Annotated in this window: 51 protein-coding genes and 1 pseudogene; 27 read left to right on the top strand and 25 right to left on the bottom strand. The window is 41.8% G+C overall.

Going from position 1 to position 57,671, the window contains the following annotated elements:
• Nucleotides 1-253: 253 nt before the first annotated feature.
• Nucleotides 254-556, bottom strand: a complete 303-nt coding sequence (locus AM629_RS08755; RefSeq protein WP_054478091.1) for a transcriptional regulator ProR — start codon at nt 554-556, stop codon at nt 254-256.
• Nucleotides 557-689: 133 nt separating this feature from the next.
• Nucleotides 690-1,032, bottom strand: a pseudogene (locus AM629_RS08750) (type II toxin-antitoxin system RelE/ParE family toxin); the annotation flags it as partial.
• Between the two features lie 142 nt (nt 1,033-1,174).
• Between AM629_RS08750 and AM629_RS08745 the strand changes: the two are divergent.
• The 11 genes from AM629_RS08745 to AM629_RS08695 all read left to right on the top strand — a co-directional run bounded on the left by AM629_RS08745 (nt 1,175) and on the right by AM629_RS08695 (nt 9,050).
• Nucleotides 1,175-1,498: a type II toxin-antitoxin system RelE/ParE family toxin gene (locus AM629_RS08745; protein ID WP_054478089.1), complete on the top strand. Its 324-nt coding sequence runs from the start codon at nt 1,175-1,177 to the stop codon at nt 1,496-1,498.
• Complete coding sequence (locus AM629_RS08740; protein WP_012776543.1) at nt 1,485-1,766, top strand: helix-turn-helix domain-containing protein; 282 nt, start codon at nt 1,485-1,487, stop codon at nt 1,764-1,766. The genes AM629_RS08745 and AM629_RS08740 overlap by 14 nt, the downstream gene beginning before the upstream one ends.
• Nucleotides 1,767-1,889: 123 nt before the next feature.
• Nucleotides 1,890-2,144, top strand: a complete 255-nt coding sequence (locus AM629_RS08735) for a helix-turn-helix domain-containing protein (protein WP_054478085.1) — start codon at nt 1,890-1,892, stop codon at nt 2,142-2,144.
• Nucleotides 2,145-2,482: 338 nt separating this feature from the next.
• On the top strand, nt 2,483-3,412 hold the full coding sequence (locus tag AM629_RS08730; protein ID WP_235525432.1) for a hypothetical protein: 930 nt from the start codon (nt 2,483-2,485) through the stop codon (nt 3,410-3,412).
• Between the two features lie 11 nt (nt 3,413-3,423).
• Nucleotides 3,424-4,080, top strand: coding sequence for an HIT family protein (locus tag AM629_RS08725; protein ID WP_054478082.1), 657 nt, complete (start codon nt 3,424-3,426; stop codon nt 4,078-4,080).
• Nucleotides 4,080-5,240 (top strand): aminotransferase class V-fold PLP-dependent enzyme, encoded by a 1,161-nt coding sequence (locus tag AM629_RS08720; protein WP_054478078.1) that lies wholly within the window; start codon nt 4,080-4,082, stop codon nt 5,238-5,240. The genes AM629_RS08725 and AM629_RS08720 overlap by 1 nt, the downstream gene beginning before the upstream one ends.
• 285 nt (nt 5,241-5,525) lie before the next feature.
• Nucleotides 5,526-6,143 (top strand): nucleotidyl transferase family protein, encoded by a 618-nt coding sequence (locus AM629_RS08715; protein ID WP_054478076.1) that lies wholly within the window; start codon nt 5,526-5,528, stop codon nt 6,141-6,143.
• Nucleotides 6,144-6,156: 13 nt separating this feature from the next.
• Nucleotides 6,157-6,903, top strand: a complete 747-nt coding sequence (locus AM629_RS08710) for a hypothetical protein (RefSeq protein WP_054478072.1) — start codon at nt 6,157-6,159, stop codon at nt 6,901-6,903.
• A gap of 1 nt (nt 6,904) precedes the next feature.
• Complete coding sequence (locus AM629_RS08705; RefSeq protein ID WP_054478070.1) at nt 6,905-7,681, top strand: PIG-L family deacetylase; 777 nt, start codon at nt 6,905-6,907, stop codon at nt 7,679-7,681.
• Between the two features lie 13 nt (nt 7,682-7,694).
• On the top strand, nt 7,695-8,768 hold the full coding sequence (gene waaB, locus AM629_RS08700) for a lipopolysaccharide 1,6-galactosyltransferase (RefSeq protein WP_054478068.1): 1,074 nt from the start codon (nt 7,695-7,697) through the stop codon (nt 8,766-8,768).
• 78 nt (nt 8,769-8,846) lie between these two features.
• On the top strand, nt 8,847-9,050 hold the full coding sequence (locus tag AM629_RS08695; RefSeq protein WP_054478067.1) for a hypothetical protein: 204 nt from the start codon (nt 8,847-8,849) through the stop codon (nt 9,048-9,050).
• Nucleotides 9,051-9,083: 33 nt separating this feature from the next.
• On the opposite strand, the gene AM629_RS08690 is transcribed toward AM629_RS08695, so the two are convergent.
• The 5 genes from AM629_RS08690 to malK all read right to left on the bottom strand — a co-directional run bounded on the left by AM629_RS08690 (nt 9,084) and on the right by malK (nt 14,152).
• A complete protein-coding gene (locus AM629_RS08690; RefSeq protein WP_054478066.1) occupies nt 9,084-10,004 on the bottom strand; it encodes a nucleotidyl transferase AbiEii/AbiGii toxin family protein in 921 nt (306 codons plus the stop codon).
• Nucleotides 9,997-10,530, bottom strand: coding sequence for a type IV toxin-antitoxin system AbiEi family antitoxin (abiEi, locus tag AM629_RS08685; RefSeq protein WP_054478103.1), 534 nt, complete (start codon nt 10,528-10,530; stop codon nt 9,997-9,999). Before abiEi ends, AM629_RS08690 begins: the two co-directional genes overlap by 8 nt.
• Before the next feature lie 150 nt (nt 10,531-10,680).
• Nucleotides 10,681-11,595: a maltose operon protein MalM gene (gene malM, locus AM629_RS08680; RefSeq protein WP_054478065.1), complete on the bottom strand. Its 915-nt coding sequence runs from the start codon at nt 11,593-11,595 to the stop codon at nt 10,681-10,683.
• 123 nt (nt 11,596-11,718) lie between these two features.
• The gene (locus AM629_RS08675; RefSeq protein ID WP_054478064.1) at nt 11,719-13,005 is read right to left on the bottom strand and encodes a maltoporin; all 1,287 of its coding nucleotides are present in this window, start codon (nt 13,003-13,005) and stop codon (nt 11,719-11,721) included.
• A gap of 37 nt (nt 13,006-13,042) precedes the next feature.
• Nucleotides 13,043-14,152 carry a maltose/maltodextrin ABC transporter ATP-binding protein MalK gene (gene malK / locus AM629_RS08670; RefSeq protein ID WP_054478063.1) on the bottom strand — a complete coding sequence of 370 codons (1,110 nt, stop codon included), beginning with the start codon at nt 14,150-14,152 and terminating at the stop codon, nt 13,043-13,045.
• Between the two features lie 383 nt (nt 14,153-14,535).
• Here malK and malE point away from each other — a divergent pair, with 383 nt between their 5' ends.
• The 3 genes from malE (at nt 14,536) to malG (ending at nt 18,328) form a co-directional block, all read left to right on the top strand.
• Complete coding sequence (gene malE, locus AM629_RS08665; RefSeq protein WP_054478062.1) at nt 14,536-15,735, top strand: maltose/maltodextrin ABC transporter substrate-binding protein MalE; 1,200 nt, start codon at nt 14,536-14,538, stop codon at nt 15,733-15,735.
• A gap of 133 nt (nt 15,736-15,868) precedes the next feature.
• Nucleotides 15,869-17,425 carry a maltose ABC transporter permease MalF gene (gene malF, locus AM629_RS08660; RefSeq protein ID WP_054478061.1) on the top strand — a complete coding sequence of 519 codons (1,557 nt, stop codon included), beginning with the start codon at nt 15,869-15,871 and terminating at the stop codon, nt 17,423-17,425.
• A 12-nt stretch (nt 17,426-17,437) separates the two neighbouring features.
• Nucleotides 17,438-18,328: a maltose ABC transporter permease MalG gene (malG, locus tag AM629_RS08655; protein WP_054478060.1), complete on the top strand. Its 891-nt coding sequence runs from the start codon at nt 17,438-17,440 to the stop codon at nt 18,326-18,328.
• 66 nt (nt 18,329-18,394) lie between these two features.
• Here malG and AM629_RS08650 read toward each other — a convergent pair whose 3' ends face one another.
• The 12 genes from AM629_RS08650 to AM629_RS08590 all read right to left on the bottom strand — a co-directional run bounded on the left by AM629_RS08650 (nt 18,395) and on the right by AM629_RS08590 (nt 38,877).
• Nucleotides 18,395-20,410: an LTA synthase family protein gene (locus tag AM629_RS08650; protein ID WP_054478058.1), complete on the bottom strand. Its 2,016-nt coding sequence runs from the start codon at nt 20,408-20,410 to the stop codon at nt 18,395-18,397.
• Between the two features lie 350 nt (nt 20,411-20,760).
• Entirely contained in the window at nt 20,761-21,528 is a 768-nt protein-coding gene (fecE, locus tag AM629_RS08645) for a Fe(3+) dicitrate ABC transporter ATP-binding protein FecE (protein ID WP_054478055.1), read from the bottom strand.
• Entirely contained in the window at nt 21,529-22,485 is a 957-nt protein-coding gene (fecD, locus tag AM629_RS08640; protein ID WP_054478052.1) for a Fe(3+) dicitrate ABC transporter permease subunit FecD, read from the bottom strand.
• Nucleotides 22,482-23,480, bottom strand: coding sequence for an iron-dicitrate ABC transporter permease FecC (gene fecC / locus AM629_RS08635; protein ID WP_054478050.1), 999 nt, complete (start codon nt 23,478-23,480; stop codon nt 22,482-22,484). The genes fecD and fecC overlap by 4 nt, the downstream gene beginning before the upstream one ends.
• Nucleotides 23,477-24,385 carry a Fe(3+) dicitrate ABC transporter substrate-binding protein FecB gene (locus AM629_RS08630; RefSeq protein WP_054478048.1) on the bottom strand — a complete coding sequence of 303 codons (909 nt, stop codon included), beginning with the start codon at nt 24,383-24,385 and terminating at the stop codon, nt 23,477-23,479. The genes fecC and AM629_RS08630 overlap by 4 nt, the downstream gene beginning before the upstream one ends.
• A 60-nt stretch (nt 24,386-24,445) precedes the next feature.
• A complete protein-coding gene (gene fecA / locus AM629_RS08625; protein ID WP_054478046.1) occupies nt 24,446-26,806 on the bottom strand; it encodes a TonB-dependent Fe(3+) dicitrate receptor FecA in 2,361 nt (786 codons plus the stop codon).
• A 100-nt stretch (nt 26,807-26,906) separates the two neighbouring features.
• Nucleotides 26,907-27,857: a ferric citrate uptake sigma factor regulator FecR gene (gene fecR / locus AM629_RS08620; protein ID WP_054478102.1), complete on the bottom strand. Its 951-nt coding sequence runs from the start codon at nt 27,855-27,857 to the stop codon at nt 26,907-26,909.
• 1 nt (nt 27,858) lies between these two features.
• Nucleotides 27,859-28,380, bottom strand: a complete 522-nt coding sequence (fecI, locus tag AM629_RS08615; protein WP_054478044.1) for a ferric citrate uptake sigma factor FecI — start codon at nt 28,378-28,380, stop codon at nt 27,859-27,861.
• Between the two features lie 608 nt (nt 28,381-28,988).
• Complete coding sequence (locus AM629_RS08605; protein WP_054478040.1) at nt 28,989-30,122, bottom strand: restriction endonuclease subunit S; 1,134 nt, start codon at nt 30,120-30,122, stop codon at nt 28,989-28,991.
• Entirely contained in the window at nt 30,113-31,753 is a 1,641-nt protein-coding gene (locus AM629_RS08600; protein ID WP_054478036.1) for a type I restriction-modification system subunit M, read from the bottom strand. The genes AM629_RS08605 and AM629_RS08600 overlap by 10 nt, the downstream gene beginning before the upstream one ends.
• A 62-nt stretch (nt 31,754-31,815) precedes the next feature.
• A complete protein-coding gene (locus AM629_RS08595; protein WP_054478034.1) occupies nt 31,816-35,229 on the bottom strand; it encodes a DEAD/DEAH box helicase family protein in 3,414 nt (1,137 codons plus the stop codon).
• Between the two features lie 396 nt (nt 35,230-35,625).
• Complete coding sequence (locus AM629_RS08590) at nt 35,626-38,877, bottom strand: DEAD/DEAH box helicase (RefSeq protein ID WP_054478032.1); 3,252 nt, start codon at nt 38,875-38,877, stop codon at nt 35,626-35,628.
• Between the two features lie 285 nt (nt 38,878-39,162).
• Between AM629_RS08590 and AM629_RS08585 the strand changes: the two genes are divergently transcribed.
• The gene (locus AM629_RS08585) at nt 39,163-39,540 is read left to right on the top strand and encodes a hypothetical protein (RefSeq protein WP_054478030.1); all 378 of its coding nucleotides are present in this window, start codon (nt 39,163-39,165) and stop codon (nt 39,538-39,540) included.
• 292 nt (nt 39,541-39,832) lie between these two features.
• Nucleotides 39,833-39,958 carry a hypothetical protein gene (locus AM629_RS24980; protein ID WP_262499949.1) on the top strand — a complete coding sequence of 42 codons (126 nt, stop codon included), beginning with the start codon at nt 39,833-39,835 and terminating at the stop codon, nt 39,956-39,958.
• A gap of 470 nt (nt 39,959-40,428) precedes the next feature.
• Here the strand turns inward: AM629_RS24980 and lysC are convergent, their stop codons facing one another.
• The gene (lysC, locus tag AM629_RS08580; RefSeq protein ID WP_054478028.1) at nt 40,429-41,808 is read right to left on the bottom strand and encodes a lysine-sensitive aspartokinase 3; all 1,380 of its coding nucleotides are present in this window, start codon (nt 41,806-41,808) and stop codon (nt 40,429-40,431) included.
• Nucleotides 41,809-42,234: 426 nt separating this feature from the next.
• Here lysC and pgi point away from each other — a divergent pair, with 426 nt between their 5' ends.
• The 3 genes from pgi (at nt 42,235) to ubiA (ending at nt 45,600) form a co-directional block, all read left to right on the top strand.
• Nucleotides 42,235-43,881, top strand: a complete 1,647-nt coding sequence (gene pgi / locus AM629_RS08575) for a glucose-6-phosphate isomerase (protein ID WP_054478026.1) — start codon at nt 42,235-42,237, stop codon at nt 43,879-43,881.
• A gap of 319 nt (nt 43,882-44,200) precedes the next feature.
• Nucleotides 44,201-44,713, top strand: a complete 513-nt coding sequence (ubiC, locus tag AM629_RS08570; protein ID WP_054478023.1) for a chorismate lyase — start codon at nt 44,201-44,203, stop codon at nt 44,711-44,713.
• A gap of 32 nt (nt 44,714-44,745) precedes the next feature.
• The gene (gene ubiA / locus AM629_RS08565; RefSeq protein ID WP_054478101.1) at nt 44,746-45,600 is read left to right on the top strand and encodes a 4-hydroxybenzoate octaprenyltransferase; all 855 of its coding nucleotides are present in this window, start codon (nt 44,746-44,748) and stop codon (nt 45,598-45,600) included.
• 174 nt (nt 45,601-45,774) lie between these two features.
• Here the strand turns inward: ubiA and plsB are convergent, their stop codons facing one another.
• Nucleotides 45,775-48,231 carry a glycerol-3-phosphate 1-O-acyltransferase PlsB gene (gene plsB, locus AM629_RS08560; RefSeq protein ID WP_054478021.1) on the bottom strand — a complete coding sequence of 819 codons (2,457 nt, stop codon included), beginning with the start codon at nt 48,229-48,231 and terminating at the stop codon, nt 45,775-45,777.
• Between the two features lie 128 nt (nt 48,232-48,359).
• Between plsB and AM629_RS08555 the strand changes: the two genes are divergently transcribed.
• Both AM629_RS08555 and lexA read left to right on the top strand, forming a co-directional pair.
• A complete protein-coding gene (locus AM629_RS08555) occupies nt 48,360-48,731 on the top strand; it encodes a diacylglycerol kinase (RefSeq protein ID WP_054478019.1) in 372 nt (123 codons plus the stop codon).
• 119 nt (nt 48,732-48,850) lie between these two features.
• Nucleotides 48,851-49,456 carry a transcriptional repressor LexA gene (lexA, locus tag AM629_RS08550; RefSeq protein ID WP_054478017.1) on the top strand — a complete coding sequence of 202 codons (606 nt, stop codon included), beginning with the start codon at nt 48,851-48,853 and terminating at the stop codon, nt 49,454-49,456.
• A 408-nt stretch (nt 49,457-49,864) separates the two neighbouring features.
• On the opposite strand, the gene zur is transcribed toward lexA, so the two are convergent.
• Nucleotides 49,865-50,374, bottom strand: coding sequence for a zinc uptake transcriptional repressor Zur (gene zur, locus AM629_RS08545; protein ID WP_054478015.1), 510 nt, complete (start codon nt 50,372-50,374; stop codon nt 49,865-49,867).
• Between the two features lie 219 nt (nt 50,375-50,593).
• On the opposite strand from zur, the gene AM629_RS08540 reads away from it, so the two are divergent.
• A complete protein-coding gene (locus AM629_RS08540) occupies nt 50,594-51,736 on the top strand; it encodes a DUF1266 domain-containing protein (protein ID WP_054478013.1) in 1,143 nt (380 codons plus the stop codon).
• A gap of 215 nt (nt 51,737-51,951) precedes the next feature.
• Here the strand turns inward: AM629_RS08540 and AM629_RS08535 are convergent, their stop codons facing one another.
• Nucleotides 51,952-52,515 (bottom strand): YceI family protein, encoded by a 564-nt coding sequence (locus tag AM629_RS08535; protein ID WP_054478011.1) that lies wholly within the window; start codon nt 52,513-52,515, stop codon nt 51,952-51,954.
• Nucleotides 52,516-52,617: 102 nt separating this feature from the next.
• Nucleotides 52,618-53,808 carry a lactate oxidase gene (locus AM629_RS08530; protein WP_054478009.1) on the bottom strand — a complete coding sequence of 397 codons (1,191 nt, stop codon included), beginning with the start codon at nt 53,806-53,808 and terminating at the stop codon, nt 52,618-52,620.
• Nucleotides 53,809-54,338: 530 nt separating this feature from the next.
• Here AM629_RS08530 and AM629_RS08525 point away from each other — a divergent pair.
• Nucleotides 54,339-54,545, top strand: a complete 207-nt coding sequence (locus tag AM629_RS08525; RefSeq protein WP_235525431.1) for a tail fiber assembly protein — start codon at nt 54,339-54,341, stop codon at nt 54,543-54,545.
• A gap of 186 nt (nt 54,546-54,731) precedes the next feature.
• Here AM629_RS08525 and AM629_RS08520 read toward each other — a convergent pair whose 3' ends face one another.
• On the bottom strand, nt 54,732-54,974 hold the full coding sequence (locus tag AM629_RS08520; protein ID WP_072161848.1) for a helix-turn-helix domain-containing protein: 243 nt from the start codon (nt 54,972-54,974) through the stop codon (nt 54,732-54,734).
• A 442-nt stretch (nt 54,975-55,416) separates the two neighbouring features.
• Here AM629_RS08520 and AM629_RS08515 point away from each other — a divergent pair, with 442 nt between their 5' ends.
• The 4 genes from AM629_RS08515 to AM629_RS08500 are packed head-to-tail and all read left to right on the top strand — an operon-like array spanning nt 55,417 to nt 57,489.
• The gene (locus tag AM629_RS08515; RefSeq protein WP_054478006.1) at nt 55,417-55,953 is read left to right on the top strand and encodes a helix-turn-helix domain-containing protein; all 537 of its coding nucleotides are present in this window, start codon (nt 55,417-55,419) and stop codon (nt 55,951-55,953) included.
• Entirely contained in the window at nt 55,928-56,260 is a 333-nt protein-coding gene (locus AM629_RS08510; protein ID WP_054478004.1) for a hypothetical protein, read from the top strand. The genes AM629_RS08515 and AM629_RS08510 overlap by 26 nt, the downstream gene beginning before the upstream one ends.
• The gene (locus AM629_RS08505; RefSeq protein ID WP_054478003.1) at nt 56,250-56,891 is read left to right on the top strand and encodes a VUT family protein; all 642 of its coding nucleotides are present in this window, start codon (nt 56,250-56,252) and stop codon (nt 56,889-56,891) included. Before AM629_RS08510 ends, AM629_RS08505 begins: the two co-directional genes overlap by 11 nt.
• 19 nt (nt 56,892-56,910) lie before the next feature.
• Nucleotides 56,911-57,489: a VOC family protein gene (locus tag AM629_RS08500; protein ID WP_054478000.1), complete on the top strand. Its 579-nt coding sequence runs from the start codon at nt 56,911-56,913 to the stop codon at nt 57,487-57,489.
• The last annotated feature ends 182 nt before the right edge of the window (nt 57,490-57,671 follow it).

Raw genomic sequence — 57,671 nt, 5'->3', positions numbered from 1 at the left:
ATTAAATGCCCTCCCAAAAGGAGGGCATTTCAACTTTCTGATAACGTGCCAATTTTTCACTTGGTGCTCTGTTTTCATCGAGTTCCGTTTACAAAATGGAGCTTGTCCCGCGTTAAGAATCTCTCCTCAAATTTTTCTTTCCTAAAAAGCGTTCACTTGAAGACCTTGCTCTTCACAATCATCTGGCACGTAAAAAAGTCGATGCGGACATTTATCTTGAATATATCCGCGAGGGTTACCGGAGCGTTTGTGGCTAAACGGAAAATTCGTAGTGGGTACCGTCGGGTAACTCGATATCGAGACGCAGCTTGCTACCCGTTGCCTCAACGTAACGTTTGAGGGAAGACAGTTTCAAATCGCGGCCAAGCTTCTCCATGTCAGAAACCGTGGGTTGCTTGATACCAAGAGCCAGAGCTATTTCGCCTTGAGTCTTTTGTACCCGCTCACGAAGTTCTGCCAAATGGATGTTTAGCAACATCTCCGTTGCCGCAGCTTGTGCATTGGCAACAACTTCGGGCTTTTCGTTTGCTAATATTGGATCAAGAGTTTTTGCCATAGTGTTTATACCCGTCATCTTTCAAGCTGCCTCTTTGTTGGCTGCACTCACTCACCCCGGTCACATAGTTATCTATGCTCCCGGGGATTCGTTCCCTTGCCGTCGCGATGCAACTTGAAATCCATAGGGTATACTCCTTTTTTAGCTTTTCCAGATGTGCCGTGAACTCACGGTCAGCAATCGGAATCATCGTTTCATAAAACCGTTTCTCGTTTCCGGTTTTGTTACCGGCGCAAAGCAAAATTCCTCTCCGCTTGGGGTCGAACGCAAAGAATGCTCGGAGCGGGTCGCCTTTGCTTTGGACACGTAATTCTTTCATGTTGCTGTGGCATGAACCGTTCACAGTATCTGCGTATGGCCTGGGTTTCCCGAAGTGCTATTATTGAAGCTAGCATATTGGCCCTGTCGGTGTCATCCAAAGCATCGAACCATGCATCAAAGGTGTCTGTTGTCTCGATAGTTACATGATTACTTATTGTTCAATATAGGTCAAGTGCTATATAGATGGAAATCTATGGTCAAGAAATTTAGTCAGAAGTGATATTTCATTAAAATGCAATTTTCCTCTTGATGAAAATTTCCTTTTGGGTTAATTTTTTGCATTAGGAGGAAATTAGAGTGTTTATAGTTAAATACCATGATGAGGCTGAACAAGAAATTAAGTTTTTGCCAGCAAAAGTAGGGGTAAAACTTGTAAGGTTGATTGGAAAGCTAGAAAAAGATCCTCGCTCACTACGTGAACCGGACACAAAACATTTGGGAAATGGTCTTTACGAAATTCGAACAATGGGGGGAGATATAGCACGCGGATTATGGGTATATCAGACAGGAAAGCAAATATATATTCTGCGAGTTTATATAAAGAAAACACAAAAAATCAATCCAAGTGAGATAGCTTTAGCATTTCGCAGATTGGAGGAAATGAAACATGAAGAAATATAAGACACATTCAGAGATTCTGGCAGAAATGATGAAAGACTCTGAATTTAAAGCCGCTTACGAAGCTGAAGAACGTAAGGAAAGATTGCAAGAAACACTTGCAGAGTGGCGTAAGTTTGCTGGACTGACTCGCTCACAAGTTGCGGAAAGAATGGGGGTGACGCCGCCAACGGTGACGAAAATGGAAAATAATGTAACAAAAGCCAGTATAGAAACATTAGTGCGCTATGCGCAAGCCTGTGGTATCCAGAACCCACAAATTACGTTGTAATTTTCTGTGCTAATGGGGTTAGTGCATTACTAACCCTTTTGACTCTATTAATGAAATTCTTGTAAAAGCAAGAGGTAAAATAATCGTGTGAATTAATTCCCCACCTAGCTTGGAAAACTGAGTATGACTACACTTGATGAATTGCTTGAAAAACGCAGCCCTGAAAGCCGCCGTAGAATTGCTAAAAAAGTTGATGAAATGAAACGGGAGATAGGGCTTTATCAGATCCGCGAGGCCCGTGATGTTTCACAAACTGAGCTGGCAATTGCGCTTGGGGTCAAGCAACCGACTATTGCTAAAATAGAACAGCCTGGTAATAACCACTCCTTTGCCGCCGCAATGCATCTTGAAATCCATAGGGGATATACTGCTGATTAAGTATTTCATGAATTTGGTACCGGCAAAATCACCTTGGCTATATCAGGGATATTATTCGGTATGCAGAAACAGCTCATCGTATTTAATTCAGGAGCTGGTTAATGTGATTATTTCATTTAAAACACTACCACAGAGAATTTATGAAAGATTATTCTTTTAAACACCTATTTTCACCTTTGTTCTTGCATGATTGGGAGAAACTGCAATTCAATTTTTCAGGATAACGGATTACAGTTTATGCTCCGGTTGGATCTTTAAAATCATGATGCATGTCATAAAATACAATATTTCATGATCATATATTCGGATAATGAATATAAACTTGGGAATAAGAATCAATGAGCGAGAATATAAAATCCCGAGATAAGATAATGGAAAATTTTAAAGCCATGGGAAATGGAATAACCCTAGTCTACGAAGATATAACGGATGAAAACTATATTCTAATAAATAATTTTTATAAGCGTTATATAGGAAGCTTAGATTATTTTATTTGGAAAAGTCTGAAAGAAAAGAAATATAATATTTCTAGTGAAATAAAAGCATTTTTATCTAAAAAAAACGATATATACTTGTCAATTCTTATAACAAGAAAGTGTGAATTTAGTCTTAAATACCGACGAGTATCGATTAATATGCTTAGCGATTTTGGCGTAGATGAAAGTGTAAAATCACGAACTTTGATAATAGAAAGCGCTAAACAAACACATCGTAATGATATAGATGCGACGGTTTGTTATTCAGATACAAGAAAAATAAAATGTTATTCAAAGATTTTCGAAAAATACATGTGTAGTAGAGTGAACATTTTTGACTTTACAGAAATATTAGTAGAGGGATCTACCGAAATCGATGTAGACCTGAGTGATTTTAATGAAATAGATAATATTAATAAAATCAATTTTTTCGGTAGGGAAGTAAATAACAATTGGATTGCTTATGCAAAGCAGTGTCCTTACTACAGCGATATTAAGTTATTAGCTGTTGGGAAAGAGTTAGCAATATTAGGTTTTGATGATACTACGGTAGAGGTGATAGGTTTATCAAACACCGCTCCCGGTACAATTATATCTGTGATTGATTCTTGTCTTGCTATGAGGACAAAATGCAGAATAATCTTACCAAATCCTATTTATGCTGAACTACAAAGCAGACTGAATAAACATAGTATTATAAATAAATTTAGCATGATGATTGCTTGGCATACCGAAGAAGATTTCAATTTGCGTCATGAAGATATATTTATCAGCAGAATCGACAAACGATAAAGGGGTTTAAAATGGGATGTATTTTTTGTCACCCAGAATCTTCCTTTGAAAAAGATAAAATACTTTTACAAGGAAAATATTTTTATGCATTCGTACCTAAAGGCCAGATAATTGAGGGCTATGTAATCATTGCCACCAATAAATGTGAAACTAGTTTAGGGGGATACCGATGCTTGGCAGAAATCTATGATGAAGAAGCAATAAAAGAACTGGAACGATTTAAGAATATAATAAATGATTTTTATCGTGAATATTATAATATAAATAATCCTCTTTGCTATGAAAATGGACGAGCTGGTGGCTGTATCGTCATGGACCCAAATCAAAAATACTGTTATCACGCGCACTTATGTTGTTTCCCGACCGAGATTAATCTTCATAATAAATTAAAAAATCAATTTAAAATTCATACAATAGATTCATTGGATGAACTTAAGATGTTCGGTGAGGCTGGCCCTTATATCTACGTTGAAGATAGTGGTAATAAATATATTTTTACGATAGGTGAATCAGATTTCATTGAGAGAGGAATGATAAGAACGGTATTAGCAAATAGTTTGAATGTGCCAGAAAGATCCGATTGGAGAGTTAATGAGGGAATAAATGAAATGGATGCGACGGCTAAAAAATTCAAATTATATATTAGTAACCATATGGAGGTTGGATAATGTTATATGCAGATGTAGCTTCTACCTCATGGCCAAAGTCACAAGAGGTAAAAGATATAATAAATATGTATTTAGACACTCTTGGGGTAACTCCAGAGCGATCTTTATCGCAACAATCTAAAAAGGTTACCGAGCTTATTGAAGAGTGTAGGCATGAATTAATTGAACAAACAGGGCTAAATAGTCATGGGACAGTCATTTTTAACTCAGGAGCAACATACTCACTCAACGAATGTATAAAAGGTACGCTTAAGCCGGGTGATAATGTCATTACTACCCATTTAGAACATAATTCAGTACTTAGACCTATAGAGCATTTAAAAGATATTGGGGTAAGTAGTCAATTGATCGATGTGACAGAGGGTGAAATTGATATATCACATTTGGAATTTTTATTAAAGAATAAGAGAACTAAACTATTAGTGGTTCATAGTTGCTCCAATACTATTGGCACATTTTGTAATATAGATGAGGTAGGAAAACTGGCACATTTATATGGCACGATGGTTTTAGTTGATGGTTCACAATCTTTTGGTTCACAACTAATTGATTTATCGAAAGGTAATATTGATTACCTTGTTTTTAGCGGGCATAAAAGCTTAGGAGGAGTGTCAGGTATTGGGGGATATTTCATTCTTGATAATGAATTTTCTCATAGTGAATTAATTCAAGGTGGGACAGGTGTATTATCAAGATTAACAAAACAACCAACTGGAATACCATACAAGTATGAATCGGGAACACAAAATACGATTGGCATACTTTCATTACTAGCATCCATAAGACGTTTAAAAAAAATCGGGATAGAAAATATTCAAAATCAATTACAAACTCTGCGTACACATCTTATAGATGAGCTATCACAATTAAAGAAGGTCAAGTTAATCTGTAAATATAACGTTGGGGTACCAACAATTCTTTTTACAGTAGAAGGTTATCATCCCGGAGAAATTTCTTATATACTAGAAAACAAATACAATATTATTACACGTCCCGGATTGCAATGCGCGCCATTAGCCCATAAAAAATTTGGAACTTATCCTGATGGCGCGGTTCGGGTGAGCCTTGATACGTCACATACAATGGAAGATATTTTAAAAATAAAATCTGCCTTAGTTAATATCACTGAGGAAAATTATAGAGAAAATACTGATAATTAATGAGAATAATTTAGGGGGTTAGGCGATTTAGTAATAATCTGAGCTGCGAATAAAACATTTATAGTTAATGTTTTTAATGTTAAAAAACAATAGGTTGCCGTTAACGAATGGTCTGGCAATCACCAGGTGAATCAATTTGATATTTATTTAAAAAGAGTGAAAATATATCATTAATCACCATTGGTAAATAACGGGTATAATAATGTAACTTAATAAATATGTGATTATATAATAAAGCGATATATATTTAATTAACAATAATAGCATATGAGGATAAATATAAATATGCCGAACAAGCATGAACGTTATATAATCGATTTAATTGATGGTAAGTTGAATTATATACATATTGATAGAAACGGGGACTTTAACGATACAAATATAGATTGGAAAAATGCTTTAATTTTATCTGGTTCTTTCAATCCATTTCATAAAGGACACGAAAAATTAAAAGAAATCGCCACAGCAGTGACTAAAAGAAAATCCTATTATGAACTATCAATCAAGAATGCGGTAAAACTTACCATTTCAACCGATGAAGTTTTCAATAGGATAAGACAATTTAAGGAAAAAGGGGATGTTATTTTAAGTGATGCTAAATTTTTTACTGAAAAATCGCATATTTATCAGGGAGCAATTTTCGTCATTGGCGCTGATTTATGTCAAGAAATTAATAATCCTATTTATTATGGAGGTGAAGAAGGGTTAAAGAAATCTCTTATGACAATTAAGAATAATGATTGTAGATTTATTGTGGCTGGACGTTTTTTTAATAATAAATACCATACAGTTAATGATTTAGTGAATATTAAAGATGAACACCGATTTTTATTTGAATCTATTCCAGAGAATCTATTTCGCTTAGATATATCATCAACGGAAATAAGGTTAATGAACAAATGACAGGAGAAGGAAAATGAATAAAGAAAATAATAAAAAGCTGTTGGGTGTGGGAATTAATTTAAATTCAACATACTTAACCAAAGAGATTCAGAGAAGACTAAAACAAGCCTCATTTATATTTAATCCTGATTGTAGATCCTTACATTTTCAGTTAAATAGCTCACATGTTAAATTGTTTTATGGAATATATTCTTTCCTGGAACAGGATGGTAATTTAGATATTCTTGCTTCTTGTATACATGACTTATGGTGTGCAAAATATTTAGTTGATAATAAGACGGCTATGCAAGACTCAATAACAAAACTTGAAATTGAGTACAACTTGCAAATAAATTTCTTAAAACCTTATCAAGAATTCACTGAAAAAGAAAAGCAGTTTGAGAAAAGGTTAATAAAGAGTGACCTGAGCATTATATCAGAAGTAATAAAAGATATTTATTTATATGACGATAATATCGTACCTGATAATTTTAATTATGAAATCTTGCTTTCTACAAACGATGTTATTTTTTCTGATTTAATGACAATATTAGGCCATAATGACAATATAATAGAAGTTGCAGCAAAGAGAATCCATGCTAGCTGGTTTGATATAATGAAAGAATTTTATTTCAATGATGAAAGAGTTCAATTCGAAGAAAAACCAAATATTAACAACTCAGATTTTATAAAAAACAGGGATGGGATACGCATTGATCTGGCAGCTATTTATATAGTACTCATGGAAATAAAATATAATAGCCTTTACATGGGGATTTAATATGATACATTTATTCCTATCACCTCATTTAGATGATGCAGCCTTAAGCGCGGGCGGTTTAATACATAAATTAGTTTCAGAAAATAAAAAGGTGGTTATTTTAACGTTTTTTACTGAATATGATAAATATCTTACTTCTCATGACTCACACGCTGTACGTAATGATAATATTAATTCATTTATGAAATCTTATTCAAAGCGAGTTAATGAGGATCTGGCTTTTTGCAATAAATTATCAGCGATTCCAATACATGGTAAAATTTTAGATTGTATTTATAGAACCGATCAATGCGGTGAACTGATATATAAAGATTCTGCTATGATTTATAGTGGTCAGGTACATGAATCAGATAATGCATCTGATATGGCCCAAGATCTCATCAATAAAACATTGTTAAATTATCAACCTGATTATATATATGCTCCTTTAGGTATAGGTCAACATGTAGACCACATCATAATAAATAATCTGGTATATAATATAAAAGGTTCTCGTAAATTCAAAATATTACTTTATGAAGATTTTCCCTATGTTTTAGGAAAATACCCTATTATTAATCCTGATAGTTTGGAAAGTGCTTTATTAAGAAATAACAAATTTAATAAGTATGCCATATTGGTGGATATTAATTTAAAAGAAAAAATGCAAAACATTCTCTTTTATGAATCTCAATTAGGGCCTCTATTTAATAATAAGTCAAATCTTTTAATTTCATTGAAAAAATATCATCACTCTATTAACAAAACCAAAGCTCAAGAACGCTTTTGGTTAATTTAATAAAGGATTTGCAATGAAAAAAATATTTATAATATACCATGATCTTTTCCTGAATGGATATGGTGGTGTAGAAACAGTATGTTCAAATTTAATGAATTTGATTGGTCGGGCTAACATTGGAATTAATTTTATTTTAATATCCCTAAATAAGAAAAATAGAATTGAAAGTCGTACTTGGTTATCTGATGCTAAGCATATCACCTTAGAGTCAAGCAGTTACGAATCTCGTCAGGATATTACATGTGAATTGTCTTTGATATTAGAAAGATTTCATCCAGAAATTATAATAAGTTTAGACACCACATCTTGCAATATTGCTCGGCTTTCTTGTGAAAAAATTAATTTCCCGGTAAGAACTTATTCTTGGCTGCATACCTCCATTAGGAATCCTACCTTACAGAAAATTAAAGACTTATACGGTGCTGACGAGCACCTTGTAATTAGTTCTGGTTTAAGAGATCAAATGTTATCCTTTGGGATAAAAAGAGAGAAACTTCATCTTATTTTCAACCCGATCAAAATGAACTCCTTTATAATTCCTCAACCAAAACACATAACTAGATTCTTATATATTGGAAGAGTTCTTGCCTATAAATCAAAAAATTTAACTGAACTATTTTTAGCTCTTTCACAGTTGCATGGTCATTGGGAGTTACATATGATAGGTTCTGGTGAGGATGAAGATTATTTAAAAGAATTATCTTTACAACTTAATATCAATAACAATATTATTTGGCACGGTTGGAAAGAGCAGCCATGGAAATTTGTTATGGATAACATAAAGGAAGTATCAGCTGTTATTTTAACATCGAAATATGAAGGTTTTGGCATGGTATTAGCGGAAGCAATATCCTATGGTATCTATTGTATAAGTTCAGATTGTCAGTGTGGTCCGAGCGATATTATTAATAATTTAAATGGTCAGCTTTATCAATCCGGTAGTATTCCTGAGTTGTCTAAAAAATTACAACTCATTATTGATGAATATAAAATAAGAGATCATCAAGCAATAAAAAATTCTATTGCCTTTCTTTACGAAGATAATTTCCTGCTAAGAATCACTAAAGCTTTATCTGTATTAGCTTAGATCTAATGTACGACAGTGATTAGTTCAAAAACGCGTTGCTATCTATCTCTAGTCAAATCGGAGGATTGGCAGCAGAATATGGCATCGTTTTTCCGCAACGCTCTGCTGCCTGAAGCACTTGAGGATGTAAATAATGAATTAACTGCTATCGCACGCAGGGTTTTGAAACAACTCTATGAAGACTGGCTGATACTGATTCAACAAACAAAGGAAATAGAAGGAACCCTAAAGTCGCATTCATTGCAAACGGCTCAGTGGCAGCAATGCGGTATTTTAATCTAGGGTGCCAGAGCAGCCATAAAATACATGTAATCGTTATAACTTGAATGGAACGGAGTTGTCTCCTGAAGAATACAGGCTTTTCTTCACAGTGGTTAACAACTCCTTTAGGCTCGTCGTTAAATAGGTGGAAAATGCTTCTTGTCCTACACTTCTGTCGTATATAGGTGCGGGTATAAATCGTCTCATCTCGTTGTGAAAGTGACCAGAAGCAACAATAATTTCAATCGAGTCGATTCTGGCTTGAAGCAATTCTTCAAAGTTATCAAGCTGATAATCTGATACTTTTCTTTTAATGAGTTCTATGTCTGGTGTTGTATTTTGCTGACTTAACCATAATAAATCCCACATATCGCGGTATCGAATGTGAGATGTAGCGGCAGGGAATGCTATCAGCTTATCGGCCATGATTTCAGGCAGGGTTTCGACAGACACAAGGACATCAGCATATCCGTCGGGTAACACCGAATAATTTCTCGTCAATGAACGGGGAGTGTTTGTATACGCAGGAATATTGGCGATTTCTATTTTTATGCGCTGTTTTGGCAGGTCTTTACGTTCAGGCGCAGTAGTGACGGATATTTGCCATTTATCCACTTTTACTTCTGCATACTCCGGTTTGTTTCGTAGTTCATTCGGTTCCTTTACCGTGACCTCAAGCCCATATCGTACACCCAGGTATTTCTCGACACATTCTTTGATTCTACTCAAATCAGCCGAACAGAAACCACGTCCACCAGCAAAATCCAGATCTTCGCTAAATCGGTTAGAGCCGTAGCAGAGCCTTAGCGATGTATCACCCTGAAAGGTAATCTCCTTGAGTAAACTGTCCTTAGAAAGACAAAACAGGATGTCATAATGCAACAGTTCTTTTTCTACAACTGGCCTTAGGTTTGCCAGTCTGTCCTGTTCAATGACTTCATCGACAATGGCGTTAAAGTTAACGTGGCTAGACATAGTTGAGTTCCTCCAGTTGAACTAAATGCATATTCCTCCCCACTCTTTTTTGGTCACGCAGAGCAGTCTCTTTTTTTGCGATACGTAGAGGGCCACGGCTTTCTAACGTTGCCTTCAGAATTTCGCTAGGCTCTCTGCTGGTGTGGGTGATTTCAATGACTCCCCACGATGTTTTAAACTCCCCAGCTCTGCCAGTAGACATGATTGTCAGGCGGTCGATTGGGATTTGTGAGATGAACCCATATTGAGATAAAGCTGACTCCAGGCTGATGTAATTATATTCGCCTCGTCGGATATTTTTGGCGATAGTCTCCAGGGGATAACTTCCCATGCTGGCCCGCGTATAGATATAAACCCCTTTGGTAATGCGAAGTAACAGTCCGGCTTTGGTGAGGCGATCAATAGATTTTTGCAATGTCCGAGAAGTCTCGTCAGCAAAGATGACTTCCAAATCCTGTAAAAGGAAAATGGCTCTTCCCATTTTGCTGAACTTATCTAATTTGTTAATTGCTGTGAGCCTATCCATTTTATTATCTCTATTGTAAAACCCCTTTAAAGGGTGTTTTGTGTATAGATATTCATCATGACAATTATTTGTGTACATAAAAACCCCATTTCCGAGGGGGTATGTAAAAAGGAGTTAAACCTGATGCCCTCCTCTTCGGAGAGCATTTGTTTACCCTTTGTTTTTAATACTGTTGATAAACGTTTCTCGTGCCGTTGAAGATCCAAGGCGTTCCGCTTCATCCAGCAATTTGAGTGCTTTATCAATATTGCCGTTATTAATTTCCTTTTTAATTGCGTCATTGAAATAACGTTCTGTATCACTCAGGACCGGTTTGACTTTTTGCGGAGTAGACGGCGTTACGGTGGTTTGGGTTGGCCCGACAATAACGGGTTCTTGTACCGGACCTGAGAAAACCTGACCAATCGTAATGTTGCCAGCGTTTTGTTCTGATCTTACTTTCAGCTTCAACGTACCTGTTTGCGTATGGCGGGCAATAGGATCGGGAATAGCGGGAACGGCATTTCCGACTCCTTGAGCGTAAGCTTTAGCTGGATCAATCATTTGTGTGGATTTCTGCAAATCGGTACGCGTGGTATAGACCAGTACATAAATTTGCTGTTGTCCTAACGCGGGCGTCAGTTTTAACGTGCCTTCTAACCGATCTGTGGACATGACACCAGGACGTTCATACGGGAAATAACTATTTGGATAAAATGCAGCGGGGCGTAATCCTTGATCAAATACTAAAACATTGGGTGCGTAAACTTGTTTATCTTGTACCAAACTGCTCAGTGTAATATCCAGTGAGCCTCGGTTTGCTGGCAGCGCGAATGCGGCTATCGGCCCCTGAATCTCTCCCTCATTAAGATGCTGCGATTTGGCATTGAGGATAATAGTCTGTGTATTGTTAGTGTTAATCGGTTGCCAATTTAGTTTTTGTAATGCCACTGTTGATAGGGAAGGAGCAGCAATATCTTGGGTCGTCGTTGCCTGAGTTGTTGTAACGGATATTGCATATCCTGTCAGAGGAAACATGCTACAGAGTACAGCACTCAGACAAAATGAGAGCAGTTTGGTTTTCATTTTTTACCTTTTTCCGGTTGAAAAAAAGAGACTGATACCCATGGGCAAAAGGCGTATCAGTCCAAAGCGCTAATTAGTGACTAAATAACTTTAATAACTTGAAATTAAAGGGTTTTAACAGTATTACCACCAAGCTTCGAATTGTGCACCAAAGGTAAATTCATCATCATCACCACGACTGAATTTGTGCATTGCTGTATCTCGATAGGCCACGCCATGAATATAACCGTCTTTTTTGCCCGCATAACCCCATTTTTCATCCCATTTTGCATAGGTAACGAATAGGCGGATAGCTGGACGAGACCAGATGCTATCACCCGCCTGCCATTGCTGGGCTAATGTGATTTTGTATTGATCATTGGTGTCATTGGTGCGCTGGGATTTTACATTATCGTAGCCAATGTCTAGCAGAGTACTCATGGTCTGCGTCCACTTGTACATCGGACGTACCCCGACCGTATACCATGTGTTGCCATTGTTGTTATCACGGTCAGTATCCTGATACATCGTTACATACATCAGATCCCATTTTTCTGCGAGATTAATGGCCCCGTGATTTAGAATACGTAACATATAACCGTCATTGTTTACGCTGGCACCTTCAGAATGACCACTGTTGGAGGAGGTCATAGAATCGGTTGCGTACTGAACGACAAATTTGTTAAAGCCTCCTAACATGCTCTGTGTATGCTCGGCGGTAAACATGAAACCATCTTTGGAAGCATTACGGTCAAGCTGGTAGTGGTCTCGTGCATTGGCGCGCCCATAGTCAAAACCAAGTTCCAGACTACCGCCTGGGTTAACTTCTAAGCCAGATAGACGTATATCGTAGACATCATTGGACGTGGGGATTTCGTCACGCTGACCAGCAATCCAGCCATGAGAACCGCCAGATTCGGTATTGCGGGTAACAGCTAGAGAGAGCTTGCTAAATCCGAGGTCAATATCTTGCAGGCCCGCGCCCGGACCAGAGATATCCCAATAGTAGAAATCGATCATATGCACATCGTGGCGCTGGTAAAAGCGTTTACCTGCCCACAATGTTGAGCCGGGTAACCAGTCGATGACGTTCTTCGCTTGGACATTGACTTCACGGAAGGCTGGATCGGTAGATTCCCAATCATTTTTTTGCGCCACGGAATAGGCGACGTTGGTATCGAAGTAGAAGCTCTTATCGCCGTCTTTCCACAGCTCTTGACCTAGCTTAAGTTCAGCATAGGTCTCACATTCATTACCTAAACGATATTTGCTCTGTGCACCGGTGCTTTGGAAACACTGTTGCTCTCCGCCGCTGCCGCTCCAACCAATACCAGAGCGGGCGTAGCCATGGAACTCTACGGCTGATGCTTGAATGGACAGTAATCCAGCTATAACCGTTAGTGAGATAGGTAAGATACGCATTGATTTCATCAATTATTCTCCTGTCGTTTTTTTAATTGGCTCAGGCTCAAACACCGGGTTCTTTATGCAAACGCTGACATGCTGTTCCGTCTTCCCGGAATAAATGGCAGCGGTGGGGTGGCAATCCGATGGTGAAGGTCGATCCTTCTTTCACGAGCACAACATCAGTCTGGCGATAAACCAGATTCTGATGAATGGCTGGGATTTCAATGTGAACTTGGGTTTCATTCCCTAACTGCTCGACAACTTGTACTATGCCTTCCAGCGTGACATCGGCGATATCACTTGGCAGAAGGTGTTCAGGGCGTATTCCCAGAGAGACATTGCTGCCTACTTTCACCCCCCGGCTTTCTACGGGCAGCCAGATTTGCTGGCGATTCGGCAAAGTAATCTGCACCTGATCAATAGCGGTAGCCGTGACTTTGACTGGCAGGAAATTCATTTTGGGTGAACCAATAAAGCTGGCAACAAAGCGATTAACCGGGTAATGGTAAAGTTCAAGCGGTTTGCCGATCTGGGCAACATCTCCGCCATCCAGTACCACGATTCTGTCGGCCAGCGTCATGGCTTCAACCTGATCGTGGGTGACATAAATCATCGTGCGTTGCAATCGTTTGTGCAGGCGTGAGATTTCAATACGCATTTGGACACGCAGTGCAGCGTCGAGGTTGGAAAGAGGTTCATCCAATAGAAAAACACTTGGCTCAGCAACCAGAGTACGGCCAATAGCAACACGTTGACGTTGCCCACCTGATAAGGCTTTAGGACGGCGATTAAGCAGATGAGCGAGTTGCAACATCTCTGCAATTTGCTTTACGCGTTGCTGAATATCACTTTTTTTGGCGCCAGCCAGCTTCATACCGAACGACATATTGTCGGCAACAGACAGGTGGGGATACAGTGCATAAGACTGAAAAACCATCCCAACGCCACGCTTGGCGGGTGGAACATCGTTCATTCGTGTGTTATTGAACAACAAATCACCGGAAGTCACATCTTCCAGACCCGCAATCATTCTTAATATTGTTGATTTTCCACATCCTGATGGGCCGACAAAAACGACGAATTCTCCTTCCTGTATCTCAAGGTTGATGTTCTTGGAAATAATAGTTTCACCATAAGCCTTTGATACATTATGTAATGTGACGCTCGACATATGCTCCCCCGGGCTATCACCGCAATCCGCGGTGAAAAACAATAGACCAGAGTGTGTGTAAGATAACGGGTGAGTGAATCCTCCATACCTAAGTTTTTTATGGGGGAGGAGTTAGGAGGATGAGATAAGTGTTGCTGAGGTGGTTAGGTATGAGCTGCGGGATAAAGTGTGATCTTTACTACAAAAAAAGATGCCTCTTTTTGTGGTCAACAACACGGTTCCGCTGTTTTTGGAATACAGATCACACCCATCTCAGTTGGGGCGTAGAACGGGGGAGGATGAGTCTTTCTATTGTTGGCTGCACACTAACCCCTCACTCTCCGCTAATGTAACAAAACAGTTCACCCTGAACCTATTCAAACTATAAAGTAAAGGATGGAATGATGACAAAAAGAACCTTGAAAGTAGGCGTTCATACTCTGGCGCTTTCTGCCTTAGCCACACTCGTGTTGTCTGCCTCTGCTTTTGCAAAAATAGAGGAAGGTAAGTTGGTTATCTGGATCAATGGCGATAAAGGCTACAATGGTCTGGCGCAAGTCGGTGAGAAATTTGAAAAAGATACGGGCGTCAATGTTACTGTTGAACATCCAGACAAGCTTGCAGAGAAATATTCGCAGGTTGCAGCAACCGGTGATGGTCCAGATATTATTTTCTGGGCACATGATCGCTTTGGTGGTTACGCACAGTCTGGTTTGGTGGCAGAAATCACTCCGGATCAGAACTTCAAAGATAAACTATTCCCGTTCACTTGGGATGCTGTGAGCCACGACGGTAAATTGGTTGGTTATCCTATCGCGGTTGAAGCCCTCTCTCTTATCTACAATAAAGACTTGGTGAAGACACCACCAAAAACTTGGGAAGAGATCCCAGCTCTGGATAAGGAACTCAAGAGCAACGGCAAAAGTGCCATTATGTTTAATCTGCAAGAACCATATTTCTCTTGGCCGCTTATTGCTGCTGATGGGGGATATGCTTTCAAGATGGAAAACGGCTCATATAATGTGAAGAACGTCGGGGTTAATAAGGCGGGTTCCAAAGCAGGGCTGAATTTCATGTTAGATTTAGTGAAGAATAAGTCTCTGAACGCAGATACCGATTATTCTATTGCTGAAGCCGCATTTAACAAAGGTGAAACGGCTATGACCATTAACGGTCCGTGGACATGGTCTAACATCGACAAGAGCAAGATAAATTATGGTGTCGCGTTGTTGCCGACTTTCAATGGTCAACCGTCTAAACCGTTTGTCGGTGTATTGACGGCAGGTATCAACGCCGCTAGCCCGAATAAAGAGCTGGCGAAGGAGTTCCTGGAAAATTATTTGCTGACTAACGACGGTCTGGAGATGGTGAATAAGGATAAACCGTTAGGGGCTGTGGCACTGAAATCCTATCACGATATTCTGGCTAAAGACCCACGCATTTCTGCCACGATGGAAAATGCTAAAAATGGTGAAATCATGCCGAACATCTCACAAATGAGCAGTTTTTGGTATGCCATGCGCAATGCCGTTGTGAATGTATTAACTGGACGCCAGACTGTTGATGCCGCATTAAGTGATGCGGAAGCCCGTATAACTAAGTAACTTGGTAACTTGTGAGTGCTCTTCTTTTTTTGAAGGCACCCTCTTTCCTGCAACCAGTAAGGATGCCTGCTTGCAGGAAGCTTGATTAAGCTATCCGCAAAGTTGTTATGTCGTAGTAAAAAGGAAGAGCATTATGTCAGCGACGCTCGAAAAAACATCATGGTGGCAGCATTCTGCTCTGAAATGGTTTGTAGTGAGCTTGTGTATACTCTTTACCGGTTATTTGGTGGTATTGATGTACTCACAGGGAGAATATCTATTCGCAATCCTGACACTCGTATTGTTAGGAACGGGTATTTACGTTTTCTCCAACCGCAATACTTATGCCTGGCGCTATACCTATCCGGGTATAGCAGGAATAGGATTGTTTATACTATTTCCGCTTATTTGCACTATTGCCATTGCCTTTACCAACTACAGTGGTACCAATCAACTGACTTTTGAACGTGCACAATCTGTCCTGATGAGCCGTCAGTATCAGTCAGGGCAAACATTTACTTTTAAGCTCTATCCAAAATCAGAGCTGTGGGTTTTGGCACTGAACGTGCCAGACCAAACTAAGCAACTGGTGTCTGAGCCGTTTGCGTTGTCAGCAACGGAAGAGATTACATTGCATGTGTATGAGCAGGACAATATTCAGGACAGTGAAGCGGCGACATTGCGCATTATCACCCAGAATCGACAGGTACTGAACCGGCTAGTGGTTGTTTTGCCAGATGGTAATCAGCTTAGAATGAGTTCGTTACGTCAGTTCTCTGGTGTACACCCTCAATACTCCCTTGGGGAAGATGGTGAGGCTCTTACCGACAATCAAACAGGTACGCTTTATCGCCCCAACATGGATACGGGTTTCTATCAGTCTGTTGATGCAAAGGGAAAATGGGGAAATGAAACTTTAACGCCAGGATTTACTATTTCCATCGGTTGGAAAAATTTCCTGCGTGTGATACAGGATGACGGGATTCAGAAGCCGTTCCTTGCCATTTTTGTTTGGACAGTTGTCTTTTCTCTGTTCACTGTCGTGCTTACGGTTGCTATTGGCATGATTCTGGCTTGTGTTGTGCAGTGGGAAGCACTGAAAGGTCGTGCTATTTATCGCATACTGTTGATTTTGCCTTATGCCGTGCCATCGTTTATTTCTATTTTGATCTTCAAGGGGTTATTTAACCAGAGTTTTGGCGAGATCAATCTGTTACTTAGTGGCCTATTCGGCATTAAGCCTGCCTGGTTCGCCGATCCGACGATGGCGCGAACCATGTTAATTGTGGTGAATACTTGGTTGGGATATCCCTACATGATGATTCTCTGCATGGGGTTATTGAAAGCAATACCTAGCGATCTCTATGAGGCATCGGCGATAGATGGAGCAAGTCCATTTCAGAACTTTTTAAAGATTACTTTTCCGTTGTTGATTAAACCGTTGACGCCGCTGATGATTGCCAGTTTTGCTTTTAACTTCAACAACTTTGTTCTGATTCAGTTGCTAACTCTTGGCGGGCCAGATCGTATTGGCACCACGGCGCCAGCAGGCTATACCGATTTACTCGTGAGTTACACTTATCGTATTGCTTTTGACGGTAGTAGTGGTCAGGATTTTGGCTTGGCTGCGGCGATTGCTACAGTTATCTTTTTGCTGGTTGGTGCATTGGCGATTATTAACCTGAAAGCCACCCGTATTAAATTTGACTAAGGAGGGAATGAAATGGCAATGGTTCAACCCAAATCACAGAAATGGCGTTTGTTAGCGACACATTTGTTGATGTTAACCTTTATTGCCATGATCTTATTCCCGTTGCTGATGGTTATTACTATCTCCCTGCGGCCGGGGAACTTTGCTACGGGCAGTTTGATCCCGGAAAGTATCTCTTGGGAACATTGGAAATTGGCACTTGGCTACAGTGTGGTATCACCGGATGGCCGTGTTACACCGCCCCCTTTCCCGGTTATGCTATGGCTCTGGAACTCTGTTAAGGTGGCCTTTATTACCGCGGTAGGTATCGTTACCTTATCAACGACCTGTGCCTATGCCTTTGCCCGTATGCGTTTTCGCGGTAAAAGTACTTTGCTGAAAGGCATGTTAATTTTTCAGATGTTCCCGGCTGTACTTTCCTTGGTGGCGTTATATGCCTTGTTTGACCGATTGGGGGAGTATATACCGTTTATCGGCCTTAATACCCACGGTGGTGTGATCTTTGCTTACCTGGGCGGCATTGCGTTGCATGTCTGGACGATTAAAGGTTATTTCGAAACCATCGATGGCTCCTTGGAAGAGGCTGCCGCGCTTGATGGCGCGACACCGTGGCAAGCTTTCCGTATGGTGCTGCTACCGCTTTCGGTACCGATTCTGGCTGTAGTGTTCATTCTTTCCTTCATTGGTGTGATTACAGAAGTGCCTGTTGCTTCGCTGCTTCTCAGAGATGTGAACAGTTACACTTTGGCTGTGGGGATGCAGCAATACCTTAACCCACAGAACTATCTTTGGGGAGATTTTGCCGCCGCTGCTGTGCTCTCGGCACTCCCGATTACCCTCGTTTTCTTGGTTGCTCAGCGCTGGTTGGTCAGTGGTTTGACCGCTGGGGGAGTAAAAGGCTGATTGTGACACTTATCAGGGTGAATCCCTTTAATCTCAATCGATTAAAGGGATTCACGGAAGTATCAATTATTGCTGGTGGTGAACTTGACGATTCAATTGCCATGACAATAGATCGGTAAATGCCCGCCAGCGACGGAATTGTTTGGTCTGCTCGGTTGTCATTGTCTGTGGTTCACCTAACAATAATCCTTTCTGGTTTGCCCACGGTCGAAACTCACCTTTGCCAATCATGATGTAACCGCCTTGCGGTGTAATAATCACTTCCGGGTTATATCCCTGGCACCAGATAGGGTCCAGATGTTCAGCCAGTAAATTACAGCCGGTACGATAATAAGCAGTATTTGATAAGCTTAAATGATAGAGAGTGGGCCAGACATCTTTATGGCTGCCCACTCTGGACGCATCAAAAATCGTATTCTGGCGATAAGCGGATGGTACGTAGAGATAAAATGGTACACCGTGGCCGATTGCCAGTTCATGAGCATCTGGATAGCCGATACCTCGTATATTATGGTCACCGGTTGCGGCAATGATGGTATGGGTAGCAAGTGACTGAGATTTGACCCAACTGATAAACTGCCCTAATTGATCGTTGGCATAACGCAGAGTATGGAAAACCTCCTGTAGCTCATCACCACTAGCTAGATGATTTAAGCGCTGCTTCTCTATATCGTTCAGCGTAATATCTGTTTTCTTATAGCCTTCTGGTGACTTATACGGTGGGTGATGGGTCGTAGACAATGACATAATCAGAACATGTTCCCGGTTCTTTTCTGCCTGAGTTAAACGCTCTTCAATATAACGGAACATAAACTCATCAGGTATACCCCAGGTATCGAATTTGGCTTCTGGGTAGCGTTTTTTCAGTCCATTCTGATCCATAAATTCACTGACGCCTAGATTTGGCAGGAACTGATTCAAATTACGCCATGCGCCGTTACCTGATGTAACGAAAATGATTTTATAACCGTTTGCCAGATAGGGCTTAAACATATTACTGGTGAAGTCGATATTTTGGGCTGCGGACTGACTAATTGCACTGTTCGGGCTGCGGATAAAGAAACGGCTTAAACTGTCAATGGTGCCATCTCCTTCGGAAACGAAACGTTCAAAACGCCAGTCATTTTGCCAGTGTTGGCGTAGGGTACCAAAAACATCAAGATCTGGACGATCGAGGCTTTGCAGGTGATAACCCATACTCTCCATGACGTTAAATATTACGTGAGGCGGATTTTTTTGAGCCGTGGGGTTATGGGTGGTTTTAGCCATAAACGGTGACAGGCTGGCGGGAGTTGGTTTATCCAGAAACTGGTTTAATAATCTATCACCTTGTTCATCGGTTGCTGCTGGGAAATAGCTGTTTTTGTAATGATCATTAAAGGCCCAGTTTAGAGCCATCGGGCCATTAGGTGTCAGCATGTTAAGCATTTTAACTTCTGAAACCTGTGTATTGGATTGACGTAATGGGAAGGTACCTATGGAGCCGCGCATCCCAACGAAGCAGATAGCTAGAATAGCCAGCGTCGCTATAACAGAAGTTGGCAGATTGGTTTTGCGCTCTATGCGTTGGATAAGGCAGCGTTGCCAGAGGAAACAGAGCCAGAAAACGATAACTGCGAACAGAGCTAAGCAAAGCAAGCCACGGATGATAGGGTAGTCATTCCACAAGGTATGTAGTACGGCTGTCGTATCATCTTCTACCAAGCCGAAAACAAAAATATCGATCGACCGTTCATAAGTGGCATAGTAATAAACATTGCCTACAGTTAAAGCCCCAACCAATGTATTTAATACGGTTGCTAGCCATGGCCAAAAACGCTGCCATATGCTGAAGCTACTTTTATTAATCGCCAATAAACTGGCAATTAGCAGACAGGGAACGAACAGCAGACTGGCAATACGGATATCAAACAACCCGCCAATCCAGAACATTCTTTCTACATCCAGAAAGGAATCTGCAAGGAATTGATGACTGCCATAAGTGAAGAGAAGGTAGATTCTTCCTGCCATTTGTGTTGTTACAGTTAACAACCAGGGCAGTAAAAGCGCGATAAAAGCCTGTTTAAATCTGCAAAACCACATAGTGCCTTCTTAATAATAGATTGGTAAGAATAATTTGATATTTTGTTGATAAAAGGGGCTGCTTGGAAAACGGAAAATATTCCACGTTAAGCTTGTTTTTTATACAGATTGATATTATCTAATATGATTACCGATTTTATCTATTTCGTTCCATTCCATCAGAGTGAGTCTCAAATCTGCCGCCCCCAGATAATTAAATCTATTCTAATATGTTATTTTATCCGATGCGCCGTAAAACCCCGTCCTTTGGAGGATGTCAATGAGGACAGCACCTTCCATCCTATGGTTGGAAGCCGGTGAAGTTAAGCTGTACCGGAAAAGAGAACCCACACGTTACATCAGATTTCCTCTTAACACACCACACACATTGGTTTACCTGAAACTGGCTCGGGATGAATTTCCGCTTTAATGCTGAATACCCGCTGTAATAATTCTGGTGTCATAACTTCTTCGGGGGAGCCATGAGCGATAACCTGCCCTTGTGAAAGTAGCACCAGGTGGTCACAGTACCGGCTGGCCTGATTGAGGTCATGCAGTACCGTCACGACGGTTTTTCCTTCGCTGTTCAGTTCACGTAGCAGCTTCATCAATTCCACCTGATGGTTGATGTCCAGGTACGTAGTGGGTTCGTCGAGTAGCACCACTGGCGTATCTTGGGCCAGAACCATTGCCAGAAAAGCACGTTGGCGCTGCCCGCCAGAAAGGTCAGTAATGCGTTTATCGGCAAGATGGCTAATCTGCGTTTTTTCCATTGCTTGTTGTACAAGGTGACGATCCTGATGAGCTAAACGCCCCCAGAACGTAAGCCAGGGGCTGCGTCCGTATGCAACCAGTTCACGGACAGCGATCCCTTCAGGTGTGAGAGGGTGTTGCGGCAAAAGCGCCAGATGTCTGGCGAGTTTGCGTGAGGAGAAGTGTGCCAAAGGTTCATTATTTATGGTTAACTTTCCAGATAATGGTGTTAATAGCCTTGAAAAGCATTTCAGTAATGTCGATTTTCCACAACCATTGGGGCCGAGTAGCGCTGTGATTTTCCCAGTTGGAAGGGTAAGCGACAGGTCATTCAGAATGCATTTCTCACCGTAGCCTGCGGATAACTTTTCTGTAGTCAGTTGCATTTAGCGCATCCTTACTAAAAGCCAGAAAAAATAAGGGGTGCCAATGATGGCGGTCAGTACGCCTGCGGGTAGCTCCATCGGTGGATCTATGGTTCTTGCCAGCAAATCGGCTAGCAGTAGAACCAGCGCCCCCGTAAGCATGGATGTTGGTATCAGCCATCGATGCCGCCCTCCCACAAGCCTGCGAGTGAGATGGGGTACCACGAGGCTGATAAAGCCAATCGGCCCGCAAACGGCGACGCCTGTTGCGGCAAGTGCTACTGCCAGCATTAGTCCCCAGGATTGTACGTGTAGGAGCGAAACGCCTAGTGTGCTGGCGCTGTCATCACCGAGTGCCAGTAAATCTAAATCGCGACAAAAGCGTAAGCTGAGTGGCATCAGTATCATCAATACCGGTAGAGCTATAGCTACAAACTGCCAGTCGCGTCCCCACAGACTGCCTGTCAGCCACAGAAGCGCGTTGTTGATATCCTGTGGACGTGAGAGCATCAGGTAGTCGGTGATGCTTGTCCAGGTAGCTGAAAGTGCCACGCCAACTAATGCAAGGCGCAGCGGCGAAGAAGGTCCGGCAATCGCCCGTAGTAGGATTAGTGCGGCCATTCCACCAACAAAAGCGAGTAGCGGAAGCCACTGCACTGGCAGAGAAGGGAAAAGGATCAGCGTGCTTACGGATGCCAGGCTTGCTGCATGATTTACTCCCAGTACATCGGGTGAGGCCAGTGGGTTACGAACAATACCTTGAACCAGAACGCCGGAAAGTGCCAGCGCAGCGCCTACAGTGATGGCCAGTAAAATACGCGGTAGGCGGTACTGCGTTAGCACAAAGTGGTGTTTGTTACTGGGTTGCCAGCCGTTTATTAGTGCTTCCCAGGGAAGCGGTTGTGCACCCATGCGTAGCGCCAATACCAGTGTAATCACCAGCAATATCATCAAAAGTGAGATAACTTGACGATTCATGTTCGCCTCCTTGCCAACCAGACAAAGCAAGGAGCACCAATCAGAGCCAGCACTGCACCTGCTGGGAGTTCTCCGGGCCAAGCCAGTGCACGGGCCAGTAAATCCGCAAGTAACATAAATACCGCTCCCAGCAACATACACATTGGTAGTGTGCGGCGCAAATCGTAGCCAACCCAGAACCGCGCCAGATGTGGTATTAGCAGGCCAATAAATACGATCGGACCTGCAACGCTGACACAGGCCCCTACCAGAATCAGTACTGCCAGATTGACGAAGATACGCAGGTGCGTCAGGTTCACGCCAAGCGTATGGGCACTAATATCGCCAGCGTTGAGCAGGTTAAGCGATTTCGCCAACAACAAAACCACAGGCGCAGTGACCGCCACGAAAGGAAATAGTTGCCAGAATTCAGGCCAACGGACATGGGAGACTCCACCCGCCAGCCAGTAGAAAATGCCGTAAGCATGATCTTCGGCAAGCAGTAGCGTAATACGTGTCAGTGCCATACATAAGGCAGATAAGGCAATGCCCGCCAGAATCAGACGGTTACGATCGTGTTTTTGTTGCCAATTGCTACTTGCGGCCATCACCATCATCCAACTGATTCCACCGCCGCAGGCTGCCACTAGGGAAATGGAATATCCGGCCAGCTGTGTCGGACTGAAAGCGCTGACTAGCGCTATTGTCAGCGCAGCACCACTGTTAATTCCCAATAAGGAGGGTGAGGCTAGAGGATTATGGGTGAGCGTCTGGAGTAATGCACCGGCCAGTGCCAGAGCTGCGCCGAGCAAAATGGCAACCAGACTGCGTGGTAGCCGCAGATTAATAACCAGCGCTTCCGGCAGCGTCGGTGTATGACCGGGTACCAGCGCCTTGAGTGCACTGATAGCGGGAATGGGAATAGCGGAATAGCAAAACAGGCTTAGCCAAAATGCACTAAACAGTGCAACCAGCGGCAGTCCCCAAAGCCAGACCGGATGATGGCGGCGTCTCATGGTGTTTCATTAACCGGCTGATGATGGAAGATTTTTACCGCATCACTGCCAATGCGTTCAGCGGCAAATATCCCGCGCATACGTGCCCAAGTGTTACTATCTACCGCTGCTATCTGATGTTTGTGCTGTGCTGTCATCATCTGCCACAGCGTATCTTGTTGCCAGCGTTTCACGATGCTTTCCTGGCGATAGTGGGCCACGATAAGCCAGTCAGGATTGAGTGCCAGCAATTGTTCAAGGCTGAGAGAAACCATTGCCGCGTGGTTAACTGGAGTGGGAACTTTCAACCCTAATGCGGTTAAGACGCTGCCGGTATAGGTATCGCTGGAGTGCAGGTTAAATTGCTGTTCGCGTGAGGTGCCAAAAGCCACACTGACACCTTGTGGCAACTGACTGGCATAGCCTTTCATGCGTTCATGATGTTCTGTCAGTCGTTTCTGCATCTCGCTATCTTTCCCCATCACTTTGCCGATGATTGCGGCTGATTGCAGGTTTTCTTCATAGGTTTCGTTGCGGGACTTCAGCAGCAGCACCGGGGCGATACCCTTGAGTGCCCGATAAATCCCCGCGTGGCGTTGGCTGTCTGCAATGATGAGATCAGGCTTCAGTGCGCTGATGATTTCAAGGCTTGGCTGAGCGCGAGTGCCTGTTGATTGCCAAGGTTTAATACGTTGGCGAACATCTGCGAGGATGCGCTGTGGATCGTTGTCATCGGCAATACCCACCGGGCTGATATTGATGGCGGCCAGCGCATCAACAAACGACAGTTCCAGTACGACCACGCGCTGAGGAACGGTATTGAGGGTAAAACTGCCTTGTTCATCCTGTACCGTAACTGCAAAGACGCGTGTCAAGTTGGTGAAGAAAAGCAAAGCGATAAACATAACTCGAATCAGGGCAGACATAACTTAAACTCCAGAAATAGCAAAGCCGGGCAATGGCCCGGCGAAAGGATTAACGTAGCGTCAGAACTTCAGTGAACCCTGCATATAGAGCGTGCGCGGTTGCCCGGCGTAGATGCCTTTATTGTTATCGTCATAGGAACGGGTGTAGTACTCGTGGTCGAAAATGTTTTTCACCCCAAAGGCCAGAGTCAGGTTAGCCACCTGTGGGCCGAAGTCATATGCCATGCGCGCATCCCACAACATAAAGCCAGGAATGCGACCGTTGCTGCCATTGGCGCTTTCTTTTATGGTATTAGCGTTATCAGCAAACTGGCTAGACTGGAATTCGCTGTTGAGGTTGAAGGTCCAGTTGCCAGGTTTGTAATCCATACCAAATGTACCTTTATGTTTCGGTGAGAACGGCACTTGATTCCCGTAGGTATTGCCTTGTTCACGAATTTCCGCGTTCACATACGTGTAGTTGGCGTAAACCGAAACGTTCTCCAGTTTGGGCGTAAGCTCGGAAAGATCGTAACGAGCCTGAGTTTCCAGCCCGGTGTGTCGGGTTTTTCCACGTGCCGTAACAGTATCGTTAGTCTGGTTGGAGTCGTACTGATTGTTGAAGTTAATCAGGAACAGTCCCATTTCCGCAGTCAGAGCGCCGTCGTCGTAGCGGGTTCCGACTTCCCAGGTTCGCGCTTTTTCCGGTTCTACATTGCCACTTTTCACCGCCTTGCCAATTTGGCTGTACTGTACGGTACCGAACGAGCCTTCCGTATTGGCATAAAGATTCCAGCTGCCAGTAACGTGATAAAGAACATTGAGTGCAGGCAGCGGCGCATTGTAGCTTACTTCCTGGCGGGTACCTTTCAGGTTGTTGTTTTGGATGGATTTGATATGTTCGAATCGTATCCCTGGCGTAATAGTCCAATTGCCGATATCAATGCGGTCGTCAATGTACCAGGCATGTGCCTCGGTGCTGGAGCGGGTATTACGATCATAAGGACTCGACGTGCTGGGTAATTCGCCGCTGCTAGTGGCAGTGTAATAACGCATTTCGTGACTGGCTTCATTCACGTAACGGTAGCCAATCCCAACCTCATGGGCTGAAGGACCTAAATTGAAGAGCTGGCTATAGCGCGGCTCAATGCTGCGTACCCAGTATTCGCGTGGGGAAAGGGTAATGCGCTTGCCCTGTTCAAGATAACCGCTGCGTAAGGTATGGGTATATAAGCTTTGAATATTGAATTTGTGCTGTTGGTCGGGCTGATACTGATAGCTGAGGCTGGCGAGCTGACGGCGGCCCCAGAAGCGATCATATGGGCGAGTGGATTGCCAGCGGTTGGCATCGTAATCAGCGCGTGAAAGGCCACCGGGCATATCAGCTCTACCATCGTAATATTGCAGTAAGCTGTTGAAGGTATGCACTTCATTGGGGGCATAGCGGCTTTTGAGCATCACATCGTCAATGTGCGTGGCGCTGTGCTCACGCCAGTCACTGCCGCGAGTGCCGGAGTAGAGAAGTGCCGTGCCGAAACCGTTATCTGCTGTACCGCCAATCATCAAATTATGGGTTTCTTTCGGATTATTTTGTGAAGATGTGGGGCTAAGTTGGCCTTCCACACTTGCATCAATACCAAAATCCTGTGGGATAGCGCGGGTCACGAAATTCACCACCCCACCCACGCTTTGTGGTCCGTAGCGCACAGCGCCACCGCCGCGTACCACGTCTACGGCGTCCATATTGCCGAGAGATACTGGAGCCAACGACAGCTGTGGCTGGCCGTAAGGTGCGAAGGGTACAGGAACGCCATCCATCAGAACTGTAGAGCGGCTGGCAAGACGTGGGTTCAGGCCACGAATGCCGAAGTTCAGTGCCAGGTCGTGGCTACCGGTACCGTTGTTTTCTGGTGCGCTGACGCCCGGCATACGGTTCAGCACTTCACGCATTGTTGTTGCGCCTGTTTTAGCAAAATCTTCACGGCGGATGACATCACGTGCACCTGCATGTTCAAACACGTCAGTTTCACGCGCACTGCCTAACCAATCGCCTACCACGGTCAGCAAGTCTTTCTGTGGAACAGGGGCAGATTCGAGCGTGAACGTGTTATCACCCAACGTTTTCACCTGCAAATCAGTACCGACCAACAAGGTGTTCAGCCCATTGGTGATGGAGTAATTGCCGTGTAGGCCATTACTTTGTTTACCACGCGTTAAACTGGCATCTACCGAAAGAGTGATACCTGCGCGGGTGGAATACTGATTGAGAACTTTATCTAGTTCGCCTGCATTAATGTCATAGTGTGCGCTAGCGGGTTCCACCGCAGCATACGTGATCCCTGAGGTTAGGCAAGCCACTGGTAACAGGCTCAAACGAATCGCCATTACCAGCGGTGTTGCTTTGTGAAGCGCGCGCAGTGGCCGTGCACGTAAAGGCATCATAACGTCTCCATAATCATTTTGTTGCTGTATCTACTTACTAAGTCGAATGAGGAGGTAAAAAGGGACAATTGAAAATGATTATTTTTTACGTTAACGCTTTTTAAGCGGGTAGAACATTCACCCAATAACGGGTAATGTATTGAATCTTAACAGGAAGCGTTTTTTCTATGACAGTTAATACCGTATCGGTATTTTTTATCGGGAAAGTGCCGCTTAACCGTAGTGAGGCGACAGTTGGGTCGCAGCGCAATACGCCGTTACGATAGCGGGCGAGGGTCATTATCACTTCACTCAGTGGTTTATCACTGAAGCTTAGCATCCCCTGCGTCCATGCGTTATCTGCGGTGATTGCTGTTGTCAGTTTGCCAAAATCGGTGGCGCTGAATTTTAGGCTTTCACCTTGACGCACAATATGCTTACGGTCAGCACCGGTTAGTCTCACCTCTACGGCATGTTGCTGCACGCTGAGTAACGTGGTGTTGCTTTCCTGACAAACCGTAAATTTGGTACCCAGTGCGGTCAGTTGTGCATGGCGAGTTTGTACACGTAACAGCCTTGCTTCGATATCGTGCCCGGTGGTGACAGCAATTTCACCATACCAGAGATGAACCAGACGTTGCAGAGGGTCAAAACGAACATCTACTGCACTGTCGGTATTGAGTGTCAGCAGTGTGCCATCTCTCAGTCGATGATGCTGAATATCTCCTTTCGCAGTACGGTAATCGGCCCGCAGACCCTCTCCTGCTTCTGAACACCACAGTTGCCAGCTACCGCTAACCCCTAGTAGCAACAATATGCCTTTCATCGCCCTGCGACGTGACAGGTGTGTTTCTTGAAGTGCGCGGCTTGCCATATTGCCCGGCACCACTAGCATCTGGTTACGCAGATTTTCTACCTGTTGCCACGCCCACTGATTATCTTGATGCTGTTCGTACCAGCGTTGCCATTTTTCAGTTTGTAGCGGACTTACTTGATCGCTGCTCAGTACTGCATACCAATGTGATGCCGATTTTAAAGCCTGACGACGAGAATGGGTCAACGTGGTGTTCATATCAGAGTTCATGCTCCAGGCGAAACAGCAGACAGTGCTCAGTGGCTTTGGCCATGTATTTTTTCACGGAACTGACGGACACATTGAGGCGTGCAGCAATGTCGCTGTAGGTCAGATTTTCGAGCTGAGACAGTAAAAATGCTTGACGCGTTTTGCTGCTCAGGCCATCGATCATCTGGTCGATTTGCTGGAGCGTCTCAAGCTGACACTGACGAATTTCCGGCGAGGGCATTAGCGCCTCGGACTGTTGCGCGAGCAGTTCCAGATAGGCTTTTTCCAGCGCGTTACGGCGAAACAGATCGATCATCACCCTTTTGGCGATAGTGCAGAGGAAAGATTTTGGGTCGCGAATTGTCTGTAGCGAATCGCTGGTTATCACACGCAGGAAGGTATCCTGTGCTACATCGTCGGCGTCAAAGGACGATTGCAGTTTGCGCGTGAGCCAGTTTTGCAGCCAGCCATGATGTGCGCCGTAAAACGATTCAATCGTCAGCTCCGCAGAAACAGCAATGTAGTTAGACATAGTTTCATAATATCAAAAGTAAATAATCACGGCATCATATTAATGTGAGAATGGTTATCATTACAATCTTTCTTGAAGTTTTTTATTTGGTGTTAATGTGACGTCGATTCGGGTAGTCGTGAGACTTATTCTCTGTTTCTCAAGATGTTGGAGTATAAACACTGTATTTGTCAGACTTTGGTATCTATGCGTATTACACCTAATTTGATCGCCGATTCCAATTATGTTAGGGACGTCAATAGTAGGGAGGGCCGGTATTTCAGCAAGAGATCTCCGCCTTTTTTCCTGCTCACAGGTACTAAGTAACTCTAGAATTTGCAGCATCTTTCAAATTCTGATCAGACAGTTTTACCCCTAGTTAAAAATGCTCGGTCTTTTATCGTATCGTAGGTTGTCACAGCCTTATCGTATCAGTTCAACATTGTTGATAAACATATATGCGCCATAGCTACGGCGCAGAGTGAGTATATGGTTGTTTTGCTACCTGGTTACGAATGGCGATACCGTTTTTGCTATAACCAGAAACTGCTCGGAGCATGGCGCTAGTTTGTGGATAGGTAGTAAACAGGAGAATAATGCTTTTACTAGGCTTTAAGATATCCCTATTATTAGAAATACTCATCACTTAATGCTTCAATGAGACTATTTTCATTAGTACTATCCATCTTCTCGACCATATTTTTTATTTTTTTCTTAATTATTCCGAACTTATTTTGCAACTCAATAGGTGGTATGGGAATAGATAAATTTTCTATTTGATCCTTTGTTAATGCTTCCCTGGTTGCGCCAGCAGATCTAGCTATAGACAGTAAGTACTGTTTAAAGCTAGGTGAAATAAATATGTGTAGTAAATAGTCATGATTTACTACTTCTGATCTAATTATAGAAACATGTTGGTTAACTCTAGCTGGCAAAATATTGTTATCAACAATCGTACAGCGGCAAACAGAGGCACCAGTAATATTTAAAAGTATATCATTCTTCTTAACTTCAACGTTTTTCAATGCGGAAGCTTGTGTGTCATTGATAAATACAAGATCTTTATGCAAAAACTTATTATCATGAATGTTTAAACTACGAATGAATGATATGCCGTTCTCAACATAAACGCTTTTCCCACCTTTTGGAGTGGCTCCGCTACCGATTTTAGTTGTTATATCTTTTAGTTTATATTTATTCCAATGGTTAGGGTTTGTCACTGGATCACCAAACATCTCCAAAAACGTAGCTCGCAAGAAATCATCGGCCAGTTTAATTGCTTGTTCTCGCTTGCGGCGGATGCTGTCAGCTTTATCGAGGATGGCAGCAATGCGTTTTTGTTCGTCTAAAGGGAATAATTCTATTTCAAGTGATTCAATGTGAGAACGACTAATTTGCTTAAAAGTAGAGCCTGTGCCTTTCGAGGAAAGTAAACTTTTCCTAGTATTCAAATAGTGCCATAAGTATTTACTATCTAATTCTTTTTTTGGTCGTAAACCTGCAACTCCTCGTCCTAAACAATATTCTTTATCGCTCCAGTTTAGATCACCAATCGTTGCACGAATGCAAAGAATAATATCGCCAACTTTTGATATCTTAGAAGCCTCTGTTGTATATTTTTTTGGGTGGGGTGTTGTTTCACCAAAATCACCTGCGCCTGCAATAAGAGCATAACCAAGACCTTTTTCATTATAGGAAGATCCCGCAGGTGCTTGCCCCATTGTAATTTTACATACATCAGCCAGACGGCAAACTATACCCACAGCATCCCCTCCAACTCATCCAGCTCCGCCAGAATCTCTTTTTCCAGATCTTTTAACCGCTTGAGTATCACCTTCGGATCTTCATGCTCTTCCGCCTGATACACCACCTCTTTATAGCGGTTGATAGAGAGATCATATTTCTGTGCTGAGATCTCTGCCTTTGGCACTATAAACGCCGACTGAGTGCGATCCTGATAATTCACCGTTTCATCAATCCCCTGCGGATACTGCTGTTTTAGCAGAATAGTGAATTTCTCACCGATAAAGTTATCCACCGGCATACTTTTCAACTTACGGTAATGTTTCCAAGAGGCGAGCAAGTGCGGTAGATCGTTTTCTTTAGTTGGGTTACGTTTGTCATCCAGACTGTAACCATCGTTTCGCAGATCGTAGAACCATACGTCATCGGTCTGTCCGCCTTTGGTGAAAATCAGAATCGCTGTTGCCACACCAGCGTAGGGCTTAAACACCCCAGAAGGTAGATTGATTACCGCTTCAAGTTGGTTATCTTCCACTAGAATTTTACGCAGCGATTGGTGTGCCTTGCTGGAACCAAACAACACCCCTTGCGGCACAATGGTGGCGCTGCGACCACCCACTTTTAGCATTTGCAGGATACGCGCCAGGAATAATAGTTCGGTTTTCTTAGTTTTCACCAGTGCTGACAGCGTTGGATCGATATCTTCTTCGTCCAGCGAGCCGGTGAATGGCGGGTTTGCCAGAATCAGGTTAAAGGCGTTTTTACTGGACTGCGGGAAGTTTGCGCTGAAACTCTGACTCATCGTGTCCTGATAATGAATATCTGGCTCTTCTACGCCGTGCATAATCAGGTTCATCGCTGCAATACGCAGCATGGTGGTATCGAAGTCGTAGCCGTGAAACATGTTGTTATCAACATGATTACGCCACGGGGTAAGCAGATCACCAGTGAAGATTTTTTGCTCTTCCAATTCACCGCGCTCGTTTGTGCCAATCTCGCTATGTACCGATTCCAGAGAACTGTATTTTTCCAGCAGATATTCATAGCTGGTTGCCAGAAAACCCCCTGTACCACAGGCAGGATCACACACCGTTTCGCCACGCGCTGGGTTTGGCTCCATCATCTCGACCATTGCCCGGATGATATGACGTGGAGTGCGGAACTGGCCGTTAATCCCAGCGGTTGTCAGTTTACTGAGCAGATACTCGTATAGATCGCCTTTGGTGTCTCCACGATCTAGCGGTAGGTTTTTGATCACATCGACTGCTTTAGTCAACAAGGAAGGCTTAATAATCTCCAATCGGGCATCTTTCATAAAGTTGCTCAGTAACGTTGCCTGTTCTCCTTCCACTTGCCCTAACTGACGGAAATGCTGAAATACGCCATCGCGTACCACTTCCATCATTTCATCAGCACCCAGATTACTGTAATGACTAAAGCGAAATTCTTGTTGTACTGGTACAAAACGTGGTTTAAAGTCGATGCTGGTAATCTGTTTACGCTTTTCGTCTTTTTGTTCCTGAGTATCCAGCATTCGGGAATACATCAGGTAGGTAATTTGCTCGATAACGGTCAGCGGGTTGGTGATTCCACCTACCCAGAAATCTTCCCATAAATTATCGATTTTGCTTTTTAATTCACCAGTAATCATGTTGTTGCGTCTTATATCTTGTAAAAATAAAAAGCCCAGGGACTGGGCTTATCATGAGGGTATTATACCGCTGGAGTGCTGGTGACAACACCTAACTCTTCGACAATTTTTTGCAGGCGGGCAATTTGTGTCATATCCGGGAATATGCCTGTTACGCCTTCATTGTGAATATGGGTAAATGGCTGCTCGAAGAGTTGTTTCATCTCGATAGTTCCAAAGTCACGTATGTGATTTTTGAGCAAATCGAGAAAACGCAGTTGCTGGCTGTTCAGGCGATTATGGGAAGCAAACTGTGCGAAACGTGCTGTTACAGCTTTACCATCCATACCAATAATAGTACGCAACAGCTGATCCAGGCTGGCGGTGGCCTGCGGATAAAATTCCTTTAGTGCCCGAATGTCCACATTAGGATTCTGAATCAATACCAGTTTTGCCAATTCGTTCAGCTCTGTTTCTGTAACCGGCTCACCGTTACGTATTTTTTTTAGTACTGGGTTGTGCTGGAACAGAGGTTCCAGTGCCCCCTGCACCTGCTGACGGTAGAGTTTGAAGTCAATTGAACGAATATTAGTCTTGCGGGTTTCTGACTGAATCAGATTGATGTTTTCAGTAATATCCACGTTTAGCGTCCCGGAACGCGTCGTTACCTCTTTTTCCATTAGATGCATGATACCACGCAGGTGAATGCGTATATCTTCCAATTCTTCCAGACTAGCTTTTTTCCACCAGGTTAGCTCGCGTAACTGGTTAATTCGTTGTCCCTGTTGTTGCACTTGTACCAAATGTGGGGGCAAGCGTTCCAGTTTTTCCACGATTATTGGCCAGAGTACATCCAGTTCATCCGGGTTAGTATAACGGGCTGTTTGCGCTGCCAGGATATCCATGTCAAAACGCAAGGCTTCACTCTGACCTCGAACATCTACCCATTGCATTAGTGGAGCAAGGATGGTCAGCAAATCCTGCTGGGTTTTTGGCGAGAACTGCTGAAGCACTTTTTCGTTGCTGTACTGAACTTTTTGCTGCCATTTTTCCTGAACGGCAATAGATTTTTCGTCCAGCGCGTTAATTTGTTCCTGTAACTGTCGGGCCACTAGAATCACAGCTTGTTTATCAAACTTACGTTGTGCAGCGGCTCCCAGTGCGATCCAGGCTTCAAAGCGCTTTTGAGCAAGGGATTTAGTGGGGATGACTTCCGCTTCTTCGGTACGCAGTTCGTGATACTCAAAGTTGTCCCAGTGATCGAATATTCGGAATTTCTGCTTATCAAGTGATTTGCCGTTCTTGTCTTCACCGTACAAACCAAGGCACAGACGCGTACCACGACCAATCATCTGCCAGAATTTCACTTTTGATTTTACCGGTTTTGCAAAGACTAGATTCACAATCTCGGGTACATCGATACCAGTATCCAGCATATCTACAGAAATCGCGATTGTGAGCTCTTTGTTCGTGCTTTCATCCAGCCCTTTGAAGTCATCAATAAGTTGTTCTGCTCGGGGATCGTAGTTGTCGATGACTTGGCAGAACCGCCCGGCAAACTGCGGATACATACCATCGAACAATTTATTCAGGAGAATGGCATGGGTATGGTTACGGGCAAAAATGATCGTTTTACCCGGTAGTTGTCCGTCATGATCTTTGAGCCCATTTTCCATTAGATTACGCAAGATATGGCGGTTAGTATCTTTGTTGAAGATCGCTTCATCCAGCGCAGGACCTTCAAATTCCAGGATATTGGGATCGATGCCTTGATCTTCCAGTTCGCGGATTTGTGCGTCGCTGAGTTTTTCCCGCTTGATACCGTCACGAAGGAACTGTGTGGTATGAGTGACTACCTCGTAAGGTACTAGATTGTTGTCGGCAATAGCGTCTTCCAGACTGTAGTTAGCTGTGGGGATACGGCCTTCGCAGCCGAACAGGCCAAACGTAGTTTTACTTACCATATCAATGGGGGTTGCGGTCAGTCCCACTTGTAGCGCATCAAAATACTTAAAGAGATCGCCATAAACGTTATAGATAGAGCGATGGGACTCATCGGCGATGATCAGATCAAAATAACCCACATCGAAGCGGTCCATGATCTTGAGCATACCGGGGTAAGTGGCAATATAGATACGCGCATTCTGCATATCTTCTCTCTTTGATTTTCCTACTACGTACAATGGATCGTTGGTGAACTGTTTAAAGGCATTTCCGGCCTGCTTACGTAGCTCTTTACGGTCGCAAAGGAACAGTACGCGCTTTACCCAACGGGCATCAATCATTAGTTTGCTGAGAGCAATAGCAACACGAGTTTTCCCGGTACCGGTGGCCTGTACGATTAATGCTTGACGGTATTTATTGGTGAAACGCTCGCTAACGCGAGCGATAGTTTCAAGCTGATATAAACGTCCGGCAACCAGTTGACCATTACTGTCTTTAACATGTGGGACGGTATTTAATGGCAGGCGCGTTTCACGCTGCTGAATCAGATATTGCAGGCTTTCTTTACTGTAGAAGCCGAATATCCGGCGTGGTGGATAGCCCTGAGTTTTATGGTCATCCCACAGCCAGATGTCGTATCCGTTGGTATAAAAGATAACTGGGCGTTGACCATACTCTTTTTCCAGCCAGTCAGCATAGAGTCTTGCCTGAATACGTCCTTGTTCCGCATTGACACTGGTCTTCTTGGCTTCAATTACCGCAAGTGGTTTGTGGGTATCATCCCAGAGTACGTAATCAGCGTAACCCTCACCACTTGTTGTCGGTTGTTCCTTAACAGGATGTTCCTGAGTGACTTGGTCTGTGTTTTGTAATTCAGTGCCGACATGCCAATCTGCTGATATCAGGCGGGAATCAATCAGGCGGCGTCGGGTTTCCGCTTCGTCGATTGCAAGAATATCGGCAACCTGCTGGTTACGTGCTTTGGCTTCATTCAGACGTTGAGTAAGTAGCTCCGCTTTTTCCTGCTCCTGCTGCAAAGCACGTTGTAACGCCAGTTCACGCTCACGGCTTTCATCCTGTGCTTTTAGTGCCTCTTCAAGACGCTTTTTATCTGCGGTGTTAGATGAAGAGGATAGGGGAGGGAGCGTGAATTTAGGGCAGTCGTCTACATTGCCATGTCCGTAACGAACGTAAAGCCAGACGCCTAACAGAAACGCTTCTTTCAGCAACCAGTAAGTATCTTTGGCTTTGATTCGCCCACCATGTGCAGCCCGGTTACCATGAATACGTAATGCGTCCATCTTCATGATAATGACTTCTGGCATCATGCTGGTGAACACATCGGCGTTCATCAGATCGTATAGGTTAGCTTTGAAACCTTCCGGCAAACGTTCTTGACGGTACAACCAGCGCACTATCAGTTCATCAAAGTTACGTAACTTAACCAAGCAGCTTTCCTGGTCAGAATGAACATAACGTTCTGCCATACGTGCTAGCTCAGCAAGCTCCGGCCACTGGCTACGCAGCATTTCAAAGTTGAGAGACTGCTCCATAAAATCGTTGCCTTATTCAATGGATACAACAGGAAATTTGTGCAGCATATCACATGCCTTATTATAAAAGTGTGAGTACTATGATGAATATTAATAGTAATTCGGTAAGCGATGTATATTGTCCCTTATGGGGTATAAGGAGAATAAGAGTAATTAGCTCGTAATAAATTAACCAGAGAAATTATTGAGGGTGAAAAGTGATGGGCCATTCCACGTCAGGCCAGTATTCTCAGTATGTAAGGTCCCTAGAATTGATAAATGTGTAGAAGAGAATCATTACAGGTTTGCTGTCATAATCGGTATTCTGGTGGTGTACATCATGCAGTACACCACCTTTTTGTACACAATTAGCTTTGACGCCGGCTCTTCAAAGCTTCTGTTTCCTTAATTAACTAATCAATTAATCTGCGTTGTTTGTTGTAGCAATTCATTGGCAACCGAGAAATATTTGCAGCCAGACCAGATTTCTTTGCTGCCGACGATATAGACTCTTTTCTGCGCACGGGTGACGGCGACATTCAGTAGGTTAGGTTTAGAGGATGCCCATTTAGTTGCACCGCGCTTTTCAGTAGACAGTCCGAGTACGAAGATGACATTTTTTTCCTCTTTACCCTGAAAGGTATGGACGGTGCCGATTCGCTCATCTAGCCATTTATTTCGTCCATTGATGGGGGATAACTTTTCTTTTAGAAAGCTGTTTAGTTCCTTCTTTACGTGTTTAAAGGGGGAAATGATGTAAGCATCCGGCAGCTTTTGATAATGATCAATATAGGCTTGTAGCATGGTCAGGACATGTTGGGCTTGCTCGGGAACAAAATGTTTGCCTTCAGTGCAGCCCCGTACATCAAACCAACAACTTGGACCCCAGAAAAACGTCTCATCACTCCATGGATTATCCAGACCGTGCAGCATTTTGTTGTTGTAGGCGATCTCATTAGCAATACTGAACATAGGTTCATCACAGCGGCGGTGGACGCGTAACGGGCTTCCCAACCATGTATTTTTAGCGATCTGCTCTGTGCCGTAAGGATTTACTCTGTCTGCTAGGTTCTGTACTGACGTTATGGTCGGAGACCATAATTTCCATTGTTCACCGAGTTCGCGCTTGGCAATACCTTCAACAAAAGCGGGTGGAATGGTAAATACCGGTTCAATCTGTAATGGATCACCTACGACTATAGCTCGTTTTGCTCGCCATAGCGCTCCAACAGCTTGCTGAGGAGTTGCCTGGCCTGCTTCATCAATGAACAGCCAGCCAATATCCCCGTCATCTAGTGCGCTGAACTGACGAGCCACAGAGGCAAACGTTGAGGATACTACCGGGACGATCATAAACAGCAATTGCCACAAGGCTTTGGCGGCCTGTTTGTCTGCTATGCTGCCGTTAATCACATTCATGATAACGAGTAAGGAATCTGAGAGGTGGCACTCTTTGTAAGCGGCGGCAAGCCATGCCTGATGTAATTCAAGGGCTTTTACAGTAAGGCGGTTTCTGGCTTCATTCAACGCTGGGCATTGACCAAAAGCAGTGCGTTGAATGGCAGGAGCTTCCAGATCAGTATCTTGTCCGGTAAAAAGTACACTGGCATATTTCTCTTTAAGGATCATGCAGGTTTGTTGTTCGCTTTCCAGCTCGGCCTGTAAGTGTTCCCATGTATATTGATCTTTTTGATATTGTGCTTCCGTTTTATTACGGCGTATCGTCAAACCCGTAATGATGGCCCGTAAACGGCACCTATGCCTGATGCGCAGGTCCCACCAATTGATTTTTCTTTGATGAAGTTTTGCCAGGCGCGTATTCAGGCAAAGGATACGAAACCGTTCACGTTCTGCTTTCTGTTGCTGAACTCGGCAGTTTTCTTCTAATATGGGCAGGCCCTCCAGTTTTTTTAGTTCATTGAGAAGTATCTCAAGATCCTTTTGAGCTTGTTGAAACGCGTTCTGCGCCTGAGTAAACGAGGCGGTAGCATCAGAGCTATTTGCTAACTGTTTAATGGCAGCGGCCAGTGTACGGTATTGGTCGGCAGGCGGCGGGGCAATGCACTTTTCCGTTGTCTGGAAGATCGTCCGGGTACCAAATATCTCCCGGTTTTTTTGTTTACCCAGCGCAGCAGCAATCAGTCCCCAGCACTCTGTTTTTTCAGTTAAAGGAGTGATCTTATATTTATCCTGCCCGTCAGGCAGCTCATGAAAGGCCGCCAGTTTTTGCGCGACAGGTTTAAGGTAACTGATATCCTGCCAGGATTTTCCCAGACTTTTTATCTGGGGTAATTCCTGAGAAATATTCTCAACGGCTGCGTTATTGCTAGAAACAACAATCATTTCAAAGCCAGTGAGCGACGGTGACAAGCATTTAACGGTGCGTTGTTTGTCACCCGATGTAACCGTAATTTCATGGCTGAAAGCATCCGCAGCACTATTAAGAGCTGCCAGTACTTCTGCCCGTTTCACCAGATTGCTGGCAATAAGGTCACGAAGCATAGTTGTTTTTCCTGTTCCCGGCGGACCGTTGACAGAATAGAGGCCACTTTGCGCCAGTTCTTCCTCAATAGTGTTGATGGCAAATTGTTGCATCAAGCTCATGGAATGGGCGGTTTCGGTGGGCCAACGACCTAAGGGGAGTTTATTTAACCGCAACATTTCCAAGAGTAAAGGCTTACCATCAGGTTTCAGTAAATCCGGTTTTCTTTTTCCTGTGTCAGACAGATAACGTTCTAAAGGAGCATTAAACGTGAATCCGTCCCGTTTTATACATTCCATGATTCGTTCTATATCACGGATATAAAAACTGTTGAGAATCGTTATTTCCTTGGTTTCTTTTATTGAAGGAGTTGAACTTTCAGTTTTTAATTTATCGATATCTGTTTTCGCTATCTTCTTTAGTAAGGTTGATAGATGAGGTAATGAATTGATGTCCAGCTCAATATGCTTTGTACGGTTTTTTCTTTTCGCCTGAGTGAGCTTGATGTACAGGGCCGGAGTTGAGATCTCAGGGCTAAAGTCTGTCCACTCTGCCATCGATTTAAGAAATTCGATAATCTCATAAGTCGTCAATTTGGGAGGTAGCTCATATTGTTGTTTCAGGTTATCAGCTACTGCCATGACGTCGAGAAAACGCTGGCGCAATTTCTCCGTATCTTTTTCATATTCGCTTAGCGTAATGTTGTCGAGTCCGTTTTTTTCCAGTTGTCCTATAGCCCAGGTTACAGTGGAGAATGCAAAACTGTCTTTGTCAGCATATCCATCCTGATCGACATATAATGTAATAGAGCATGTCCGGCCTTCGTCCTGATTTTGTTCTTCTTTGTCATCGATGATATCTGGAAACGCACATTTGGCGCGCTCAAAGATTTCACTGCGATCGAAGATGCCGAAGTACAGCGTGTAATGATATTTTTTCGCAGGAGAGAAATTTTTCCCTGCGCGCCTTATTTGCTGAGGGTTAATCCATGGCAGGCAAGTGGGGTCCTGTAGCTCTTCTGGCGTTAACTTAATGACTCCTTCGGCTTCCTCTTCTAGTTCCTTTATATCTGTGGATTCAAAGAATTCGATTTTGTGCCAGTAATCCAGCACCCGGAGAGCCTGGCTACTATTGCTGTGTAAGGTACTACTACTGTGTAAGGTACTACTCTGATTTTTATAATCCATTGAGCGGAGATGTCCTGTCCTAATGATTTATGCTTTTAAATTATATTAACCTCTCTAATGAATCATGTTCAATCGGAAGATTTTGAAGACAAATCACTAAATTGTAAGGTGTTGTATAGATCGGCTCAGTAGTATATTGGTGAAATTTGCTCAAAGGGTAACATAACCAGGAATGCTGATATTGCGGTACCAACCTACGATAAATTTATTTGTGTTTTATGTAATTATTGTTAATATTATTTTTTCGGAAAAAGTCTTTAAAAGATGAAATGAATAGGAGAGAAAATGAAGAGTAATTTTTTCTTTGTTTTATTGTTTTCTTTATTGTCTTCAGCCTGTGATCAAAAAGATTTAAACAGGGATTTAGAGCCAAATGGTAGATTATATCCTACGGGTGTGGTTATTTCTGATTTGGGTGAAAGATTTACTGATATTTCAAGTGATTTTGAAATTAAACAAAAATGGTTGAGGTCAAATGAAGAGTCGCCTGATGTTTTTGAAGTAACAATAATAGGTTATGTTAATAGCAACCAAGTAAATTCTGTAGAATACACTTACACACTATATTATGTTGACGGAGATTATGATATACACAATAAAACCGTTAGCTGGTTATGTAAGAGTTTGAAAAGATATTCAAAAAAAGAAGGATGTATTGATTAAAAAAGGATTCCTCAAATGTCTGAATTACTCTCACTAATGCGACTCTACAATTAATGTGTGCGTAGAGTGAGGGAATACGGGACAGTTAGGGTATATTTTCTGTATTGGTTGGGTTTTTTTATCTTATTTTTTATATCTTGTTTTAAAGATAGAAAATGGTGGCTATAATTTATCGATTTTATTATTGTCTCAAATAAATATTTTGTGTTTTTTCTATTATTTTATACCAAACAAATTTGTTTGGTATAAAAAAGTAAAAATATAAATTTCACCTGTATTAATTGAGGTTTTCGTGGGTGCAGAATTAGGGGGTGATTTTTATGATAATATATCTCAGGCCATGGATTTATGGAATAGAAAAGCCAAAATGGAAAGAGCTAAGTTTAGTGCTATATTAAGGAATAAACATAAAAAATAAATTAAATTGTTTTTTAGTTTTATTTAAAGAGATTAGTTGTTTTGGATATTTTAATAGAACATTTACTCTATACCCAATAGATTTCAAGATGGATCGCGACGGTAAGGGAGCGAATCCCCGGGAGCATAGATAACTCTGTGACCGGGGTGAGTGAGTGCAGCCAACAAAGAGGCAACTTGAAAGATAACAGGTATATATTCATTAAGTCGCCAATGTTATATATTTATATTGATGAATTTTAAGTATAACTTGAAATTATATAGTAGATAGATTATTCGCCTTTTCTCCTTTTTTCTACATCAGTCGTGACAATGACTTAAGAATTCCGGTATGTTCAGAACAATCAACCGCGCCACATTTTTTCTCCTACACACGTGAGACTACCATTCTGCTTTATCTCTTAATCTAAGGATTGGATTAAGAGACAAATTTTAATCTAGGAAGGATATCAAGTACCTACAAGATCGTATTCATTCAAACAAACTCTGATGAAGAGTTTGAACGATTTGCTCGGCATCTTTGCCAGGAACAAGCAGGCATAGATTATGATTGCTGGCGCCATGGCTGATCATACGGATATTGAATGCTTCCAGCGCATCAAAAATCTGTTTTCCTAATCCGCTGACCTGAGAAAGTTGGTTACCAATAATTGCTACCAGAGCCAGATCTTCTTCCACTTCAACTCGGCATAGCGTTGAAAGCTCAGTCATAAGCGCATTGGTTAGCAGATAACCATTTTTGCTAGTGGAACCTGTTGTATCGAGCGTTAATGCCACATTTACTTCAGATGTGGTGATCAAATCCACGGAGATGTTATGACGTGACAAAATGGTAAATATTCCAGCTAGAAATCCTTGAGCATGCAACATCTTCAAGCTATGTAGTGTCAGTAGTGTTTGTTTTCGACGCAGGGCGATAGCACGGAATTGTGGTGGCGCTGTTGTTGTATCACAAACCAGTGTACCGCCAGCTTGTGGGTCCTTACTAGAACCAACAAATACCGGAATGTCACAACGGATAGCGGGCAGTAGTGTGGCCGGATGTAGAATTTTTGCACCAAATGTTGCCATCTCCGCCGCTTCATCAAAGGCAATTTTGTCAATTCGTTGGGCAGTGGGAACGACTCGTGGGTCAGTCGTGTAAATCCCCGGGACATCTGTCCAGATATCAACGCGTTTCAGGTTAAGGGCCTCTCCCAACAGGGCCGCAGTATAGTCACTACCACCACGTCCTAGCGTGGTGGTACGCCCTTTCTCTTCACGACCAATAAAGCCTTGAGTAATTATCAGGGTGTTTTGCAGGCGTGGTAAGAGATGTTCAGTTACTAGCGATTGAAGCTGTATATTGTCTGGTTCTGCGCAGCCAAAATGATCATCGGTACGCATAATTTTACGGATATCAAACCACTCGACATCTGTACCGCGTTGGCGGAGTAGTTCAGTAAACAACAATGTAGACATTAATTCGCCGTGGCTGACCAGTTCATCGGTCAGCGCATCTGAAGTTGCCAAAGAGGCTGCTTCGGAAAGCGCTTTAATGTTTTCCAGCAGACGGTTGATTTCTTGACGAATAACATCAGAGTCATGCAAACGGTCAACAATGGCGTGTTGAATGGTGTGGATCTGTTTCAGATAGTCAGTCCGTTTATCTTCGTCGCAACCTGCTGCCAACGCGATTAACAAGTTGGTAATACCAGCAGATGCGGACAGTACGACTAAACGGACTTCTTTATTTGCCAGTATGATGTTGGCACTGCTATTCATGGCATCGAAATTTGCCACGCTGGTACCACCAAATTTTGCGACTACATATCCGCTGATTTCTGGACATAGGGATGAAACAACACTCATTGCGATAACCTTCTGTTGACTGAATAGGCTTTTAGAAATATCGGGTTAACGGATTTGAGTCAATGTAGTGAATGGTTACATCAATATCTTTCATGATGACATTAGAATTATAAAAGAAATTGAGGGTTTGAGTATGTCAGAGAAAAATAATTATTTTTTATACCCATTATCATTCAAGTTGCCTCTTTGTTGGTTGCACTTACTCACTCCAGTCACATAGTTATCTATGCTCCCGGGGATTCGCTCCCTTGCCGTCGCGATCCATCTTGAAATCCATAGGGTATATACACATTAGCAAATAGAGCTAGAAAAAATTAATTGTTTTGACCAATATCAGTGATTAAAGGAAAAGAGACTTTAATCACAGAATTACAGGTTACAATCTTTACCTCCGTTTATTTACAGTCATTGATAGAGAGCATAGCCATGAAAAATATCAATCCTAGTCAAACTCCAGCCTGGAAGGCATTAGAACAGCATTTTGCGCAGATAAAAGATATTCACATACGTGAGTTGTTTGAACAGGACAGAAATCGTTTTGCTAAGTTCTCCGCGGCGTTTGATGACCAGATTTTGGTAGATTTTTCAAAAAACCGCATCACAACTGAGACATTGGAAAAGTTACAGGCACTGGCTAAAGAGACTGATGTTGTCGAGGCTATTCGCAGCATGTTCTCCGGTGAGAAAATTAACCGTACTGAAGATCGTGCGGTACTACATATTGCCTTGCGTAACCGCAGCAACATCCCTGTTATTGTTGATGGGGAAGATGTTATGCCGCAGGTCAACGCTGTATTGGTAAAAATGAAAGAGTTCAGTGAACGCGTGATTAATGGTGAGTGGAAAGGTTATACCGGCAAGGAAATTACTGATGTGGTAAATATCGGTATCGGTGGTTCGGATCTCGGTCCTTATATGGTGACGGAAGCGCTGAAACCTTATAAAAATCATTTGAATATGCATTTTGTCTCTAATGTTGATGGAACTCATATCGCGGAGACCCTAGAAGCACTTAATCCGGAAACAACTCTGTTCCTGATTGCTTCTAAGACATTTACCACGCAGGAAACGATGACTAATGCCCACTCTGCTCGTCACTGGTTTCTGAAAAGTGCCAGTGATGAAGCGTATGTTGCTAAGCATTTTGCAGCGCTTTCCACAAATGAGCAGGAAGTGCAGAAATTTGGTATTGATACCAAAAATATGTTTGAGTTCTGGGATTGGGTTGGTGGCCGTTATTCATTGTGGTCCGCGATAGGTCTGTCTATTGCGCTTTCTATTGGGTTTGAAAATTTTGAGCAATTGCTTAGTGGTGCACACGCTATGGATCAGCATTTTGCCAATACCCCATTTGAGCAGAATATCCCGGTATTGCTGGCGCTGATTGGAATTTGGTACAACAATTTCTTTGGCTCAGAAACTGAAGCGATTCTGCCATACGATCAGTATATGCATCGTTTTGCGGCATATTTTCAACAGGGCAATATGGAATCCAATGGTAAATATATTGACCGCAATGGTCATCCGGTGGATTACCAAACAGGTCCCATCATCTGGGGGGAGCCGGGAACCAATGGTCAGCACGCTTTCTATCAGCTTATTCATCAGGGTACTAAACTGATCCCTTGCGATTTTATTGCTCCGGCGATCAGCCATAACCCATTGAGTGACCATCACCGCAAATTGTTATCCAACTTCTTTGCTCAAACGGAAGCGTTAGCATTCGGTAAAACTCGTGAGCAAGTGGATGTTGAATTTGCTGCTAGTGGTAAAACGGCTGCTGAGGTTGAACATGTCGCACCATTTAAGGTGTTTGAAGGAAACCGCCCGACTAATTCCATTTTGTTACGTGAAATTACCCCATTCAGTCTGGGAGCTTTGATTGCTATGTATGAGCACAAAATATTTGTACAAGGGGCGATTCTCAACATCTTCACATTTGATCAGTGGGGGGTGGAGCTGGGTAAACAGCTGGCTAACCGTATTTTGCCGGAGCTTGAGGATGATAAAGAGATTGCTAGCCACGATAGCTCAACAAATGGGTTGATTAACTGTTTTAAAGCATGGCGTTAGTCATTTATTCCGAATCAGAAATTTAACCACTTTAATAAAGCGAATTATGTTCATCATAATTCGCTCATTCTCCTCAAACATTATTTACAAAATTTGCTATAACTTTTTATGCTGCATACTTGCACTGTGATATTCTCTGTGGCTGTTAATTATATTCCCGTCATCTTTCAAGTTGCCTCTTGGTTGACTGCACTCACTCACCCCGGTCACAGAGTTATCTATGCTCCCGGGGATTTGCTCCCTTGCCGTCGTGATGCATCTTGAAATCCATTGGGTATACAATCAAATAATAAGAAATTTGTTCATAGTGGAAGAGCGTATGTCAGCAGATTCAATACTAACAACAATGCCTATTCAATGGCTTTCGATGAACTCGTCTGATTTTCCTGATGAGATTTTAGATTGGTTGATGGAATTGGGTTCGATGACCCGACGTTTTGAACAATATTGTGACCATGTTCATGTTGTACCATTTAGAGAATGTTTTATCGCAGAGGAAGAAATTTCTGATGAAAGTGAACATTTACCAACTAGCCAAAGATATTGGCTGCGTGAGATCGTGTTATATGGTGACAATATCCCCTGGCTATTAGGTCGAACATTAATTCCTGAGGCAACATTAACCGGTCCTGATGAAAAATTGGTTGATTTAGGAACAGTTCCACTTGGACGGTATCTTTTTAGTAGTAATAAATTAACGCGGGACTATATTCAGAAGGGGAAACATGGAAATTGTTGGGCAAGACGATCGTTGCTGAGGTTATCAGGCAAGCCATTATTACTAACGGAAGTCTTTTTACCTGAATCACCTGTGTACAAAAGTAAAATCTAAAGTAAAGGGGAGAAACAGACGTGGCGGGAAGTATGGCACAAAGTAAATGGTGGGCTTATTGCCGTTTAGTGCGTATTGATAGACCTATTGGTTCATTATTGTTGTTATGGCCGACGTTTTGGGCATTGTGGATTGCGGGGAAAGGTATCCCGAATATGCACATATTATTAGTCTTTACTGCCGGTGTGTTTCTGATGCGTGCAGCAGGATGTGTAATTAATGATTTTGCTGACAGAAAATTTGATGGCTATGTAGAACGCACAAAGACACGTCCCTTGCCTAGTGGTGCTATCAGTGAAAAAGAGAGTAAGATCCTATTTGTCGTATTGGTGTTGATTTCTTTCGGATTAGTTCTGGCCCTCAATAAAATGACTATTTACCTGTCATTCGCTGGGTTGGCTTTGGCTTGGTTTTACCCCTTTGTTAAACGGTTCAGTCATCTTCCCCAGTTTGTACTGGGGGCCGCTTATGGCTGGTCTATTCCTATGGGATTTGCTGCGGTTAGTGAGTCCTTACCATTAGAATGCTGGTTATTATTCCTGACCAATATCTTGTGGTCAGTTATTTATGATACACAGTATGCAATGGTCGATCGTAACGATGATCTAAAGATTGGTGTTAAGTCTACCGCTGTCCTATTTGGTCGCTTTGATAAGCTGATTATTGGTTTACTTCAATTAGCTATGTTACTGATTCTTGCGCTGGTGGGCTATATAATGAACCTTGGTGGCATCTACTATTGGTCGCTATTGCTTGCTGGTGCTTTATTTATTTATCAGCAGAAATTGATTTCAGAGCGGGAAAGAACACTCTGTTTCCAGGCATTCCTCAATAATAACTATGTTGGTCTGGTGTTATTCCTTGGTATCTTCTTCAGTTACGTCTGATATACCTGTTATCTTTCAAGTTGCCTCTTGGTTGGCTGCGTTCACTTACCCCAGTCACAGAGTTATCTATGCTCCTGGGGATGCGTTCCCTTGCCGTTGCGATCCATCTTGAAATCTATTGGGTATATATCTGGTGATAATGGAAAACCCCCATTATCACCAGTATTCCCAAAATTACACTTCTTTAGTTATTTCTTCAGTATCGTTGTGCTCTGCTGGCAAACTGACACTCTCAATAGTAAGACGAACTTCTGGTGACATCAGTTCACTCAATACCTGATACAATTCCTGAGTATTAGCAGTGATCACATCACCACTATCACTGATATAGCTTTCTTCACGCAGTGTATTTACCGAAGTTGTAAATACCGCTTTATCGAAGAATTCAGGGGCGTTAATACCATGCAATACAGACAGACGTTGCGCCAGCATCCGACTCTCTTTTTCTAGCATACCCCGGCTGATTTCCGGATTGGCATTCAGTAAAGAAAGGGTAATAGCATAACGTTGTAATGTTTCACGAACACCTGCCGCCAGTAATTGCAATGAGCGGATACGTGCTGGGTTCAGTACCAGCATACCTTGCTCTTTGTTGCAGATAAGGCACTGGCGGGTAAGTTCATTAATCAGAGTATTAACTACTTCTTGCAGATCTGCTTTGTTGTAACGCATAAACAACTCTGCTTTGAGGAGTGGATAAATGATTGCTACTTGGCTTAGCAACTCCTCGCGGCTGATACGGCGATGATGAATGACGATGCTGGCAATCAGTGATGGCAGTACCAATAAGTGCTGAATATTGTTGCGGTAGTAGGTCATCAAAACTGCACGGTCTCGTGGCAGAGTGATGATATCGCCCATACTATCTTTGTCTACCTCGAACTTATCCATTTGCAGAGCGTGTTCTAACAACTCTTCTGCGGTTTTATTGGGTACCGTGACATCCGCAGTATAAGGCGCATTCCGCATGAGTTGTATATAACAATCCAGTTGCTCAATTAATTGCTCACGAGTAAGTGCTCGCTGACGTGATGAAAGAAGAGCGGTTGCGCACAGGTTGATTGCATTAGCGGCAGCAGCATTGTTGATGTTCACCATAATTTCCCCGGCCAGTTTGCCGACTGTTGGGGCAACCCATTCTGGACGCTGGAATTCTATTGGATCAATAGAGTCACGCCAGTCAGGGACATGGTAATTAAGGTATTGGATCAGCGGGATAGGTTCGCCAAAGTTCACATAGCCTTGTCCCAGATTACGAAGTTTACGTAAACCACGTATCATCTGGAAAAAGCCTTCTTTTTCTTTAGTTGCGCCACGCAGTTCTTTCGCGTAGGTAGCAACTTCCATCACATGCTCGTAACCAATATAAATTGGAATGATCGTGATTGGACGTGATTCACCTCTCAACAATGCTTGTAACGTCATGGTCAGGGTGCCCGTTTTGGGATCGAGCAAACGACCAGTTCGGGAACGACCGCCTTCCATAAAGTATTCGACAGAATAACCGCGTGCAAATAACTCACCCAGATATTCACGGAATATCGTGGAGTAGAGTTTGTTACCTTTGAAAGTACGACGGATAAAGAATGCACCCAAACGGCGGAATATCGGTCCTGCCGGCCAGAAATTCAGGTTGATGCCTGCGGCGATATGTGGCGGCACCAAGCCTTGATGATAGAGTACATAGGAAAGTAGCAGATAATCCATATGGCTACGATGGCAAGGAGCATAAACCAGCTCGTGACCGTCCTGTGCCAGACGACGGACCCGCTCAGCATTGTGAACGTTGATCCCCTGATACAGACGGTTCCAGGTCCAACCAAGTACGCGTCCTGACAGTCGTAGAGTTTCATAAGAAAAATTAGCAGCAATCTCTTCCATGATGTTGATAGCATTCTGTTGAGCTTTCTCATGTGAGATTTTCTTGGTACGAACCTCATCGGAGACGGCTTTTTCTATTGCTTTCGACGCCAATAACTTATTAAACAGCTCTTGACGAACAGGTAGGCGCGGACCTACTGCCGCCAGACGCTGACGAGAATAGTGCATCCGTGCCACACGAGCCAGTTTATGGGCAATCGTCTTGTCAGTACCATGCTCAGTCGCCATATAGCGCAGAGATACTGTATTGGAAAAACGTACAAAACTATCCCGGCCCAGCCAGAGAATGGCAAAGAATTTCTGGATACCATTCAGTAACCGTAGATATGGGGTGCTTTGCCCTTCACGTCCGGGTGAACGGCCAAACATGACAGAAACTGGCAGCATCTGAATATCCAGGTTTGGATTATTGCGATGCAAATCCAGATAATCATGGAAAATTTTTACAGATTCTTGCTTTGGTGCGTAATAACGGAATACGCGTGGGCCATTATCAATAAAAACATAACCGGGAAGTTCAGTGTCACCTACCTCCAGTGGATTTAAAGGGTCTGGCAGATCCTGCTCCAGGCATTGCTGACGTAATGTCAGTAAGTCTGCTTTGGAGTGATACGGCAACACGTACAAGATTGGACGTGTAGTATCGAGCCGCAATTCAGTGATGGGATCTGTAGGAATAAGTTTGCTCTTTACCAGTATTTTTAGTGGTAAATTCAATAATTTATAATATATTTTACGCCAACCTGACATAAATAACTAAAGCCTCTTGTTAGCAATAGGTCGCAAGCATACCAGAAACAGTTGTTGAGATCTGTTGAGTTAAGACAATAATAAACATGAAAAGTGGCAAACAACTTCATATAGGATGTGAGCAATTTATGAAAAATCAATCCGTGGGACTGACCCGTATTATTAAAGCAACAAGATATTCGGTGAAAGGTATTAAGGCTGCATGGCAGAATGAAGCTGCTTTCCGGGAGGAAATAATCGTAGCAATATTGGCTCTGATTGTTGCCTTTTATCTGGATGTCAGCGTAATTGAACGTATTTTACTGATTGGTTCAATTATGTTGGTCTTGATTATGGAAATTCTGAACAGTGCTATTGAGGCGATTGTTGATCGTATTGGCAGTGAGTTCCATGAGCTATCCGGTCGGGCGAAAGATATGGGTTCTGCGGCAGTCTTTTTGACGATTATTCTGGCATTAATTATCTGGAGTACAGTTCTTTGGCAGTTTTTCATGGGTTAATTTCGATTAATCATCGATCAATGTATTATAATTGGCTGATTTTCTGTCCTGACAGGTTCCCAATTGCTATTTACCTGTATATACTCACAGTTTGACTGTATAAACAAACAGGGGGCGAAGTGAAAGCACTTACTGCAAGGCAGCAACAAGTTTATGACTTAGTGCGTGACCACATTTCGCAAACGGGTATGCCGCCAACGCGCGCTGAAATTGCATCACATCTTGGCTTTCGTTCACCGAATGCGGCTGAAGAGCATTTAAAAGCGCTGGCTCGTAAAGGGGTGATAGAGATTGTTGCCGGGGCGTCCAGGGGTATCCGTTTGCTGCTTGAAGAATCTGGTTTACCGTTGATTGGTCGTGTTGCCGCAGGTGAACCACTGCTGGCACAGGAGCATATTGAAAGCCATTATCAGGTTGATCCTGCATTGTTTAAACCAAATGCAGATTTCCTGTTAAGAGTCAGCGGAATGTCTATGAAAGATATTGGAATTATGGATGGTGACCTGCTGGCTGTGCATAAAACACAGGATGTTCGTAATGGGCAGGTTATTGTTGCCCGTATTGAAGATGAAGTAACGGTAAAACGTTTTAGACAGACTGGGAATAAAGTTGAATTGCTGGCAGAAAACTCAGAGTTTAAACCAATAGTTGTTGATCTACGTGATCAAAACTTAACAATCGAAGGGTTGGCGGTCGGAGTGATTCGTAGCTGTGGCTGGATCTGATAGTAATATATTAAGTCACTGTTTTTTGAGTGATGATCAGGACATTGTAATATTCCGGCAGAATCATGTTATTGAATGTATCATTACGATTGTCTTAAACGTGATTCTGCGGTTGTCTTTTTATCCTGATAGCTGATTTGTAGCAAAATTAAGAGTCTAACTCAGTAGGTGTAATTATTGCGGCTGTTCTTGTGAATGAACAGTGAATACAGACAGCACAGCAGAATGGAGCGTACACAATTGGAGTGTACACATAGTAATAATATGCGAGGATGACTCGCTTCGTTCACCTTTCTGACCGTATTAAAGTGCATGCAAAAACTAAAGCTTTTGTCTGAGTATTGCCCGGGTTCATTTTTTTGCAACCAGTGGCAAATAAAGTAGCCTATTGGGATAAGTACTGACTGCTTATTTCTTTTTTACCTCAATGCTGTGGTCATGTTGGCATTCATCCCGTTCAGAGCAAGATTCAATCTCTTCACAAGGTGAACACAATCCGTGAGCTTCAATTACTGTATGACGTAAACTGAATCCGGCAGTTTTTGCTAATTGTTGAATAGCAGATTCAACGGCACCGCCATCCCGTTCTGAAACCGAGCCGCAGCGGTCACAAATAAACATCGCTGAGGTGTGGCTTGGTTGTTCAATATGGTGGCACAGCACATAACTGTTGGTAGATTCTATTTTATGAATAAATCCCTGTTCTAGCAGAAATTCCAGTGCTCGGTAGACGGTTGGGGGTTTAGCTTGTGGTTCTGCTGCTCGCAATAAATCCAGCAAATCATAAGCACTGATTGCTCCAGGTTGCTCTGAAATCAGACGTAAAACTTCAAGCCTCTGTGGGGTAAAGCGGACTCCCCGAGCCTGGCAAATAGCTTCCGCCTGTTCCATTAACTTTTTTTGATTAACGAGTTCCATTGCGCCCCTTACAACCAGCATGATGACAATGTTGTGATGTTATCATGTTTCTACGATAGAAAATATTATCCAGAAAAGTTCATCGAGATTGTCCCCTGATAGAGTTAATTTGGTTAAATTGGTACTTAGCCACAAAAATAATGTTTCTTTGAAGTTTGTGATAACACAGATAAGAATTATCATGTATGACAGGTAATTTCCGAAAAGGAATCATTTGTGATGAAAAACCTTTTACAAAATCAGCCTCATTACAGACAGTTCCCTGTTAAAGGTTATCAGATAATAAAGAATATTATCTGTGAGAGAAGAAAATCTCCTTTTATGCGTTTTTTATATTCAGTCATTAATATTCTATTTTTGATTGCGATATGTATGGGGATTATATTATCTGTAGCAATTATATTATTAATAATAGGTGATGTATCTTTTCCAGATGAAGACTATTTACTTTTGGCTAAGGTAGGAAGTGTAGCATTATTGGTAGTAATGTTACTGTCTGTCATTATTTATCGTATTATTAAACGTCCTGAATGGGAGCAACGGCGTTACTATCAACAAGCGGGTTTATCTCTTTTACCGGAAGAGAAGCGTCAGGTATTGCGGTTGAATATTGTCAGTGACTATTGGTTCGGTTTTTGGAGTGAAACTTTGGAACATTATCCTTTACAGTCACGTGTTGTTCATGACGATTATTGTTATTATCTGTTACCATTATCAGCTGCCCAGGAACATCAATCCCAATTATATAGCGACTGGGGAATTATTGATGAAGAAGGTTATATGAAAATGATAACCACCTTATGGGATGGGATACATTCAAAACATTTTGTTGTTGATACTGCTCTTAGTGATGGAAAAATATTTAAAATTCTTGCTAAATTAGCTGAGGTAACACCTGACTATATTCGTAAATGTTCTCAGTCTGTTAATGGGCGTCCACCGGCATTGGTGTGGGGATTCGATTTATGGCTTGCAATCGTTTTAAGTCGTAACTGCTTTTGTGCTGATTATATCAGTGAAGAAATGGCATGGAAAAATATGCTGAAAACCGCTGATTATGTTTATGAGATTTTCGGTAGCTTTGATGATTTTTATATAAACTTTCAATTGGGAAATGCTTACTGGAATAATGATTTTGATAGAGCTAAAGGGAAGTTAGAGCAATTTAATTATTATAAATTGTATTGCGATTGGCCAATCGCTAATCTTCCATGGCCTGAACCAAAAGGCATTATTATGGAACGCCAAATGATGACCGGTTTCTCTACATTAGTTGAAGACGCTTTACGTAGTAGAATAGAAGAACAGAAAATTTATGAGATAGATATCGATGAGTCACTTGCATCTCGTGTACTGCATTAATATTTATACCCGTTATCTTTCAAGTTGCCTCTTTGTTGGCTGCACTCACTCACCCCGGTCACATAGTTCTCTATGACATAGTTATCTATGCTCCCGGGGATTTGCTCCCTTGCCGTCGCGATCCATTTTGAAATCCATTGGGTATATATGAAACATTCCCCCTTAAAGGAAACTTTAAGGGGGAATAAATAATTAATATAGAAGATAATCACCCATTATTTTTTTGCAGCTTCGACTTGAATATACAAATCGACTTGTTTGCTAATGCCTTCTTTAACCTGGTAATTCATTCCCCATTGAGTGCGGTCTAATTGAGCCTGGAAATCTCCACCACAAACTTCCACCTTAAGAATTGGGCTTTGGTAACAGTTGAACTTTGTTGCATTCAGGGTAATAGGGTGTGTTTGACCCATTAATATGAGATTTCCATCAACACTTTTAACTTTATCTCCTTCGAAATTCCATTTTGTTGAAACAAAACGAATGACTGGATATTTTACTTCATCAAATAAATCAGTGCTTTTTAAATGATTATCAAATGATGTTGAACCGCTATTGATATTTTTTATTGGAATGGATATATCGACGATACCTCTTTTTTCTGCTGGTGAGAATTCTATTTTACCTTCTAAATTATAAAAACCACCGTGGTTAGTGGTAGTAGCGAAGTGATCTATCTGAAAACGGGCGTTGGTGTGATTAGGATCAATGACATATTCCGCAGCTTGAACTCCAGATGTAAAGAGGGTAGCAGCAAGTAAAATAAAAGATTTTTTCATTATAAGATCCATCGTTTATAAATGTAATGTAATTTGCCCCATTTCCTGAAATTACATATTTCAAATGAAACGGGGCTGAGTTTTTTATCAGTTAGTTAAGAGCTAAATTAGACTGATAAATTTTTTCTCGATATCTTTAATGGCTGCACATCCCGCCAGTTTCATACTAAGTTTGAGTTCATCCTTAAGTAGATTTAAAACGGATGTAACGCCTAGCGCTCCGCCTAATGCGAGTCCATATAAAATTGGTCTGCCGATAGCGACAGCTTTAGCACCTAATGCGAGAGCTTTAAATACATGAACGCCGCGGCGGATACCTCCATCTAAATAGACCGGAATTTTAGACCCAACAGCTTCAACAATGCCTGGTAATGAAGTGATTGCTGCCGGGACAGTATCCAACTGTCGGCCACCGTGGTTAGATACCTGAATAGCCGAGGCTCCGTAGTCAACACATTCTTTAGCGTTTTCGGCAGATTGAATACCTTTTACGATAATTGGAAGGCCCGATTCTTTGGCAAGAAACTCTAGATCTTTGAAATCAAGATCCCGTTTAAATATGGAAGAAATCTCTTTTAATGTTGCACCAACAGGAGCATTAGGGATGTTAGGAAACGGAAGTGAATTTGGGAAGACAAATTTATTACGTTTATCGGCCTCCCTGTTACCATTCCATTCTAAATCAACCGTAAATACTATTGCAGTGGCGCCCATAGCTTTAGCCCGGTGTATCAGTTCACGGTTAATGCCCATATCTTTGGTAAAATAAATTTGGAACCATTTGGGGCCATTACTTATCTTGGCTATCTCATCAAGAGATGAATTAGACAGCGTTTGTGCAGTAAACAGTGCACCAGCATCGGCGGCTCCTTTAGCTGTTCCCAATTCCGCGGTAATATGAGCCAGCCCATGTGCTGCCATTGGAGGAACGAAAATAGGTATATCCACTTTGCTGCCGAGTAATTCGGTTGTTGTGTCAGGATCTTTTACTCCTGCGAGATAGCGCGGAATAATTTGGTAATTATCAAAGGCTCTCGTGTTTTCACGTAAAGTCCATTCATCACCTGAACCACTGCTAATATAACCAAAATGAGAAGCAGGGATCAATTTACGAGCTTCTTCTTCTAAATCATAAAGACTAATAATATCAAGTGCTTTTTCTGTATTACTTGCTTTATAAGCTTCTTGCAGTTTTATATTAGCAGTTGCAGCGTTGGTTGAAGATACCGTGGATAGAATACCGGCAGCAGCAAGACTTAACCCTCCAACCATGACGTCTCTTCTTGATGGCATACAATTCTCCCTTACTTAAAGTAGGCTTATAAGTATTAATAATCGAGCTATCTACATATTTAAGAATAGACCTATTTCTGGATAGTTCAGGTTAATAAATACTTAAGAGTATTTTTATGAGTTTGTAAAGTTTACTTGTGTTATTGGAGTTTTAAATTTTTAATTTTGATTAAAAAATAATTTTATATCATTGCAGCATGAGAATGATTACTTATGCCAACATATTTACGCTGAAACAGAAAAATCGCTAGAAGGTAGGAGGAGCGAACGTTGAATGTAAATAGGTAGTTTGGATATATTTTGGTTTCAATGGAAGATATTTTTTTCATAAACTATATTAAAATGATTAATCGTATTTAGTTATAAAAATCTTTCATCGTCCTTTATTAGAAAGAGTCTGTGATTGAAATGAAATCTAAAAATAATATTCGATGATAAGGTGGATATTTTATTTTTATCCTTATTAACTCAGGGTTTTGTTTAATGAAAGCATTGGTTTTTCCTTAAGGGAGAACTTATGAGTAATAAAAATGATTTTAAAGCCTTATGCTAAACTCAAAAAACAGCAATTAATGGCCGAGGCAACAAATAAAATCGCATTATTACAGGATGCTATCGATTTAGATATTGCCACGGAAGAAGAGAAATTGGCTTTATTGACATGGAAGGAATGCAGAGTGATGCTTAATCGGATAGATATTTCACAGGAAATGGATTGGCCTGAACTGCCGGAGTGATAGAATAAAATCTGAGTTTCCCCCAAAATTAATCGTGTAGTTTTCTGGGGGATATAAAACTTTAATTGTCAATTATCTGCTATAGATTAATTTTATTTTCTTTAATCAATAGCCCTTCCTTCACTATTAATGTAGATTATGAAAAACACGCTGATTCATTTCTATTTTTCTCGTTATACTTCCCTCTTAAAGTAATTTGTTCACACTATTCGTTTTATTTTTGTAACGAGAAGGCCATATTTCGGAGGGAAGCAACCCCAAATTTGTGGCGATTATTGCTTCTCCTTTTGGCCATTGGCGGTGTAATGCATTACTCAGTGTGGATGATGCTAACCCTGCTTTGCGAGATACGGCTGAGAGGGTTGTTCCTTGCTTTTTTAAAGCGGCAATAATATCAGCGGGATGCCAATCTTTTTTGTCCACAATAATTCTCCAAAATTATATAAGTATTTGTACAATTAATTCACTTCCATAGCCAGTAAGACTGGTTATCTGTGTATGGTTAAGGTGAGTTTTCAGCTGTAATAACCCCAAATTTAAAAAATATAGCTATTTCAAATAAATATAATACGAAAAATAACCTACAAATATACTTAAGAAAATTTTATAAAATCTCAATAAGTTTAATGTAACTACTCACACATGAATTTTCAACAAGTATTTTGTATTTTAATAACAAATTTGTAGTTCTCATGGAGAAATTAACGTATAAATTGCTAAAAAATAGATAAATTTTTCATAATGTTAGTTATAATCTGGAGTTATTAAGGTATTGCATAATACTAGTTGTAAGTATAGCCATATACAGGGAAAGGATTTATCAATAATAAATCTATAAAAATATTAAAAATCAATAAGATAATATTAATATATGAAAAATCTTGCAGATAGATTGAAATTTGTACTATATAAGCTGGATATTTCTCAGGCGGAAGCAGCAAAGCGCTGCCGATTGGCTCAGCAATCATTAAACTACATTATTAGAAATAATCTTGATGAGTCAAAGCTCTCGAACAGGATCGCGGAAGGGTTAAATTTGAATCCAGAATGGTTGATTAGTGGTAAAGGAAATTTTCGTAACCCTGAGATATATAGGGTCCCTCTGATAGATAACTATTTTTCTCTCGGATTATACATCAGAGGGCAAGAGTTAGGAGAAGATACTCAATATTTGCTTACAGCCCGGTTCTTGGGTAATAGACCTTTTGCGAAACAAATTGAGAAGAATAAGATCGCTGTTTGTTGCTCAAAGGAATTCGAGATTGAATCTGTATTTTTTCATGAGTATTTATATGTAACAGAAGATTATTGCAAGGTTGTGGAAAGTAAGGATTTATATGATCAAAGAAATGTCTATACTATTTGTGAATGGAGGATTTATAATGTCGATTTTTCGCAGAGTAATTGATTATTTTTATTATTTGAAGGATTTATTGAAAGAAGAAAGTTTGCACGTAAAGATTGACAGTTTAAAATTATTTTCAGGAAATTTCTTTGTTTCTTATCATATTAACAAGCATGATATAAACTCGTCAATGGAATTAAGAAGTTTTGCAGATAGCTATTACAATAATTTGGCAACGAGTGACAAATTATTGATGGTAAAATATCTTACTTATTATGATGTTTTCTTAAAATTGTTCAATGATGGAAATTGTACAGAGAAAGAGTTCTTGGATAATATTAAAATGGAAATAAAGAAAGATGACTTATAATCGATTGGGAACCAGAAATAGATCTGAATTTTATAATATTGTTTTTGCTTCATTATTTATTTGTTTGTCAATTACTTCACATTTGATTGCTTACAGGTTAGTGAGTGTTGGTGATTATGTAATAATCCCTTCCACGGTTACTTACATGTTATGTTTCTCCATGGTAGATATTTTCTCCAGCTTTAATGCAAGAAAAACAGTCCTACTCATTATAGCATTAGAGGCAATCACTAATTTAATTATGATTTTGATCACAAATATTGTAATTTCGATGCCTTATCCTGATGTTTTTGAGGGGAGTATGGATTATTATAATACTTTTAATCCAATTTCTAATTTGTTTGTTGCTAATATATTTGGTTCATTCGTAGCATTTGTTTTAAATTCTATAATATTTTCTTATTTCTACAGAAATAAGAAATTGTCTTTTATAACATCATCAATACTCTCATTTGTAGTAGTTGTTGTGGTATATACAACCATAACTGATTATTTGGCTTTTAATGAAATGTATTCTGATATAATATATAGTCTTACTTTAACCAATATGGTTACTAATTCTGTTTTAATAATTTTTTATTCTCTCATTTCAAACCAAATTGTACGTTATATAAACAGAAGATTAATATAAACTAGCGGAGAAAAAAGTAATGATAAACTTTAAAGGATTAGGTCATATTAATATCGTCGTAGATGATATTCAGGAAGCAATTGATTTATATAGTAATTTATTTGGGGCGATACCAAAGCAATTATTTCCTCATTTTAAAAATAGTGGCTTTTCAAAAGCGGCTGGTTTCATTGATAACGCTGATCAGGTGGATGTATCAATAGCATTCCTGGAAATTCCTGGGACTGGGGTTTTTATTGAACTGATGGAATATCACAATCCAACCGGAATAAAAAGGATTGAGTTAAAAGAGGCTAATGACATTGGTGGTGTTGGACATATTTGTTTTAGAGTACAAAATATAGATAGTGTATTTGAGCACGTAAAAAATTTTCCTGATGTCAGATTGATAAATTCATCACCATTATATAAAGCATATAAGATAGATGAAATCACTAGTGATGAGTTTATGTTCTTTAATGAGGAAGATGAAAAAAATACTGATCTAAAACAAGAAACCTGTAAGATTATAGGAAAGATCAGGTATTTTTATTTTATAGACAAATATAATATTCAATGGGAATTTGAAGAAGGGCATGATGATATTGGGTCTAATTGAGTCACTCAAGAATATAATTAATTGAGTACGATTGGATTAATTGATAAATATACATGTAAATATTTTATCATATTTGCATGTATACCCTATGGATTTCAAGATGCATCGCGGCAGCAAGAGAACGCATCCCCAGGAGCATAGATAACTATGTGACTGGGGTAAGTGAACGCAGCCAACAAAGA

This window comes from Photorhabdus heterorhabditis, from assembly GCF_001280945.1.
In the GTDB taxonomy this organism is placed as follows: Bacteria; Pseudomonadota; Gammaproteobacteria; order Enterobacterales; family Enterobacteriaceae; genus Photorhabdus; species Photorhabdus heterorhabditis.
Note: the sequence above shows the minus strand (reverse complement) of the source record. Positions and strands in the feature narration are given on the sequence as shown.

Coding starts and splice junctions, on each gene's coding strand:
- AM629_RS08755 (WP_054478091.1), bottom strand. CDS start 556: ATGGCAAAAACTCTTGATCCAATATTAGCAAACGAAAAGCCCGAAGTT.
- AM629_RS08740 (WP_012776543.1), top strand. CDS start 1,485: ATGAAGAAATATAAGACACATTCAGAGATTCTGGCAGAAATGATGAAA.
- AM629_RS08735 (WP_054478085.1), top strand. CDS start 1,890: ATGACTACACTTGATGAATTGCTTGAAAAACGCAGCCCTGAAAGCCGC.
- AM629_RS08730 (WP_235525432.1), top strand. CDS start 2,483: ATGAGCGAGAATATAAAATCCCGAGATAAGATAATGGAAAATTTTAAA.
- AM629_RS08725 (WP_054478082.1), top strand. CDS start 3,424: ATGGGATGTATTTTTTGTCACCCAGAATCTTCCTTTGAAAAAGATAAA.
- AM629_RS08720 (WP_054478078.1), top strand. CDS start 4,080: ATGTTATATGCAGATGTAGCTTCTACCTCATGGCCAAAGTCACAAGAG.
- AM629_RS08715 (WP_054478076.1), top strand. CDS start 5,526: ATGCCGAACAAGCATGAACGTTATATAATCGATTTAATTGATGGTAAG.
- AM629_RS08710 (WP_054478072.1), top strand. CDS start 6,157: ATGAATAAAGAAAATAATAAAAAGCTGTTGGGTGTGGGAATTAATTTA.
- AM629_RS08705 (WP_054478070.1), top strand. CDS start 6,905: ATGATACATTTATTCCTATCACCTCATTTAGATGATGCAGCCTTAAGC.
- waaB (WP_054478068.1), top strand. CDS start 7,695: ATGAAAAAAATATTTATAATATACCATGATCTTTTCCTGAATGGATAT.
- AM629_RS08695 (WP_054478067.1), top strand. CDS start 8,847: ATGGCATCGTTTTTCCGCAACGCTCTGCTGCCTGAAGCACTTGAGGAT.
- AM629_RS08690 (WP_054478066.1), bottom strand. CDS start 10,004: ATGTCTAGCCACGTTAACTTTAACGCCATTGTCGATGAAGTCATTGAA.
- abiEi (WP_054478103.1), bottom strand. CDS start 10,530: ATGGATAGGCTCACAGCAATTAACAAATTAGATAAGTTCAGCAAAATG.
- malM (WP_054478065.1), bottom strand. CDS start 11,595: ATGAAAACCAAACTGCTCTCATTTTGTCTGAGTGCTGTACTCTGTAGC.
- AM629_RS08675 (WP_054478064.1), bottom strand. CDS start 13,005: ATGAAATCAATGCGTATCTTACCTATCTCACTAACGGTTATAGCTGGA.
- malK (WP_054478063.1), bottom strand. CDS start 14,152: ATGTCGAGCGTCACATTACATAATGTATCAAAGGCTTATGGTGAAACT.
- malE (WP_054478062.1), top strand. CDS start 14,536: ATGACAAAAAGAACCTTGAAAGTAGGCGTTCATACTCTGGCGCTTTCT.
- malF (WP_054478061.1), top strand. CDS start 15,869: ATGTCAGCGACGCTCGAAAAAACATCATGGTGGCAGCATTCTGCTCTG.
- malG (WP_054478060.1), top strand. CDS start 17,438: ATGGCAATGGTTCAACCCAAATCACAGAAATGGCGTTTGTTAGCGACA.
- AM629_RS08650 (WP_054478058.1), bottom strand. CDS start 20,410: ATGTGGTTTTGCAGATTTAAACAGGCTTTTATCGCGCTTTTACTGCCC.
- fecE (WP_054478055.1), bottom strand. CDS start 21,528: ATGCAACTGACTACAGAAAAGTTATCCGCAGGCTACGGTGAGAAATGC.
- fecD (WP_054478052.1), bottom strand. CDS start 22,485: ATGAATCGTCAAGTTATCTCACTTTTGATGATATTGCTGGTGATTACA.
- fecC (WP_054478050.1), bottom strand. CDS start 23,480: ATGAGACGCCGCCATCATCCGGTCTGGCTTTGGGGACTGCCGCTGGTT.
- AM629_RS08630 (WP_054478048.1), bottom strand. CDS start 24,385: ATGTCTGCCCTGATTCGAGTTATGTTTATCGCTTTGCTTTTCTTCACC.
- fecA (WP_054478046.1), bottom strand. CDS start 26,806: ATGATGCCTTTACGTGCACGGCCACTGCGCGCGCTTCACAAAGCAACA.
- fecR (WP_054478102.1), bottom strand. CDS start 27,857: ATGAACACCACGTTGACCCATTCTCGTCGTCAGGCTTTAAAATCGGCA.
- fecI (WP_054478044.1), bottom strand. CDS start 28,380: ATGTCTAACTACATTGCTGTTTCTGCGGAGCTGACGATTGAATCGTTT.
- AM629_RS08600 (WP_054478036.1), bottom strand. CDS start 31,753: ATGATTACTGGTGAATTAAAAAGCAAAATCGATAATTTATGGGAAGAT.
- AM629_RS08595 (WP_054478034.1), bottom strand. CDS start 35,229: ATGGAGCAGTCTCTCAACTTTGAAATGCTGCGTAGCCAGTGGCCGGAG.
- AM629_RS08590 (WP_054478032.1), bottom strand. CDS start 38,877: ATGGATTATAAAAATCAGAGTAGTACCTTACACAGTAGTAGTACCTTA.
- AM629_RS08585 (WP_054478030.1), top strand. CDS start 39,163: ATGAAGAGTAATTTTTTCTTTGTTTTATTGTTTTCTTTATTGTCTTCA.
- lysC (WP_054478028.1), bottom strand. CDS start 41,808: ATGAGTGTTGTTTCATCCCTATGTCCAGAAATCAGCGGATATGTAGTC.
- pgi (WP_054478026.1), top strand. CDS start 42,235: ATGAAAAATATCAATCCTAGTCAAACTCCAGCCTGGAAGGCATTAGAA.
- ubiC (WP_054478023.1), top strand. CDS start 44,201: ATGTCAGCAGATTCAATACTAACAACAATGCCTATTCAATGGCTTTCG.
- ubiA (WP_054478101.1), top strand. CDS start 44,746: ATGGCACAAAGTAAATGGTGGGCTTATTGCCGTTTAGTGCGTATTGAT.
- plsB (WP_054478021.1), bottom strand. CDS start 48,231: ATGTCAGGTTGGCGTAAAATATATTATAAATTATTGAATTTACCACTA.
- AM629_RS08555 (WP_054478019.1), top strand. CDS start 48,360: ATGAAAAATCAATCCGTGGGACTGACCCGTATTATTAAAGCAACAAGA.
- zur (WP_054478015.1), bottom strand. CDS start 50,374: ATGGAACTCGTTAATCAAAAAAAGTTAATGGAACAGGCGGAAGCTATT.
- AM629_RS08540 (WP_054478013.1), top strand. CDS start 50,594: ATGAAAAACCTTTTACAAAATCAGCCTCATTACAGACAGTTCCCTGTT.
- AM629_RS08535 (WP_054478011.1), bottom strand. CDS start 52,515: ATGAAAAAATCTTTTATTTTACTTGCTGCTACCCTCTTTACATCTGGA.
- AM629_RS08530 (WP_054478009.1), bottom strand. CDS start 53,808: ATGCCATCAAGAAGAGACGTCATGGTTGGAGGGTTAAGTCTTGCTGCT.
- AM629_RS08525 (WP_235525431.1), top strand. CDS start 54,339: ATGATTTTAAAGCCTTATGCTAAACTCAAAAAACAGCAATTAATGGCC.
- AM629_RS08515 (WP_054478006.1), top strand. CDS start 55,417: ATGAAAAATCTTGCAGATAGATTGAAATTTGTACTATATAAGCTGGAT.
- AM629_RS08510 (WP_054478004.1), top strand. CDS start 55,928: ATGTCGATTTTTCGCAGAGTAATTGATTATTTTTATTATTTGAAGGAT.
- AM629_RS08505 (WP_054478003.1), top strand. CDS start 56,250: ATGACTTATAATCGATTGGGAACCAGAAATAGATCTGAATTTTATAAT.
- AM629_RS08500 (WP_054478000.1), top strand. CDS start 56,911: ATGATAAACTTTAAAGGATTAGGTCATATTAATATCGTCGTAGATGAT.